We start from the raw sequence: 55,824 nt of genomic DNA on the forward strand, positions 1-55,824 counted from the left end.
GCCACCGGAGGGGCCGCCGGCGGGCGGGGTGCCGCCGGCGGGCGGGGTGCCGTCGCCGTCGGGCGCCCCCGTCGGCATGCCGGACGGCGTCGGGAGCGAGATCCCGGCCGCCGTGAGGCACTCCTGGATCTTCTGGACGTCCGCGCCGCGCCCACCGCCGTCCTGCCCCGGGGCCGCCGCGGCATCCGTCGCGGTCACGGTCCGCGGGCCGCTCGCCGTCGTCGACCCGGCCGCGGCCGTCGTCGTCGCGGTGGAGCCGTCGCCGCACGCGGCGAGGAGGGCGACCGCGGCGATCCCCCTCACGGCCAGGGCGAGCAGCGGCGGGACGCGGAGCGTCCGGGTCGTGCGTCCGGCGGTGCCGGTGGGTCCGGTGGTCACGAGGGCTCTCCTGCTGGGTGTCGACGGGTGCGGGTCACGGAGGCGTTGCGGCACAGGAGGTCACGAGGCCTTGCGGGCGGTCACCGCGGTCGCCGTCACCGCGGTGGAGGACTGCTTCGACCCGACGACGGAGACCGTCATGCCGGCCCTCACACCGCCCAGGCCCGGTGCGGTCACGGTGGCCGTCGCCGGGACGGTGACGGTCACGCGTGCACCCGCGAAGTTCTCGACGACGAGCGTCGTGCCCTCGACGGACGTCACCGTGCCGACGACGACCGGCGCCGCCGCGGTGGCCGTGCCCGCCGTCCCGCCGACGGCGCCCGCCTGGCCCGGGCCGCCCGTCGCCGCGGCGGCACCGCCGCCGGGGAAGACCTCACCGCCGCCGGGGAACCCGGCCGCACCGAGGCCGCCGGGGAACCCGGACGGCAGCCCGCCGGCCGCCGCGGCGCTGCCGTCGGAGCCGCCGAGCTCGCGCTGCACGAGGGCCCCGGCGGTGAACGTGCACGCCGCGACGACCGCGACGGCGAGGACGACGGTGAGCCGGTTCGTCCGGGGTGCCCGGTCGGCGTCGAGGAGGTCGTCGTCGTCCCATGCGGCGTCGCCGCGCGGAGCGTCGTCGACCTGGGCGCCGTCGTCCGGAGCGCCGTCGTCCTGAGCGCCGTCGACCGGGTGCACCGGCTCGTCCCCGGGGGCGTTGGCGTGGAACCAGTCGGGCCCGTCGGTCCGTGTCGTCATGGCGCGTCCGATCACTCGTAACGGAGGGCTTCGATGGGCCGCAGCGCGGCGGCCCGGTTGGCCGGGTACAGGCCGAAGAACAGGCCGGTCCCGACGGCGACGCCGAAGGCGAGCGCGACGGACGACGCCGAGACGACGGGCCGGACGCCGACGATCTCGAAGCGGCTGCCGGCGAGCCCGACGAGGACGCCCATGACGCCGCCGAAGAGGCTGAGCAGCACCGCCTCGAGGAGGAACTGGCCGACGATGTCGCCGCGCCGGGCGCCGATCGCCTTGCGGATGCCGATCTCCCGGGTCCGCTCGGTGACCGTGACGAGCATGATGTTCATGACGCCGATCCCCCCGACGAGCAACGAGATCGCGGCCACCGAGGCGAGCAGCACCGTGAAGGTCTGCGACGTCGACGTCACCGCGGTGAGCAGCGAGGTGGGGTTCTGGATCGAGTAGTCCGCGTCGTCCGACGTCACGTGGTGCCGGCTGTTGAGGACGTCCTCGATCTCGGCCTGCGCGGTCGCGACCGAGTCGGCGTCCTTCGCCTGCACCGAGATCGCCGAGAGCGAGCCGTAGCCGGTGAGGGTGTCCTGCACCGCGGTGAGCGGCGCGATCACCCGGTCGTCCTCGTCCTGCGGCCCGGTGCTGCCCTTGTCGGTGAGGACACCCACGACGGTGAACCCGATCCCGTCGAACTGCACGGTCTTCCCGACGGCGTCGAGGCCGTCGCCGCCGACGAGGTCCTCGGCGACGCTGGAGCCGACGAGCGCCACGCGGCGCCGCCCGGTCCAGTCCTCGGCGGTGAGGGTCTCGCCCTTCTGCACGCTGTCGTCGTTGATCGTCAGGTAGCTCGGGCTCGTCCCGAGGAAGGTGCTCACGGTGTGCGTCGCGCCGTCGTACGTCGCCGTCACCGAGGACGCCGAGACCCGGGGTGCGACGCGCAGCACGTGCGGTGCGAGCGTCGCGTCGGTGAGCGCCTCGGCGTCGTCCAGGGTGAGCTCGGCGGTCCGGGTCCGGGTGCCGCTGCTCACCTCGCCCGGGGCGCCGCCGAACCCGCCGAAGCCGCCGGCCCGGCCGCCGGTGCCGCCCTGGGACGCCTGCACCGTCAACGTGTTGCTGCCGAGGCGGCTCAGCGACTCCTTGACCGCGGCGCTGGACCCGTTGCCGACCGCGACGAGGATGATGACGGCCGCGACCCCGATGAGGATGCCCAGCGTCGTGAGCGCCGTCCGCATCGGGTTGGCGGTGACCCCGCGGACGGCGAAGCGCGCGCTCTCCCGGACGTTCACGCCGCACCTCCCGCGGCGGCCGCGCGGGCACCGCGCGGTGCACGCCGCTCGTCGCTGACGATGTGGCCGTCCCGGAACCGCACGACGCGGTGCGCCCGCTCGGCGACCTCCTCCTCGTGGGTGATGACGAGGATGGTCCGGCCGCCGGCGCTCACGTCGTCGAACAGGTCGAGCACCTCGCGCGTGCTGCGGCTGTCGAGCGCGCCGGTCGGCTCGTCGGCCAGCAGGAGAACGGGTTCGGTGACGAGGGCCCGGGCGATCGCGACCCGCTGCTGCTGCCCGCCGGACAGCTCCGAGGGCAGGTGGTGGCCGCGGTCCGCGAGCCCGACCCTGGCCAGCGCGGCGGCGGCCCGCTCCCGTCGCTGCGCGAGCCGAACCCCGGCGTAGGCCAGGGGCAGCTCGACGTTGCTCTGCGCGCTGGTGCGCGGGACGAGGTTGAACGACTGGAAGACGAAGCCGATCTTCCGGTTGCGGACCATCGCCTGCCGGCCCTCGTCGAGCCGCCGGGTGTCGACGCCGTCGAGCAGGTAGCGGCCCCGGGTCGGCACGTCGAGGCAGCCGACGATGTTCATGAGCGTCGACTTCCCAGACCCGGACGCACCCATGACGGCCACGTACTCGCCGCGGTCGACGACGAGGTCCACGCCGCCGAGGGCATGGACGGCGGTGTCGCCGGCACCGAAGACCTTGGTGACACCGCGCAGGTCCAGGACGGGGCGCGGCACCCGAGCACCGGTCACGGCCGGCCGCCCGGGGCGGGCTGGCCCGCGGTGAGCCCGCTGGTGATCTGCACGCCGCTGTCGCCCTCGATGCCGACCTGCACGGTCACGCTCTTCTCGGCTCCGTCGTCGAGGACGGTCACGGTGCTGCGGTTGCCGATCGTCGTCACCGCGCTCGTCGGCACGATGAGGGCGTCCTCGGCGCTGCCGGTCGTGATGCTGACGCTGACGCTCGCGCCGAGCCTGACGCCGTCCGGCACCTCGTCGAGGGTCACGGTCACCGGGTAGGTGACGACGTTGCTGCTCGTCGTCCCGCTCACGGAGACCGCGGTGACGGTGCCGGCGACCTCGGTGTCGGTCGCCGAGAGCGTGACGGTCGCGGCCTGTCCCTTCTCGACGTCCGCGGCGTCGGCCTCGGCGACGCTCGCGGTGACCCGGAGCACCGTGAGGTCGGCGAGCTCGATGAAGCCGGACGACCCGGTGGACGTCGTGGTGCTGCTGCCGGTCGAGCCCGCGGCCGCGGACGACGTCCCGCCCGACGAGCTGCCCGACGAGCCGCTGCTCGAGCCGACCGTGTCCCCGACGTCCGAGGAGACCGAGAGCACGGTCCCGGCGTGCGGCGCGACGAGCGTCGTGCCGTCGAGCGTCTCCTGCGCCTCGTCGACGGCGGCCTGCGCGTCCGCGACGCTGCTCCTCGCCTTCGCGAGGTCGGCCGCGGTGGGCGAGTCCGCGTTCTCGGCGGCGCTCAGCTTCTGCAGCTCGTAGTCGTCCTGCGCGCTCGCGAGCGCCGACCGCGCCGACGTGATCGCCTCGTCGTCCTTCGCGAGAGTGCTCGTCCGGGTGGCCTTCGCGGCGCTGACCGCGGCCGCGGTGCCGGTGCCCTTCGCGAGCGCGGCCTGCGCGGCGGCGACGAGGGCGTTCTGCGCCTCCAGGTCCGCGGCCCGGGTGGAGCGGGCGGTGGCGAGCGCGCTCGTCGCCTTCGTCACCGCGGACCGCGCGTCCGACACGGCGATCTCGTCGCGCTTGCGCTGGCTCGCGCTCTCCCCGTCGGCCGTGTCCGCGTAGGCCGCCTGCGCGGAGAGCAGCGAGGCCTTGGCGCTCGCGAGACTGCGCTCCGCGGCCGCGGAGTCGATCCGCGCGAGCTTCTGGCCCTTCTTCACCGTCTGCCCGGCCGTCACGTAGACGTCGGTGAGCGTGCCGGACGAGGAGAAGTCGACCGTCGACGACGTGGCGCTCTCCAGGTTGCCGCTGCCGGTCACGGTCGCGGTGAGCGTCCCGGTGCGGACCGTCGACGTGCGGCTCGTCGTCGTGGTCTGCGCCACGGACGAGCCCTGCACGGTGTACCAGGCTCCGCCGCCGGCGGCGAGGAGCGCGGCCGCCAGCCCCGTGTTCAGCCAGAAGGTGGGCGGACGCTTCACCGCGGGGCACTCCCTCTTCGTCACCGCTGCCACCCGGGTCCGGCCCGGCGCTGGCGCGCTCGCGGCACCCTGCGTGCCCCGACGACGCCGAACGTCCCAACGGGTTCTGGGAGGAACCTGGGAACCGGCGCCCGGATCCCTGCAGGCCTGGGCGCGCCGTCCTCACCGGCCACCCGGACGGCGCAGCACCGGGCCGGAGGTCACCGCCTCCGGCGATCGGCTGCGGGAGCGGGACTCCCGGTCAGACCTGCTCGGACCGGCGGTGGAACTCCCACCGGTAGCGCCGGACGGCCCCCGTGCGGGCGATCTCGGCGGCGGCCCGGCGGGCGAGCACGAGCGAGAGCGCGGCGAGCGGCAGCTCGACGAGCAGCGCGGCGGCGACCGCCTCGGCGAGCTGCGGCCCGCCCGGCGAGGTCGTGACGTCGAACCACGCGTCGACGACGAGCAGCGTCGCCGTGGCGCTGGCGATGTTGCCGAGGAAGGGCGAGCGCCGGTACGTCAGCCAGGCCGTGCGGCCCAGCGCGAGGGCGAGCAGCACGTCGAAGCCGACCCACGCCGTCCGGTAGTTCGCACTGACCATCCGGTCCGGCAGGGTCTGCGCGAGGACGACGATCCACGGCACCATAAGCGCCGCCATGGCGAGGTAGACCGGGGCGATCCACCAGCCGGGGCGTCGACCTGCGAGGGCGTCCATCACGTCAATATCGCGCACGCCCCGGCGGTCCGCCCGCCACCTGCGCCGCAGGCTCCCGCGCACCAAGAACGCGATATGTCTTGACGTCTGTCCCACAGTGATTACTCTGATCCGAGTATTCGGTTCCTGATCCGCCGGCTCGACCCCGGGAGGTGCAGTGGCACGACGCAGGGTCTCCAACCCGTTGGCCCTCGCGGTGCTCAGCTGTCTCCACGAGCGCCCGATGCACCCCTACGAGATCTCGACGACGCTGCGCAGCCGGGGCAAGGAGCAGAGCATCCGGCTCAACTACGGCTCGCTCTACTCGGTCGTGGAGTCCCTCCAGCGGCACGGGCTCGTGAGCCCGCTGGAGACGACCCGCGAGGGCCGGCGGCCCGAGCGCACCGTGTACGAGATCACGGACGCCGGCGTGCACGAGCTCGAGGACTGGCTGTCCGAGCTGCTCTCGACCCCGGCCCGTGACCACTCGTCGCTCGAGGCCGGGCTGTCGCTCATGCCGGGGCTGCCCCCCGACGACGTCGCGACGCTCCTCGAGACCCGCTGCGACCGGCTGCGGATCGAGGTGCGGTCGCTGGACGCCACGCTCGACGTCACCACGGAGATGGGCCTGCCGGACCTCTTCGTCGTCGAGGTCGCCTACCGGCGCCACATGCTCACCGCCGAGCTCGGGTTCGTCGCCGACCTCGCCGGCCGGATCCGGGACGGCTCGTTCCCCGGCGTCAAGGCCTGGCGCCGGCTCCACGAGCTGCACGCCGAGGGCGTCCCCCTCGCGGACATCTTCGCCGACCCGGTCGGCCGGCTCGGCCCCGACGCCGCGGCGTTCGACACCGCCGCCACCCAGACCCCCCGGCGGACCTGACCTCCGGGGTGCACCACCAGAACGCGCGAACCCCTGACCGGTGCTCGAACACCGGCCAGGGGCATCACCCGAGCCGGACCGCAGGCGGTCCGATCCGAGGCGCATCCCCAGGATAGGTGCCCGCGGCCGGCTCCCGAACAGGGAGCACAGCCATGTCCCGTGCCCGTCCACCCGCCACCGCCGGCACCACCGCCGGCACGACCGGGCCGGCCGTCTCGGCGGCCGACCTCGTGAAGACCTACCGCACCGGGCGTCGCACCCCCGAGGTGCGTGCGCTCGACGGCCTCACCGTCGACATCCCCGCCGGAGCCGTCTTCGGTCTGCTCGGCCCGAACGGGGCCGGCAAGTCGACGACCGTGCGGATCCTCACCACCCTGTCCCGCCCCGACTCCGGGCGGGCGGTCGTCGCCGGCGTGGACGTCACCCGCCGACCGGACGCCGTCCGTCGCCTCGTGGGTCTGGTGTCCCAGCGCTCGTCCGCCGACCCGCTCGCGACCGGGCGGGAGAACCTCGTGCTCGCCGGCCGGGTCCAGGGCCTGCAACGGGCGGACGCCGTAGCCCGGGCCCGGGACCTGCTCGAGCGCCTCGACCTCACCGACGCCGCGGACCGTCTCGTGCGGACCTGGTCCGGCGGGATGTCCCGCCGGCTCGACGTCGCGATCGGCCTCGTCCACCGGCCGTCGGTGCTGTTCCTCGACGAGCCGACGACGGGTCTCGACCCGGACGCCCGCTCCCGGATGTGGGCGGAGATCGCCCGCCTGTCCGGCCAGGAGGAGGTGACCGTCGTGCTGACGACGCACCATCTGGAGGAGGCTGACCGGCTGGCGCACCGGCTCGCGGTCGTCGACCGCGGGCGTCTCGTCGTCGAGGGCTCGCCCGAGGAGCTCAAGCGCGACCTGCGCGGGGACACCGTGCACCTCGAGCTGGGCTCCCCGGACGACGCACGCCGCGCGCTCGGCCTGCTCGCCGCCGTGCCGGGCCTGCGCGACCTCACCGCGGACGGCGCGCTGCTGCGGGCGCGGGCCGACGACGGCGCCCGGGTCGTGCCGCAGGTGCTCGCGGCGCTCGACACCGGCGGCCTACAGGCCGCTGCGGTGTCGGTGGCCCGGCCCACGCTCGACGACGTCTACCGGCGGCACACCGGCCGCGCCTACGCAGCGGCCGGCACGGAGGTGGCGGCATGACGACGACCGCCGTCCGGCCGATCGACCCGGGCGCCCGGTCCGGTGCGACCCGTTCCCGCGCAACGGGTCTGGGCGAGCTCACCCGGCACTCGGCGTACCTCACCGCACGCAGCGTCCGCGCGCTCCTGCGGCAGCCCGCGTTCGCCGTCCTCACGCTCGTGCAGCCGGCGATCTGGCTGCTGCTGTTCGGGCAGCTCTTCCGGGCGACGGCGCAGCTCCCCGGGTTCGCGGACGGCCGGCAGACCTACCTGGAGTTCCTCGCCCCCGGTGTCGTCGTCATGACGGCGCTGTTCTCGAGCGGCTGGGCGGGCACGGTCTACATCGACGACATGCAGCGCGGTGTCATGGACCGCTTCCTCGCCTCGCCGGTGCGCCGGGGCGCGATGATGGCCGGAACCCTGGTGTACCAAGGCCTCACGACGCTCTTCCAGACCGCGGTGGTGCTCGTCATCGCCGTCGCGTCGGGGGCGAGGTTCGACGGCGGCGCGGCCGGCTGGGCCGTCACGGCACTGGCTGCGTGCCTCGTGAGCGTCGTCGTCGCGTCGTTGTCGAACGCCCTCGCGCTCCTCCTGCGCCAGCAGGAGGCGCTCATCGGTATCAGCCAGTTCGTCGTGCTGCCGCTGCAGTTCCTCTCCTCCGCGCTCATGGACACCCGGCTGGCGCCGTCCTGGGTCGGGGACGTCGCCCGGTACAACCCCGTCGACTGGGCCGTCGTCGCCTCTCGGGAGGCGTTGTCGGCGAGCACCGACTGGGGCCTCGTCTGGCCGCGGCTCGGCCTGCTCGCCGGGCTGGCGCTCGTCATGGCCTGGCTCGCGACGAGGGCGTTCGGGACGTACCAGCGCTCGCTCTGAGCGCGCCTGCTCGTGCTCGCCGCGCCGCTCAGGCGACGGCGAGCACGAGCAGCGCGACGTCGTCCCGGTCGCTCGCGAACTCGACGACCTCCTTGACGACGCGGTCGGCGACCGCGTCGGCGACGAGGGACGCCGCGGCCGCACCCGTGCGGCCGCGCAGCCCGGCGGCCGTGCCGCCGAGCACCTCGGCGAGCCGGACGTCGCCGAACTCCTCGCCGTTGCGACGCGCCTCGGTGACCCCGTCGGTGTACGCGAGGAGGACGTCGCCGGGCGCGAGGTCGACGACCGTCTCGTGGACGCTCACCTCGGGGAGCAGGCCGAGCACGGTCCCCGGCTCACCGACCGCGAAGACCGACCCGTCGGCCCGCCGGACGAACGGTGCCGGGTGACCGCCGAGCGAGATCGTCAGGCGGACGCCGGTCACCTCCCCGGGTGCCGGGGCGGCGGTGATCCGGCCGTAGACGACGGTGCAGAACCGCTCGAGGTCCTCGCCCGGCTCGAGCGCGAGGTTCAGCTGCTCGAGCACCTGGCGCGGGGACCAGCCCTGCGCGCTCAGCGCCCGCACCGTGTAGCGGGCGGTCGAGGTGACGATCGCGGCCTCGACGCCCTTGCCCGACACGTCGCCGAGGACGAACGCCCACTCGCCGCCCGTCGCGGGGTGGACGTCGTAGAAGTCGCCACTGACCTGGCTGCCGACCCCCGACGGCAACGACCGGGCGGCCAGCCGCAGCCCGGGGACGTCCGGCAGCCGGGACGGGCGCAGGCTCGCCTCGAGCGTCTCGGCGAGCCGGGTCTGCTGGTCGAGGAGCTCGCGCAGGTGCCGTTCGGTGCGCACCCGCGCCGAGACGTCGCGCAGGACGGCGAGCCGGCCGGTCTCGGCGCCGTTGCGGTCCAGCAGCGAGGTGAGGACGAGCGAGACGTCGGTCCGGCGGCCGCCGAGGTCCTTGAGGACGACCTCGTCGCGGGTCGTCGTCCCGGGGATGTGCGCGTCGAGCGCGGGCGCGAGCGCCGGGACGAGCTCGTCGAGGCGGCGGCCGACGACGCGCGAGCGCCGGTCCCCGACGAGGACCGCCGTCGCGGGGTTGGTGTCGACGACCCGGCCGTACGCGTCGAGGACGACGACGCCGTCCGTCATCTGCTCGACGACGACCCCGCGCGCGACCGGTACGAGGTCGAGCAGCCGCAGCCGGAAGAATCCCCAGAAGAGGACGACGGCGGTGAGCACGAACGCGAACGGCGTCGGGTCGACGTCCCCGACGATGACCCCGACGTTGAACAGGACGTTGACGAGCATGGGCAGCGCCGTCGCCACGACGATCGCGTACGCCTGGCGTCGGTAGGGCTGCGCGATCCGGACGAGCCGGGTCGACAGCAGGACGACACAGATCGCGACGCCGACCCAGGTGTAGACCGCGTGCGGCCAGAAGAAGTCTCCGGCCTCCGGGATCGGCCGCTCCCCGCGAAGGCTCGCCGCAACGGCGCTGTCCGGGTAGAAGTGGAAAGAGTCGTGCCAGGCGGGGACCGCCAGCAGGGTGAGGACAGCGACCGGCTCGATGCACAGCAGCGCCAGCCGGCCCCGGGTCAGCCGCCGGGCACCGGTGTACTCGTCGACGAACCAGGCGAGCCCGGGCAGCACGGCGACGATGCCGACGAACTTCAGCCCGGACCAGACCTTGTTGATCTCCAGGGTGTCGGTGACGAGCTCCATCGCGTAGCACGTCGTCCAGACGAAGACCGCGAGCGAGAGCGCGACGAGGCCGTGGCCACCCGCCGCGCGGCGGTAGCGCCACACGTACCAGGCGAGCGCCAGGTAGCCGGCGGCGCCGACCCCGAACACCACACCCAGGACGATGGAGAAGGACACTCTGGCGGAAACCCCCCGGGTACACCCGCGTGCGGCGGGATCGCGTGGGACACGACGCTACGCCAGGGACGGACGGCAGGACAGGCCCGAACGTCCATTCCTGTGATTGAACCATGACAGATCGTGCTCGCCCGGGACAGTGCTTCGGGCTGACGATCTCTCTCGGTCAGCTCGCCCGGTCAGCTCTCCGGGTCCGCTCTCCGGGGCAGCTCCCGGTCAGCGATCCGGCGGGTCAGCCCGCGATGATCCGCGCGGCGTCCGCCGGGCGGCCGAAGTGGTAGCCCTGCGCCTGGTCGCAGCCGATCTCCCGCAGCCGCCGCGCCTGCCGCGGCGTCTCGACCCCCTCGGCCGTGACGAGCATCCCGTGCGCGTGCGCGAGGTCGACGATCGCGGTGACGACCGCGTCGGCACGCTGCTCCTCGCCGACCGACTGCACGAACGACCGGTCGATCTTCATGAAGTCGAGCTCGAACCGCTGCAGGTATCCCAGCGCCGAGTAGCCGGTGCCGAAGTCGTCGATCCCGACCGGGATCCCGGAGCCGAGCAGCTGGCGCAGCGCGCCCTCGCCGCCGGGCAGCGCCGCGAGGAAGCTGCGCTCGGTGAGCTCGACCTTGATGTCCGTCGCGGAGATCCGGCGCTGCCGAACGGCGTCGAGCAGGCCGCGGATCGCCCCCGGGTGCTCCATGGACCGCGCGGACACGTTGACCGACAGCCACGGGGCCTCCTGGCCCGCCGGCACCTGCGCCGCCCAGCGCTCGACCTGCTCGATCGCGGTGTCGATGACCCAGCGGTCCAGGTCGACGACGAGGCCGGTCTCCTCGGCGACGTCGATGAAGACGTCGGGCATGAGCAGGCCGTCGCCGCTCTCGTCCCGGATCCGCACGAGAGCCTCGGCGCCGACGACCCGGCCGTTCGCGAAGTCGATGATCGGCTGGTACTGCAGCGTGAGCCGGCCGTGCTCGAGGGCCCCACGCAGGAGCCGCTCGGCGCGCAGCCGGGACTGCGACCGCGCCCGCAGCGCCTCGTCGTAGACGACGAAGCGGTCGCGGCCGGAGTCCTTCGCCCGGTACAGCGCGAGCTCGGCCTCGGCGAGGAGGTCCTGCGGCGAGACGGCACGACCGGACGTCGAGGTGATGCCCAGGCTCACCGGGCAGACGAGGAGCTCGCCGGAGTCGGGCAGCACGTACGGCATCCGCAGGGCGTCGGTGACCGCCTCGGCGAGCCGCCGGACGGCGAGCATGCCCAGGCCCGACGTCGGCAGGACGACGAACTCGTCGCCGCCCATCCGTGCGACGAGGCCGCCGTCCGGGACGACCGCGGAGAGCCGGCGGGCGACCTCGAGGAGGAGCCGGTCGCCGACGTCGTGGCCGAGGGAGTCGTTGACCTGCTTGAAGCGGTCCACGTCGAGCAGCAGGACCGAGACGTCCACGCCGGGCTCGGCGAGCATCTCGGTGACCCGCCGCTCGAACGCCGCGCGGTTCGCCAGCCCGGTCACCGGGTCGGTCGCCACGAGCCGCTCCAGGCGCACCCGGTCGCGGACCTGGCGGGTCACGTCGACCGCGGCGCCGTGCACGAGCGGGGAGCCGGGCGTGCCCTCCGCCCAGGCCTGGACGTGCCGGATGGCACCGTCGGCGCCGATGACGCGGAAGGTCTCGCCGTGGCCGCCGGTGCGCTCGAGCGCACCGAGGTCGACCCGGCGGACCTTGTCGAGGTCCTCGTCGTGGACGAACCCGTGCCAGTGCGCAAGGGTCGGGGAGATCTCGTCCGGCTCGAGCCCGACGAGGCGGAACATCTCCGGGGACCACTCGAGCTCGCCGTCGTGCAGGCTCGCCCCCGGGCGCCAGGACCACAGGCCCGCGCCGGTCAGCTCCCGGACGGCGCGCAGGTGCGCACCGACGTCGGCGAGCCCGTCGGGGCCGGCCGCGGGAGCCGGGGCGGCGCTGCCGGCCGCACCGTCGGTCGTCGTGCCGGGCAGCAGCGGCGTGACGTCGGCGACGGCACCGACCGCGCCGACGAGGCCGTTGCGGTTGCGCTGCAGGTCGCCCCAGAGCTGGACGACGCGGACGTCGCCGTCCCGGCGGCACAGCCGGAACGTGCACGACAGGGTGGTGCTGCCGGGCCGGGCGAGCGCCGACCGGACGGTCTCCTCGACGAGCGCGACGTCGTCCGGGTGCACCAGCGCCCGGAACGCGCCGAGCACCCGGGGCCGACCGGCGGGCATCCCGGTGAGCTCCTCGGCCGGTTCGCTGAGGGTCGCGAGGCCGGTCGCGGCGTCCCACTGCCAGAGCCCGAGCGACGGGAGCGCGGGCAGGGCGCCGTGCTGCTCCGGGTCCGGCGGAGTGCCGCCGTCGGGCGCGCCCGACGGCTCCTCGGGGGCGTCCGAGGCGGCCCGCTGCTCGGGGACGACGTCCCGCCGGACCGTGAGGTCGCCGACGGAGCGCTCGTCGTCGGAGACGTCGACGCTTCCCGACCGGTCGCCCGGGCCGCCGGAGCCGGCGGTGGCGTCGCCGCCACCCGGGCCGGAGCCGGTCCGCGGCACCGCGGCGAGGACGAGTGTCGGCTCGGCGTCGCGCTCGGTGTGGCGTTCGGCGCGGGCGGGCGTCGGGCGCGGGGCCGGACCGGGAGCGGACACGCTGACCTCCACCGGTGCGCCACGGACGGACGCCACCGCCTCGGAACCGGCCTCGGTGACGGCCACGTCGACGACGGCGGGCGGCTCGACGTCGTCGGGGATCTCGACGACGGTGACGCGCCGGAGCACGGCGGTGCTCTCGTCGGGGGTGCGCGGGGTGACCCGCTCGGGCAGGGACGTGAGCAGGACGTCGGCCGCGACCTCGGCGACGAGCGTCACGGTGTTCTCGTCGACGCCGTCGAACCAGTCCGGCCGGTCGGCGGTGAGCGCCACGACCCCGACGGCGGTGCCGCGGACGGCGAGCGGCACGGACAGCATGGAGCGGGCGGGCGGGCAGCAGGTGGCGTCCGGTGCGCCGGCACCGACCGCGGCGGCGTCCCCGACCCGGACCGGGCGACCGGTGCGCAGCGCCTCGCCGCAGATGCTCGTCGCGGTCTCGACCCGCACCCCGAGCGGCAGCCGCCCGTCGCCGGTCGCCGCGCGCCGGACGAGGTCGCCGTCCTCGAGGAGCGCGACCGTCGCCGGGGCGTCGACGAGCTCGGAGACCGCGTGGACGAGCCGGTCGAGCACGACGTCCGTCCGACCGGCGGCGGCGCGGATCCGGTCCTGGGCGGCACCGACGCCGGTGACCCAGGAATGGCCACCGGGCCCCGTGTGCACGCCGGAGCGAGACCGCTGGGGCGACGACACGGGGAGCACCTCCGGGATTCACTGGCCTCTCGACGCCCCCGCGCCGCACCGCGCGTGACGGCCCATCGGAGACCGAGTCACTCAACGCAGTGCGATGACAGCATGCCGTGACGGCGGGCCCCAGGTCGCGCGACACTCGCGAAGTCTGCGAACAGTCCTGTGACGTCCGGCGTGACCTGCGGCACGAGGGCGCGGACGGCGTCCCGCGGCTACGTCGGCATGCCCCCGACCGCACGCGCACGGGGGCGGCCGGCCCTCCCGGACCGACCGCCCCCGCCTCGTGCGCCGACGGCTACAGGTGCGGCTCGTCCCCCGCACGGGTGCGCAGCACCGTGAACCGGCGGCCCGTGATCCGGGCCGGCGTGAGCTTGACGAAGCGTTCCTTGGGCGAGGCGTTCCACGGGAAGAGCGGCAGCTCCTGCGCGCGGTAGAGGTCGTCGAACTTCTCGAGGTTCTCCGCATGGCCCTTGACGACGACGCTCCACGCGCGGCCGTGCTCGGGCTCGTAGCCGTCGACCTCGAAGGCCACCCGGCCCGCCATGACGATCTCGACGAGCTTGGTCCCCTCCGCGGTACGGAAGAGGATCGCGCCGTCGTCCACGGCGAAGTTGAGCGGGAAGATGTCCACGTCGCCGGCGACGGCGACCGCGAGCCGCCCGACCTCCGCGGAGGTCAGGAGCTGCCAGCACTGCTCCGGCGAGAGCACCTCGATCGCCCCGGTCTCGCGGGCGACCTCGTCGACTCCCCCGGTGGACGGGGTCTGTGCCCCGCGGGTCGTCTGTTCCATGAGGGAACCGTGCCACCGACCTCCGTCGGCGGGCGGGGGGCGAAAGTCCCTCGACGCCGTGCCGTGCCTCACGGGGCGGCGACCGCCGGGGCCGCGTCGGCACCGGCGGGGCCGTCGTCCGACGGGGCCGCCCCGCGCAGCCGAAGGCCGAGGACGCTCGCCCCGAGGATCGACAGCCCGGTGACGAGCAGCGCGCCCGCGGCGCCGAGCTCGCCGTCGGTGTAGTCGATGACGGCCTGGGGGACGACGGTCGCGAGCGCGACGACACCGACGACGAGGACGCCGACGTGCCGGGTCCGGACGTAGGCGACCAGACCGGCGACGGCCACCGCGGCGAGCACGAGGTACCCGACCCAGGCCAGGCCCTCGGCGGTCGTGGCGATCTCCCCGCCGACGAACGCGAGCGCACCGCCGACGGTGAGCCCGAGCCCGGCCTCGGCGAGCACCCCGGCCGCGGTGAGGGCGAGCCAGACGACGGCGACGGCGACCACGGCGAGCCCGGCCCACAGCCCCTCCCGCTGCCAGGTGTCGGAGTACGTGCTCGCGGCGATCGGCGCGGCGGACGCCGCCGCGACCGCGGTGGCGACGTGGAGCAGCGGGGTGCGGAGCGCGGCGTACCCGAGCGCCCCGACGGCCGTCGCGGCGCCGAAGTACCAGACGGCCTGCCAGTCGCCCGTGCCGCGCGCCGCCACGGCGACGGCGCCGGCGAGCAGGGCGCCGCCGACGACGACGAGGGCGGCGGCGAGCCGGCGGCGGGGGCCGGTGCCGCGCCGGTGCCGGACGGGCCAGCCACCAGGGGTCAGGGCGAGGACGGCGGCCGCCGCGGCGAGCAGCAGCAGCGCCGGCACGGCGAGCAGCACGATCCGCTCGGACTGCCCGAGCTCCCCCCAGCGGGGGCCGGTGAGGACGATCGCGGCGGCGAGGACGAAGGCCCCGCCGACGTAGCCGCCGATCTCGGCGACGAGCGTCGTCCAGCCGGGGCGGTCCGCGGACCGGGGGCCGGCGTGGCCGACGGGGAGGCCCGGAGTACCGGGTGCCTGCGACGCGAGCTCGCGAGAGACCGCGCGGGCCTGTTCGTCCGTGAGGGTTCCGTCGGCGACGAGCCGACCGAGTGCCTGCTCGAGAGGGGTGCTCATGGCGTCAACGTACGCACGGGCGGGGCCCGGAGCCTGAGTAGCGCGGCTCAGCCGACGGGCCGCGCGTGTCGGCCCGGCACGACGGCCCCGAGCGCCGCGTCGACGTGCCGTTCGACCCCGGGCCACGGGTACGCCGGCTTGGACAGGCGCAGCGAGACGACGCCGTGCAGCGCGGTCCAGACCCCGAGGGCCGCGGCGGCCGGGTCCTCCGGGGCCGGGTCGAGGGCGGCGAGCAGCGCGGCGAGGTCCCCCAGCAGGTCGTTGCCGGCGGTGAGCGCGCGCTCGTCCTCGGCGCTGAGCTGGCGCAGCGCCCGGCCCTCGAACACCACCGTGTAGGGGCCCGGGTTCTCCAGCCCCCAGCGCACGTAGGCCCGGGCGAGCGACCGCAGCCGGTCGGCCGCGGGGCGGGACGTCGTCCGTGCGGCGCTGCGGTGCAGGGCCGCGGCGAGGTCGGCGACGTGCCGGCGCACGAGCTCGACGGCGAGCTCGTCGAGGTCCGCGAAGTGGGCGTACACGCTCGGCGCGGAGACCCCGGCCTCCCGGGCCACGCCGCGCAGGGTGAGCTCGGCGTCCCGGCCGCCCGCGACGAGCAGCCGGCTCGCGGCGTCCAGCAGCTCGCCGCGCAGCCGCGATCCCTGGCCCCGCGGGTTCGCCGTCCGCGCCATGCGCCCTCCGTCGTGCGACATGCTCCGGCCCGGCGCGCCGGTCCGGCCCCGGGTTGACCCGAAGGCTAACACTCGTTAACTTGTCGTATCGCTTTACAGGCGTTAGCCGATGGGCCAGGGTGCCCCGACGGAGGTCTCGAGATGGCGGCGAACGACCCGGTGCTCGTCACCGGCTGCAGCAGCGGGATCGGCCTGGCCACCGCGCAGCGGCTCCTGGCGGCGGGGCACACCGTCTACGCGACGGCACGCAGGCCCGAGTCGCTCGACGGGCTGGCCCGGACCGGCGCCCGGGTGCTCGCGCTGGACGTCACCGACGAGGCGTCGATGCGGACGGCGGTCGAGGCGGTCGAGCACGAGCACGGCGCCGTGGGGGCGCTGGTGAACAACGCCGGGTACGGCGTCTACGGCCCGGTCGAGGAGGTCGACCTGGACGACGTCCGCGCACAGTTCGAGACGAACGTCTTCGGCCTCGGGCGGATGTGCCAGCTCGTCCTGCCCGGCATGCGCCGCGCGGGCCGCGGCCGGATCGTCAACATCTCGTCGATGGGCGGCCGGCTCGTCTTCCCCACGGGCGGCTGGTACCACGCGAGCAAGTACGCGGTGGAGGCCCTGAGCGACGCGCTGCGCGTGGAGGTCAGGCCGTTCGGGGTCGACGTCGTCCTCGTCGAGCCGGGCCTCATCCGCACCGAGTTCGGCACGACGGCCTCGCACGGCCTGGCCGCCGGCGACGAGGGCTCCGCCTACGGCGGCCTGCGCTCCTACGCCGACGAGCTCATGGCGAACGCGTACCGCTCTCGGGCCGCGGCGGAGCCGGGCGTCGTCGCGGACGCCGTCGTCAAGGCGGTGCGGACCCGGCGTCCGCGGACCCGGTACGTCGTCACCGCGGCCGCGAAGCTCCAGGTGCAGACCCGGCGGCTCGCCGGGGACCGGGTGTGGGACATGGCGATGCGCCAGGCGTACCGGCTGCGCTGACTACGCCTCGTCGCCGCACCCGCGGGACCGGCCGGCCGGCCGGGGTCCCGGCCGCCCCGCGCAGCTCTCGCCGTCCCGGGCGTCGATCCGGTCGAGCACGACCCGGCAGGCGGCACCGAGCGCCTCGAGCTGCTCCGGGGTCAGGGCGTCGACGACGAGGTCACGGACCCGCTCGACGTGCCCCGGGGCGGAGGCGACGATCTTCGCGAGGCCGGCGTCGGTGAGCCAGGTCATCGTCGCGCGCCCGTCCTCGGCGCTCGGCCGGCGCAGCACCCAGCCCTTGCGCTCGAGCCGGGAGACGACGTGCGACAGCCGGGAGAGCGAGCCGTTCGACATCGCCGCGAGCTCGCTCATCCGCACCTCGCGGCCGGGCGACTCCGAGAGGTGCGCGAGCACGAAGTACTCGAACTGGGAGAGGTCGGCGTCGCGCTGGAGCTGGCTCTCGAGCGCCGCGGGCAGCCGGATCATGAGCGCCGCGAGGTCGAGCCATGCCTCGAGTTGGTCGGGGCTCAGCCACCGGACGTCGTCCGTCATGGCTTCAGCATACCTGATCACTTGACGCTTCAATATTTCGTCGTTAGCGTCAGTTGAAGCATCAAGTCCACATCCCCCGGCCGCTCCGAGCGGCACCGTCCCCCTGGAGCCTCCCGATGAACATCGCCCTGTGGGCCGTCGCAGGTCTGCTCGCCCTCCTCTTCGCCGGTGCCGGCTTCATGAAGGCCACGACGCCGAAGGCGAAGCTGCAGGAGAACCCGAACATGGCCTGGACCGAGGACTTCTCCCCCGGGCTCATCAAGACGATCGGGGTGCTCGAGATCCTCGGCGCGATCGGCCTGATCCTGCCGTGGGCGCTCGACATCGCCCCGGTCCTCACGCCGCTCGCGGCCACCGGCCTGGCGATCACCATGGTCGGCGCGATCATCACCCACGGGCGCCGCAAGGAGACCCAGGCGATCGGGATGAACGTCGTCCTCCTCGCGCTGTGCGTGTTCGTCGCGGTCGGCCGCTTCTGATCCCGCACCGGTCCGCACGAAGGGCCCGCCACCGATCCCCGGTGGCGGGCCCTTCGTCGTCCGTCAGTTCGTCGTCGTCCGTCAGCGCGTCGTCCGTCAGCCCCAGCCCAGCTCGTGCAACCGGTCGTCGTCGATGCCGAAGTGGTGCGCGATCTCGTGGACCACGGTCACCTGCACCTCCTCGACGACCTCGTCGCGGGAGTCGCACATCTCGAGGGTGGGGTTCCGGAAGATCGTGATCCGGTCCGGCAGCGAGCCCGCCCAGCCGTCGCCGCGCTCGGTGAGCGGCGTGCCCTCGTAGAGCCCGAGGAGCTCGGGGTCGTCCTCGGGCGCGTCGTCCTCGACGAGGATCACGACGTTGTCCATGAGCCGGGAGAGCTCCGGCGGGACGCCGTCCAGCGCGTCGGCGACGGCGTCCTCGAACTCCTCGCGGGACATCTCGACCACGGGGACAGTGTGGCCCGCGCGGCGGCCGCTCAGGCCCCCGCGCCGTCCAGCAGGGCGATCTCCTCGGCCGTCAGGGTGACGTCCACGGCCTTCGCCGAGTCGAGGATCGTCTTCGGCCGGGAGGCGCCGGGGATCGGGACGACGACCTCGGACTTCGCGAGCTCCCAGGCGAGGCAGACCTGCTGCGGGCTGATCCCGCGGCCGTCCGCGATCTCCTGGAACGCCTTGAACGTCGACCCCAGGCCGGCGGCGCGGGAGATGCCGCCGAGCGGGCTCCACGGGAGGAAGGCGATCCCGAGGTCGTCGCACAGCTCGAGCTCGGGCTCGCTGGACCGGAAGGCCGGCGAGAACTGGTTCTGCACGCTGACGAGCCGCCCGCCGAGGATGTCCCGCGCCTGCATGATCTGGTCCGGGCTCGCGTTCGAGATACCCGCCATCCGGATCTTGCCGGCGTCCAGCAGGTCCCGGACGGCCCCCACGGACTCGGCGTAGTCGACCGTCGGGTCCGGCCGGTGGAACTGGTACAGCCCGATCGCCTCGACCCCGAGCCGCTTGAGCGAGGCCTCGCACGCCTCCTTGAGATGGGCCGCCGACCCGTCGAGCGTCCACGACCCGTCCCCGGGCCGCAGGTGACCGCCCTTCGTCGCCACGAGCACGCGCGACGTGTCGCCGGAGTACGTCGACAGCGCCTCCGCGACGAGCGACTCGTTGTGCCCGACCTCGTCCGCGAACTGGTGGTAGGCGTCGGCAGTGTCGATGAGCGTGATTCCCGCGTCGAGGGCCGCGTGGATCGTCGCGAGCGACCGCGCCCGGTCCGGCCGGCCCTCGATCGACATCGGCATCCCGCCGAGCCCGATCGCCGAGGCCTCGACGTCGCCGATCATGCGGGTGCGCACAGTGGTGTCTCCTTCTCGTCGCCCGGACCGCCTGCAGCATCCTCCCCCGGGGCCTCTCGGGCGGCACGTCCGGCCGGCCCCCGGACGGCGTCCCGAGCGGCCCACGGGACCCTCCTGAGCACGACCGGGTATCCATTTTGGAGGTGGGGGCTGGTTACCCCTATGCTTACCGAGTCCTCGACGGGTCCTGGACGTCTGGGGTTACGTCGCGGAAGCGACGCCCTCATCGTCTAGCGGCCTAGGACTCCGCCCTTTCAAGGCGGCAGCACGGGTTCGAATCCCGTTGGGGGCACGGCAAGCAGCAAGGCCTTGGCACCATCAAGGCCCCGTAGCGCAGTTGGTTAGCGCGCCGCCCTGTCACGGCGGAGGTCGCGGGTTCGAGTCCCGTCGGGGTCGCTGTCGAGCGGATCATCCGCTCGTCCGGCCAGGTAGCTCAGTTGGTACGAGCGTCCGACTGAAAATCGGAAGGTCGGCGGTTCGACCCCGCCCCTGGCCACCTCTGCAGAGGAGCGTGATTCGGGCTCTGACCTGCTACTTCATCCCATCACCTCCTTGCTCCACCCCGTCGGGGTCGGTCGGAGTGTCCGCGGAATGTCCGCGCCGGAATCTGTCGACCATCTCGGCGGCCCGTTCCACCTGCTGCGCGGTGGACCTCTTCATGACGTGGGCGTAGACCTGCCGGGTGACCGTCGGGCTGCTGTGGCCGAGGATCATCTGGACGACCTCGATGGGCACGCCGGCCGCCAGGAGCAGCGAGCAGGCGCCGTGCCGGGTGTCGTGCAGCCGGATCTTCGGCAGCCCGCATGCCGCGACGTGCGCCTCGAACGCCAGGGTGACGCTGCTCGGCCGGAGCGGGTCGCCGTCGACGTGGCAGAAGACCAGGTCGTGGTCGCGGTACCTCGCCCCGCAGACCTGCTTGTTCGCTTCGACCACCGCGCGCCGGGCTTCGAGCGCCCGCTGGGCGGCGCCGACGAGGGGCACCCAGCGGGTCCCGGCCCTCGACTTGGGCGCCTTGACCAGGAGGCTGGTGTGCTCGTGCCGGCAGATCCCGCAGATGCGGTCCTCCGGCCGGAGCTCCTTGCTCGCCACCTCGACGATCGACTGCTGGATGGTGATCCCGCGGCCGTCGGTGTCGACGTCCTGCCAGCGCAGCCCGCAGAGCTCTGCCCGGCGCAGGCCGGCGTAGGCGGCCAGTTCGTACAGCGCCGAGAGACGGTCCTCGGCAACGTGCTCGAGGAACTGTGCCGTCTGCTCCGGTTCCCAGATCGAGAGCTTGGAGCGCCGGTCGTGCTCCGGGATCGCATCCATCCGCCCCTCGGCGGGGTTGATGGCGATGAGTCCCCGTCGACGGGCGACGGCGAGCGCAGCACGCAGGGTGCGCCGGTAACCGTCGATGGTGGCCGGCGACCGGTGCGCGATGCGCCGTCCGACATTGCCCGCCCCGGCAGGCCGGAATATCGGGTTGTCCAGGTCCGCGAGCGCCGTCTCGACGTGCTGCCGGGTGAGGCTGCGCAGCTGGACCCGGCCGAGGATCGGCTTCCAGACGTCCCGGACGTGGCCTCGGTAGTTGGCCAACGTCTTCACGGAGCGCTTCGTCGCCAGCTCCTCGAGCCACAGGTCGAGCCAGTCCCCCACGGTCGTCTTCTTCTCGAAGACCTGCTGCCCGTGCTCGAGGGCGTAGCTCACCTTGGTGAGCGCGGCCTCGGCGTCGACGCGGGTCCTGAACCCGCCCTTGGCGACCTGCCGCCGGCGACCGGTCTCGGCACTGGCAGGCCCTTCGACCTTGTACCACCAGGTTCCGTGGTCCTTCCGGCAGATCTTGAGGCGCTTGCCCTGCTCATCGCGGCAAGGGCAGCGCTTGTAGACAGTTCCGCGTGCCATTCGTCTCCTCTGCAGTGCGGTACGCCCGGGATGTGGGCGTGAGAGATCCTGGCGCGACAACGTCGATAGCCGGGACCCGCTGTCGGTCCCCGCACGATGTCGTCGCGCCGTGAGAGGGACCGAAGCGTTCGCCGGCGCTACTGCCCGGACGCCAGCGGCCGCGCGGCGGGAACGGCGGGTGTGGGCGGCGACGTGTCGAGGCCGAGGAGGCTGAGCATCGGCGCTGTCGGGATGCGGATGAGCTTGCCGAGCCGGAAGACCGGCGTCGGCCACTCCCCCAGCCGGATGAGCTCGTAGGCGGCGGTTCGGCTGAGCCCCATCACCTTGGCGGCGGTGCAGACGTCGACGACGGCGGGCAGCGCGTCGAGCTCGGTGCGGTTCATGCGGCTCCCTTCCTGGAGCGGTCCGCCGCTGGCGGCGGCTGGTAGGGCGTAAAGCGTTCGACGAGGAGCGCGGCGAGCAGGTCGCGGCGGTGACGCTGGGCCGGGTCGTCGTCGGTCGGCGCGAACGGGACCGCGGCTGGCTCAGCCATGACCGACCGCCGTGGAGACGAAGGCGCCGGTGACGAGGTGGGCGCGTCCGCGCTCGTGCCAGCCGAAGCGGTGGGCGAGGGCGTCGAGCACGAGGGACCCGTTCCGGTCGTCGAGGCCGCCGGTGAACTCGCGCAGGCAGGGCTCGACGAGGGCGCCGGCGAGGGAGGCTGCGAACCGCAGGATGGCCTTCTCGGAGGTGCTGGCGGGGGCACCGGCAAGGAAGTGCTCGACCCGGTCCCAGTCGATCGACGCGATCGGCATCGTGACTCCCTCCGGGCCCCAGCCGTCGGCGACGGCGTCGACCAGGTCGAGCAGGAAGTCGGTGCGGTGCAGCCAGGTCTGGTGCCGAATGATCAGCTCGACGGCGGCTTCGGCCGGGTAGTAGCCGTGGGCCCAGGCCCGGAGCATCGGGATGAGCTCGTCGGTCGTCAGGATGGTTGGGTCGATGGTCGTCGTCACGGGTGCCTCCATGGCAGCTTCCTGCATCAGATGATGAATTCGCGGGCGGGCCTAGCGGTCGGTCGAGACATGGACGTGGTCGTAGTGGCCCCCGACGGGATCGGTGGGGTCGTAGACGCCGCCGCCGGAGTAGGGGCGCCAGCCCTCCGTGTCGCGGGCGAGGGACCAGATGCGGCCTTGCCAGATGACGTAGCTGACATGCAGCGGGCGGGCATAGGTGCGTAGCCACTGCGCGAGCGCCCAGCCGCGGCGGACGTCGGCGGCGCCGGGGAAGGTCCCGGCGCGGCCGATCGTGTAGTCGCAGGCCTTGCCCTTGGGGTGGTCGCTCGTCGGGTTCCACGCGTGCGCGTCCCAGCAGGACACCGACCCCTGGTGGACGCGTTCGGCGACCTGCTGAAGGAGCCAGGCGGTCGCGCCGGTGACGCAGCCTCCAGTGCCGGTCGGGTCCGGGATCGTGCAGCCCGTAGCGCCGCCCGGGTAGGCGACCGGGGCCGCGCCCGCGCCGGCCGCGCCGCCGGCAAGCCTCGTGACAGGTGAGGCGTACGCCCGGGTCCAGCGGTGGATGGCGGCGAGGTAGTCGGTGATCTGCTTGACGCAGCTCGTGCCGCAGCCGGCCTCGCCGGGGCGGGGGATCCCGGTCGCGGATCCGGTCACGCGTGAGCAGCCGGCGATGTGGCAGACGGCGAGGGCGTCGAGAGTCTCGGTGGGCTTGCCGGTGGCGCGCAGGTGCGCCGTTACGAGGCGCAGGTTGGCGCACATCCAGCCGACGGCGACCCACAGGTGCGTTCTCGGATCCCAGATCGGGTGATCGCTCGGAGGCCCGGCGGACATCGTCCAGGAGCCGCCCGCTCCCCCGGCCTCGACCCAGGTGCCGGGCATCATCTGCAGCAGTCCGGCGGCACCGGCGGGCGAGTACGCGCGAGGGTTCCAGGACGACTCGGCCTGCACCTCGGCAACGACCCAGAGCGCGGGCAGATCCGGGCAGGAGCTAGTGAGGGCCCGCTCGAGGTAGGGCAGCAACTCACGGGCAAGCGGCGGTACGGCAGCAGCGTCGACACCGACGCTGACCCCGGCCGTGGCGAGCGCATCGTCCTGCGCCGTGAACCCGGCCCCAAGGAACAGCACGAGCGCCAGAGGCACCGCGACCGCCGCGAGCACGGCGGCCCTCACGACGCTCCCCCACAGCCGGAGCGCCGGATGTCGTCGCTCCGCGCACCGGCTGCTGGTTGGATGGCTGTCGTCAGCTGACGGCAACGGCTGACGACCGGACGCAGGACGAATGGGCGGGAGGACGACGGCAGAGCGCACGCATCTGCAGTGGCTGACACGAGAACTCACCGCCATTCATCTCAGTTAATGACTTTCGCACAACAGTACGCAGAGATGGCTGGCTGTCAACAGCCTCTGTGGACGACGTGCCGCGACGCCGCAGGTCCCCGCGCCGGTCGCCGCCCACGACCGGCAGGCGGTGACACAGGATCGGACGACGCGGCGCGCGTCTGGACGAGGAGGCGGCAATGGTCAAGGCACCCAAGCCAGACGTGCCCGCGCCGACACCGGCCGCAAAGACCCTGGCGGAGAAGATCGACCATCTCTTCACGGTGGTCCACCCCGCCAAGGGCGAGTACACGCACGAGCAGGTCGCAAAGGCCATCGAGGACGCCGGCGGCCCGACCATCTCGGCCACCTACCTATGGCAGCTCCGCAAGGGCATGCGTGACAACCCGACGAAGAAGCACCTCGAGGCACTCTCCGGGTTCTTCGGCGTCCCACCGGCGTACTTCTTCGACGACGAGGCTGCGGCGGCAGTCGACGCCGAACTGGCTCTACTGACGGCACTGCGCGACCCGAAGGTCCGCGAGCTCGCCATACGAGCCGCCGGCCTCTCACCCGAGACCCTGAGCACCCTCATCGACATGACATCCCGGGCCCGGCAGCTCGAGGGCCTCGCCGACCCCTGACCTCCTGACCGATCGGGACGAACAGCCGCCGGACGACGTCCCGGACACGCAGTTCCGCCGTCCCGCGGCGAACCCGAGGGTTCCTTCCAGGCCCGGGAGGGGCGCAGGCCGCAGAGCCCGCCTCTCCCGGCGCCGCATGCAGTGCTACGCAGTCACAGCCATCCGCGGCTACGTCGTCGAGGACTCGAGGATCGAGGGCGTCCGATCCGTGCGGCACGCCTCGGCCGCGCCGATCAGTCCGGCACGGTCCCAGACCCGCTCGAAGGAGTCTCGGTAAACCGCGGAGAGGTCCCCGTAACCGGCCAGGCGCAGGACCGGCGAGGAGGCCGCGGGAACGCCGTACACGTGCGGGTTCACCAGCATCGCGTCGTCACCGCGGTAGACACTCGCGTACAGCACAGTGTCATGCAGCCGGACCTCGACATTGCTCGCGCCACGGAGCCCTTCGGACAGCACGAGCGAGTTCCGGACCTTTGCTGGCATCGCGCTTCCGATGCGCTCGTCGATCCCCCGCTGCGCGACAGCCTGCGCAGCCGGATCGCCGAGCGCCAGCCGCACGCGCGCACCGCTCTCCGCCCGCTCGCGGATCAGCCGGAGCAGCTCGCGATCGTCGAACAGGAAGAGGGCGCTGTAGGCCAGCACGTCGATCTCACGCGCCGCCGAACCGAACAGCTCGACCCATACCGCGCGAGGCACCGCGCCCCGATTCGGGTAGGTGCACCAAAGCTCAGGCGAGATCGGACAGCCCCCCGCCTCCGCCGGCCAGAGGTCGTACTCGTGCCGCCCCACCAGCCGCGCCAGATCACGTCGATGCGCCGACTGTGGCACCCGTCCGGCGAGCCAACGCTGGACGGTCTTGGGATCGACCCCCAGCCGCTCCGCGACATCACGAGCAGACAACCGCGCATCGACGATCGCCTTGCGCAGCGCGGAGTTCCGCGTCCTCGACTCGTTCATGATGACCTCCCCGTGGTACGACGCTAACACAAGACGTCCCAAGACGTCCCACGCTTGGATGCTCGGCGACTTGAGGGGAGTCGTAGCGTCGGGAGCGTGACGTCACCCGACGAGGCTGCCCGGATCGCTGAGCGACTCCTGGCCAGCGATCTGCCGCGCCGCTGGGAGCATTCCCGCGGCGTCGCCCGCGCGGCCCGCTCGGTGGCCTCGCTCGCGGGACCGGACGCGGAGCTACTCGAGGCTGCAGCCTGGTTGCACGACGTCGGATATGCACCGGCGCTCGCTGCAACCGGGTTCCACCCGACCGACGGCGCGGCCCACCTGCAGACCCTCGGCCTGGACGGCGACCTGGTCTCACTCGTCGCTCACCACACCAACTCGGAGATCGAAGCGGCAGTACGAGGGATCACCGCCCTGCTCGACCCGTTCCCCGCGCACCGGGATCGAGTTCGACGCCTGCTCCCCCTACTGACTTACTGCGACCTGACGACCAGCCCGGATGGCGACACCATCAGCATCGACGTCCGGTTGGCAGACATCTACGACCGGTACGCACCGGCGGACGCGGTGCATCGCGCGATCCGCCGCGGCGAAGGTGCCTTGCGCTCTGTCCACGCAGAGGTGACAGATGCACTGTCACGAAACGGATCTGTCGCACCGGGCACCTGAAGGCCGTCCCGACCGATACCGACATCACACCCGTGGCCTAACTGCTCAAGCCCCGGACCGCTGCACCTCGGTCAGGAGGCCTTGCTCGTCACGGCGCCACAGCACCCCGCCGCTGTCGAGGAACTCGACCTCGACCGGTTCCGGGGAGAAGTACGACCTTGCCCACTCCCGCGGTGCCGGCCGCCGCACCGTCTGCCCTGGCGGCACCAGCCCGATGAACTCAGCCTCGGAATCGTCGCCCGCCCCGGGGGCCTGGTTCGACAGTGACACCTCGTAAATCGGCATCCCGCTGGCGTTGTGCACATGGAACGCGAGCTGCTGCACGCCGTTGCCGTCACGGTGCGGCTCGAGCCATGCGCTGACCATGACGGCCTGCCCGCGTCGCCGCTCGTCGTCCGCATGCTCCTCACGGCGGTGCTCCTTGCGGAGCAGGACCATCCCGACAGCGAATGCGCCGACGGTCCCGACGGAGGAGAACACGTCTGCGGCGGTGCTGATCCAGCTTCCGTCCCCGGCCATGCGCTGAGTCAGCCCAGGTACGGCGACGGACGGCGCTCGAGCAGGTGCTTGACACGCAGCCGCATCGACCGGTCCATCTGCCGCTCGGCCAGCTCGCCAGGAGCTAGCCACAGCACCTCACGCGACTCGCTGCTCGCAGCCAACTCCCCACCGACAACACGAGCCGTGAACAGCACGCTGAACTCCTGCCGAACCTCGTCGTTACTCGTGTAGTGGATGAGGTGCTTCGGATCGGTGTAGATGCCCACAAGCCCGGTGATCTCGCAGTCGATCCCGGTCTCCTCCTTGGTCTCGCGCACCCCGCACTGCGGCAGCGACTCCCCGAAGTCCTGGGCGCCTCCGGGCAACGCCCAGTTGTCGTTGTCAGTGCGGTGGATGACGAGGATTTGTCCCTGGTCGTCGATGACCGCCACGTTCGCGGACGGCACGATGCTGTTCGCCGCAGGGGCTGCCGGGTCGTCGTAGTGGTCGATGCGCCGTGCCACAGGTTCTCCTCGAGACGTCAGTCGAGCGGCTTCGCGTCGGCCCATACCTTCTCGAAGCTGTCGAGGTAGGTCGTCACGAGGTCCCCGCCGGCGATCCGGCGCAGGTGCATGACCGGCGCGAGCGACGCCACCGCCCCGTACACGTGGGTGTTGACCAGCAGCTCGTCGTCCGCCCAGTACATCGAGTTGTAGAGCGGCGTCGAGTGCAGACGGATCTCTACGCCGTCCTGCGCGCGCAGCGGCTTGAACAAAGAGATGACGTTGCGGATCTTGCCGACAAGGGCGTCGTCGATCCCCTCCGCCTGCGACCGCTCGAGCACCTCGGCACTGTCTGGATCGCCGATGAGGATCCGCACCCGGACGCCGGCGGCCGCCTTCTGACGGAACATCGCGAGCATTCCCGGGTCGTCAGCGAGGAAGAACCCGCTGTAGACGAGGATGCCGATGTCCTCCTCGGCCTCGCCGAACAGCCGGCCCCAGATGTCGCGCGGCACGGTCCACCGGTGCGGATAGACGGTGAGGATCTCGCTCTCGGCGGCGTCTGCGAGCTGGGCGTCGGAGAGGGCCTGCGGCCACAGGTAGGTCTCCTCGACCCCGAGCGCCATGGCAACGGCGTAGCGGCTGCGGCGGTACGGGACGCGGCCACCGATCCAGCGCTCGACGGTCTTGGCGTCCACCTCGACCTGCTCGGCAAGCTGCTCGAGGGTCAGCCCGCGCTGCAGGAGTGTGGCTCGCAGCCGCTCGTTCGCCATGGCCCCCGGTCCGCCGTACGTCCCTATTCGTCCCAGGGACGTCCTGGGACGCGATCACGCTAACGGGACGTCTTCGAGGCGTCCAGCCGCGTGGTGATCACGTCCCTGCCGTGCGCGCCATCGTCGTGCCATGACGAACAACGACCCTCCGGTCGAGACGGAGGAGGCAGCCGACCCAGAGCCCTCACCAGACGTCGACCCCGCCGTCGCGGCGCTGCTCGCCGAGGTCTTCCCGCACCTGTCCCCCACCGTCGTCGCCCGGGTCCTCGGGCTGACGATCCGCCCATCCACCAAAAACACAGAAGGGCCGCACCAGTGACCGATCCCCTGGCGCTGATGCTCATCGGCCTCATCGTCGGCGGCGTCTGCATCGCCTACTGGCGGGTCATCGTCGCCGTCCTCGCGCTCCTCGTCCTGGGCGTCTTCGCCGTCGGCCTCATCACCGTCGTCGAGTCCATCCAGCAGCTCACGCAGTGACCGCGCGCCGGCCCGAGCCCGGCGCATCCCACCGCCTTCTGAATGTCCGCGTACGGTGTTACCGTCGCCATGCGCTGAAATGAATGGAGAAGAGCAATGCATCAGCTCACCTGGTTCACCACGGAACTCCTCGGCCTCGCCGCTGCGGCAGTCCCCAACCCCGCACCCGTCGCGCCCCCTGGCCTCAGCGGGCCGGCCGACCTGCTGCTCGGCTGGCTCAAGTGGGTCGGCATGGTCGCCGGCGTCGTCGGGTTCGGCGTCTGCGCGATCATGATGATCCTGGGGCGCCGCAACCGGTCGAACATGGCCGTGGACGGCGCATCCGGCATCCCCTGGGTGCTCGGCGGTCTGTCCCTCCTGAGCCTCGCGTCCGGCCTCGTCGGCGCGGTCCTCTCCTGACCGGCGACCGACGAGCCTCGGGGGGACACGATGACCAACACCTACCGACCCAGCCCGCAGTCGCGCACCACGCGACCGCTCGACAAGCCCGCCTGGCGTCGCCTGCCCGTCGTCCTCGGGACACTCGCGAGCGGTGCCGTCATCCTCGTCGGTGCGACGACGTTCCTCCTGCCGGACGACGCAGCCCGCCCCGAGCGGGACAACGCCGTCGCACGTATCGAGACCATGACCGCCGCGCCCGCGCCGTCCGCCATCACGGACATCACCTGGACCGAGGTCGCCGGCGTCTCGCTCCCGTTCTCCCGCACCCACGGTCCGCGGCTGACCCGTGACAGCGCCGCCGGCGGCTACTCGAGGAGCACGACCGGCGCCGCCCTCGCAGCCGTCCAGGTCGTCGTCCGCACCAGCGCCGCCGCCGGGCCCAGGATCTACGCGCCCGTTCTCGCCACCCAGGTGACCGGCGCCGACTTGCCCTCGATGCGGCTCGCCGTCAACGACGAGTACCAGCGTCTGCGGGCGCAGGCCGGTGTCGCGGACGGCGAACCCGTCCCCACCGGGGGCAGCGCGCAGGTGCTCGGCTACGTCGTCCGGGGCATCGACCTCCGGGACGGGACGGCGACCATCGATGTCGTCCTGACGTCGCCAGAGCTCAGCTCCTCCTCGAGATCCGTCGGCTTCCGAGTCGAGTTGCGCTGGCAGAACGACGACTGGCGGGTCGTCGCCCCCGCCAACGGTGACTGGGGCACCGGCGCCACGGCGTTGGGCGCCGTCCCCGACGGCCTCGTCGAGTACGGCGGCTGACATGGTCTGCCAGCCTCTGGTCCCGGCCACGTGCGTCGTGGACAGCGCGGGGAACGCCATCGGCGGCGCCGTGTCGTCGACGCTCGGCAACACCTTCGCCGACTCGATGCGGGACGGCGCGACCTGGGTGATCAAGACGACGATCGCGTGGTGGATCGAGGTTCCGGCGATCGACCTGGGCCGCACTCCGGTCGACGCGATCCGCGGGTACGTGCTCTGGCTCGCGATCGTCGTGTCGGTGGTCGGGGTGATGTGGCAGGCGATCCTGCTCATGCTGTCCCGCCGTCCCGAGCCACTCCTGAACGTCGGCCGAGGCCTGTTCTACGTCGCGCTGTGGAGCTCGATCGGCGTCGTCGGGCCGGCCGCTGCGCTGCGGGCAGGCGACGCGTTCTCGGTCTGGGTCCTCGACAGCGCTGCCGGCGGCCAGGCGACCGACCGGCTCGTCGCGCTGGCCAGCCTCAGCGCGATCCAGTCCCCCGGCGCGGTGACGATCCTCGGGCTGCTCATGATGCTCGCCGGACTCGTCCAGGCAATCCTCATGCTCTTCCGAGAAGGCGCCGTCGTCATCCTCAGCGGGGTCGTCGTCCTCGCGGCCGCCGGCTCCTTCACCAATGCGACCCGCCCGTGGCTGCCGCGCGTCCTCGGCTGGATGCTCGCGCTCATCACCTACAAGCCGGCCGCAGCGCTCGTCTACGCGGCCGCCCTGGCACTTACTGGCCAGGGCGACGACCCCCGCACCGTCGTCGTCGGCCTGACGATGATGCTGCTCGCGATCATCGCCCTTCCGGTGCTGATGAAGTTCTTCACCTGGACGACGGGCGCCGCGACGTCCGGGGGCGGCGGCGGTCTGGCCGCTCTCGCCGCAGGCTCGGCCGCCGCGATCCACGCCCGCGCGGCCTTCGAGAGCACCCCGAGCAACGGCGGAGCCGCCGCCACCCAGGCGGCCGCCGTCCGTGGCGACCTGGGACCGCCCTCCGGTCCAGCCCCCACCGGCGCGACGTCCGCGTTCCGTGGGACCTCGAACGCCGCACCGCCCGAATCCCCCGCGGGCGGTGCGGCCCCATCCCCCGTTGCGTGGACGTCGACCGCCAGCAGCCCATCTGCTGCGGCGGCGTCCACGGCCGCCGCCTCAGGTACGGCGACGACTGCTGCGGGCTCCACATCAGCCGCGGCCGCCGGCCCGATCGGCGCCGTCTACCTCGCGGGCCAGGCAGCCGCCGGCACCGCGTCCGCCGCGGGCCGGGCCGCCGGCGCCGCCCTCACCGACGACGAAGGATCCCGATGACCACCACCACCGACACCTCACGCCCGGCCGTCCGCACGTACGGCGGCTGGCGCAAGGCCCGCGGCATCGGACTGTTCGGCGTCGGCCCCGCCGGCACCGTCGTCGTCCTGGCCTGCGTTGTCGTCCCTCTGATGCTCGCCTCGCTCGACCTCGCCATGGGTGCGCTGGCTCTCGTGCCTGCTGCGGCCGTGGCCGGGCTGACGATCGCCCGCTTCGACGACCTCACGCTCGCGCAGACCGTCGCACGCCGCCTCCGCTGGGCCTGGGCGGTTCGCCGTGGCTGGACGACGTACCGCGCGCAGACCGTCGTCGAGCGCGCGTCGGCCTGGGACCTGCCCGGCGTCCTCGCCCCGACCCGGCTGCTGTCGGCCGCCGACGATCGCGGCGGCACATTAGGCCTGGTCTGGAACCGCCGCACCGGCCACCTGACTGCGACCCTGCGCTGCGCCGCGACCTCCACCTGGCTCGTGGACAGCCACGATGCCGACGGCTGGGTCGCCAACTGGCACTCCTGGCTGGCATCGCTCGGCTACCTGCCGATGGTCCGCAGCGTGGCCGTCACCGTCGACACCGCACCCGAGCCCGGCACCGCCCTGCAGGACGCCATCCTGCCGCGGATCGCACCCGACGCACCGGACGACGTCCGCCGCCTCATGCACGAGCTCGTCGCCCGCTCCCCCGCTGCCTCGGCCGACGTCGACACCCGCGTCAGCGTGACCTTCGACCCCGCCGCTGCCGCCCCGCGGCTGCGCGACCTCGACGACGCCGTCGACGAGATCTCCCGGCAGCTCACCGGCCTCGAGTCGTCCCTCGCGACGTGCGGCGTCACGGTGCTCGGCCGCGCATCCGCCGACGACATCGCCGGCATCGTCCGGACGGCGTTCGACCCCGCCGCCCGCGGGGACGTCCAGCGAGCCCTCGCCGGCCATAACCCGGACGGCGAGGCGCTCGACTGGGCGGACGCCGGCCCCGTCGCCGCCGACGAGCACTGGGACCACTACCGCCACGACGGCGGCGTCTCCGTGACCTGGGGCTGGCGCGAAGCACCGCGCCAACACGTGACGTCCGGGGTCCTCACCCGGCTGCTGTCCCCCGGCCGGTTCCCCAAGCGCGTCACCCTGGTCTACTGTCCGCTGCCCGCCGTTGAGGCTGCGCGGGTGCTCGAGGCGCAGGTAAACGCGGCCGCGTTCCGCGACGCGTACCGGCGGGCGCAGCGGCGCGACGAATCGGCCCGGGACGTCGCAGACCGGCTGCAGGCACAGCGAGCGGCCGTCGAGGAGGCCCAGGGCGCCGGGCTCGTCGTCCTCGCCCTGTACGTGACGGCAACCGCCCGCCAGGAGAACGACCTGCCCGCGGTCGTCTCCGAGGTCGAGGCCCGCGCCGACCAGAGCAAGATCCAGCTCCGCCGCCTCGTCGGCAGCCAGTCCGCAGCCTTCGCCACGACGCTGCCCTGCGGCGTCCCGGCCCTCTGAGGCAGCGAGATGACCACGACCACCACCCACCCGGGCGGCGTGCCGCTCGTCGCGACCGGCACCAGCACCGCCGTACCGACCCGGTCGTCCGTCGCACCACTGCTCGGCTGGCCAGGCCCGAACAGCGGCCGCGCCGCACAACGAGCCGACGTGGTTGCCTACCAGGCAACCACCGTCCAGGCCTGCGGCCTGTTCCCCTTCACTGCCGGATCGGGCTCGCCGTCCGCCGGCGTCCCGTTCGGCCGCCACATGACCTGGGGCGAGGTCGTCTGCTGCGACCCCTTCGCCTGGATGGACGCCGGCCTCACGACGAACCGCGGCGTCTTCCTCCTCGGCCAGCCCGGTACCGGCAAGTCCAGCGCCGGCAAGCGGATCTGCCGTGGACTCATGGCCTTCGGCGCCGTCCCGCTGTTCCTCGGCGACGCCAAGCCCGACTACACCGCCGTCGTCCGCTCCGCCGGCGGCCAGGTCATCCGCATCGGCCGCGGCCTCGACCGCATCAACCCGCTGGACGCCGGCCCGCTCGGCGCAGCGTTGGCCAGACTCTCCGGCCCGGCAGCCGACCGGCTCCGCCTCGAGGTTCGCGGCCGCCGGCTGACCGCCACTCTCGCGCTCTGCTCCCTCGTCCGCACCGACGCCCCGATGACCAACTCCGAGGAGACCGTCATCGGCGCCGCCGTCGACCTGCTTGCCGACCGTCTCCCCGCCGGCACCGAGCCGACCGTCCCCGACGTCCTCGCTGTCATCCGCGAGGGCCACGGCCGGCTCGTCTCCGCCGCCGAGGTCGACTCCCCCGACGAGTACCGCGCTGAGACTCGCCGCCTGCGCCAGACGCTCCGGATGCTCTGCGAGGGTTCCCTCAAGGGGGTCTTCGACGGCCCCACCACCCAGCCGATCGACCTCACCGCACCGGCCGTCTCCATCGACATCTCCGCCGTCACCTCCGCCGGCGACACCCTGCTCTCCGCCGCGATGCTGTCGACCTGGTCGTACGGCTTCGCCGTCATCGACGCCTCGACCGCCCTCGCCGACGCCGGGCTCGCCCCACCACGCCGGTACGTCGCCGTCCTAGACGAGCTCTGGCGTGCATTGCGCGGCGCCCCCGGCCTCGTCGACCACGCCGACGCCCTGACCCGCGTCTACCGCGGCCGCGACGTCGCGCACATGATGATGACCCACTCCCTCGACGACCTCGCGGCCCTGCCGACCGAGGCCGACCGCGCGAAGGCCCGCGGGTTCATCGACCGTTGCGCCATCACCGTTCTCGCAGGGCTGCCGATGCGCGAGCTCGACGAGGTCTCCCGGATCGTCCCGCTCTCGGACGCCGAGAAGCAGCTCGTCGCCTCGTGGTCCTCCCCCGAGACATGGCAGCCCGGTGCCCGGCATCCGGGGCGCGGGAAGTACCTCCTGAAGACGGGCCAGAGGATAGGAATCCCGGTTGAGCTTGAGTACGTCGCGGACGAGGCCCAGACGTATGAGACAGACCGCCGCACCGTCTGGACGCCGGACGACGCCACGGCCGCCGTCGCGTCGCCGCGCGGCGCGACCGGGCTGGTGGACGGGACAGGGTGGCCCCGATGACCACGGCGATCGGCCCCAGAGCAGGACTCCCCCGCGAGGCGACCACCCCCTTCGCAGTCCTCGCTCTTTGCTGGCTGCCTGTCGGTGTCGTCGCCCTGATCTGGGTCGGAGGGCACACCGCTTCCCTGCTGACCGGCCACGGCTGGTCCGGACCGGACTTCGGCTGGGACTTCGCACGAGTGCTGGTCAGCCCGGGCGGCGTCCATAACGCGTGGCCGCGGACGCCGCCCGTGCTCGTCTGGATCTGCACCGGCCTGCTCGCCGCCACGGTGATCGGCCCGGCCGCCTTCCTCGCCGCCCGATGGGTCCACCATCGTCCAGCCGCGGACGACCCGCTGCCTTCGCTGGCCACCGCCCGGGACGTCCGAGCTTTCACGGCGCCGGAGTCCGAGCAGCGCGCACGCCGCCTGCGGACCTCGCTCGCCGACCGACCCAAGGGGCAACTCGCGGGCCGCGACATCGGCGTCCCTCTCGGCACCCTGCGCCAGCAGCGGGGCGGGCCGGTCGAGCTGCGCGCGTCCTGGGAGGACGTGCTTCTCGCCGTGATGGCGCCCCGCGCCGGCAAGACGACCGCTCTCGCCGTCCCCGCGATCCTCGACGCCCCCGGCGCCGTCGTCGCCACCAGCAACAAGGCCGACCTGTGGACCACGACCTCCACTCTGCGTGCCGAGGAGACCGGTGAGCAGGTCTGGGTCTTCGACCCCCAGCAGATCGTCTACGCCGACCGCACCTGGTGGTGGAACCCGTTGCGCGACGTCACCACCGTCGAAGAGGCCCACCGTCTCGCCGGCCACTTCGTCCAAGAGGTCCGCGGCGACCGCGGCAGCCGGGACTTCTGGTCATCCGCCGCGCACGACCTGCTCACCGGCCTGCTCCTCGCCGCTGCGACGTCCGGCCGAGACCTCACCGAGGTCTACGAGTGGCTAAACGACCCCGTTCTCGTCACGCCCGTCGAGCTGCTCCGCGCCACCGGTCACAAGGCAGCCGCAGCGTCCCTGCTGGGCCGGATGCACGGCGCCCCCGAGACCCGCGACGGTGTCTACGAGACGGCCCGGACGGCGGCACAGTGCCTGCGTGACGACGCCACGATGGCCTGGGTCACCCCACCGGCGCTACGCGGCGAACAAGACCTCGACGAGTTCGACGCCGCCGGCTTCGCCCTCACCCGGCAGACCCTCTACCTGCTTTCCAAGGACGGCGCAGGCGCTGCAGCACCCCTCGTCGCCGCCCTCACCGACCGCATCATGCGGCAAGCCACCCGGGCCGCCGAACGCCGCGGCGGCCGCCTCGACCCACCCCTGCTCGTCGTCCTCGACGAGGCCGCCAACGTCTGCCGGATCGCCGACCTCCCCGAGCTCTACAGCCACTTCGGCTCCCGCGGCATCACACCGCTGACCATCCTGCAGTCCTACAAGCAGGGGGTCCGGGTGTGGGGCGAGCACGGCATGGACGCCCTCTGGTCCGCCGCCACCATCAAGCTCATCGGCGCCGGCATGGACGACGCCCGGCTCGCTGAGGACCTCTCCCGCCTCGTCGGCGACCACGACGTCGCCATCCGCTCCCAGAGCTACGGCGACCGACGAACGAACGAGAGCGTCAGCATCCGGCGGCAGCGGATCCTCGCGGCGGAGGACATCCGGGCCCTTCCCAGTGTGACGGCGCTTCTGCTGGCGACAGGCTGCAGGCCGGCTTTGCTCACGCTTTCGCCGTGGTTCGAAGCGATCAATGCACCAGCAATCTCTGCCATAGCTCAGGACTCCAAGGCGCTGCTCACGCGGCGTTCCGCCGGCGGCGCGGCAGCTACCGAGGATGACAGTTGACGGACGACCGACCGATCCCCATTGACCTGTCGCTTCTCATCCAACGGGTCGACGAGCTGGAAGCGCAGCTCACACGCGCTCTGGCCGACCTGGACGAGTTGGCCGCCGCCGCCGCGCACACCACCGAGTCGCATCTTCCCACCAACGCAGTGGTAGAGCCGGTCTACGGGACTGTCACAGCCTGGGTCGACGGATACTTCCGCCGCATCTTCACCCGCAGTATCGGCGGCGAGATCCGCTGGTGTGGACAGTGGGAGGCCCACCCCGAGGCCGTTACGCGGTTCGAGGCGCTGTGGCGGTCGTGGGAGGCCTTGCGACTCGATCCGAACCTAGGCATCGCAACGTGGCTGACGAGCTACCTGGACCCCCAACTCGCCGCTCTCTTCTCCCGGCTCGGTCCCTTTGCGCAGTGCACTCATGAACGTCACACACCCTGCGGGGACCTCGGTCAGTAGCCGAGAACAGCAGTGACTACATGATCGACGGCTGCAATCGAACCCCGACGGTCTTGCGGTCGGCGGGTTGAGCGACTCCCCACCCGGTCGGCGAGAGTGTTCACGAGCTGCACTCCGCGCCCGTTGTCCGCGTCATGTCGCCGTCCGCGGCAGCGAAGGCATCCGGGACGTCTGTTGCGGGGCAGCGTGCCGCGGTGTCTGCGCGGTGAGGCGTACCAGGCACTGGTCGCCGAGGTCCATGGACGACAGCGTCCACCCGGTGGCTGCGGTCGTCCGGGCCAGGTCCTGCACGGCGGCTCCTGCCCTGGCCGGCGCCGTGACCGTGACCTCGGACGCCGTACCGACGCCGATCCTGGCCACCGTGACGGTGTCCCCTTCAGCGCAGGCCGAGAGCACCGCCCGCAGGACGGCGGCCAGTGGCCCGGGGTCGGGCTCAGTCTGCGGGCCAACGGGCATCCGGACGACGAGCCGGACACCCGCCGCGTGCGCCGCCGCGAGCTGGTCGGCGAGCTGTGCCCCCACGGCGTCGAGGTCGGGGTCGAGCCGCGTCAGCTGCCGCAGGTAGGACTCGGTGATCAGGCAGCGGGTGCGCACGGCCTCGTCGCGAGGGTTGAGCCGGCCGTCGGCGATCGCGTGCAGCAGGTCCGCGGACCCGTGGAGAGCACGGGAGACGTGTCCGCGCCACAGCTGGTGCGCCGTCCGGGAGCCTGCCTCCGCGGCCTTGGCACGGCCTGCTTCGGCCTGTGCGGTGGCGGCCCGCAGCGCCAGCCGCTGCAGGTAGCTGCGGAAGTACGCGATGGCGACGACGACCGGCAAGTCGAGGAAGCCGGACAGGCCGGGGCTCACGCAGCCCACAGGTGTGAAGGTGACCTCGAGCGACATGATCGCGCCGAGGTACACGGCGGTGCCCACGCCTGCTGGCCACCAACTGCGGAACCCAAAGATCAGCAGCACGAGCGGGACGAGCGCAGCTTCCGGGCCCCACCACGCCGTCCCGACCCGCAGGCAGCCAGGTAGCCCGTTGCCCGGGAGTAGGACCAGGACCGGCACAGTGGCGACGAGCCCGCTCGCGCGCAGCCAGGGGACGCCGGCTCCGCGCCGGGACATCGCCGCAGCGGACGCGGTGACCACCGCGAGCAGGGCGAGGGCGGACCATGAGCCAGGGGACAGGCGCCCGCCAGTCTCGACCGTGGACACCAGCGTGAGGCACAGGCACAGCCCGACGAGGCAGGCCGCGACCCGCTGCGCGAACGGACCGCCGACATGGGCGAGCAGCCGTTCGGCGTCCACGGCCGCCTCGGCAGCCACGGACGGGCGGCTCGCCGGGTCGTACCGGAGCAGCACCTGCGTCCCGCGGCCGGCGGCTGACGTCACCAGGGCGACGACATCCACCGCCGCGCAGCGGTCCACGACTGACGTGGCGAGCCCACGACCCGGCATCATCCCCCCGTCGAACCCCGCCCCGTCGTCCCGGACGACGACCTCAACGAGGCGTCCGCCCCGGACGGTCACCTCGGCCCGGGTCACGCCGCTGTGCCGGGCGACGTTCGTCAGCGCTTCGAGCAGGGCGCCGCAGATCGCTTCCGCGACGGTCGGAGGCAGGCCGTCGAGCAGGCCGAGCAGCTCGTCAGCCGAGGTGTCGACGATGACAACATCGGGCAGTGCGGCACCCACCGCCCACCCCCGGCGCCCGCGCAGGGCGTCCTCGACGAGTGCACGACTCACCGCGTGGGGTGCCGGGTCCCCGTCGACAGCCAGATGTCCGGCCTCGTCGGCGGACGCTGCGCAGGCGCGACGCAGCGGTTCCGCGTCGAGGACGTCGCCGCGCAGCCCGACGGCTGACAGTGTGTTGATCACCCCGTCGTGCAGCCGGGCAGTCAGCTCTACGGCCACCCTGCGGTCCTCGCGGGCCTGCTCACGGACGACCCGAGCGGTCTCCGCGCCCGACAGTTGCGCGTCGGCGGACCGGCCAAGCGCATGCAGCGCCCGGGACACCAGGCTGCTCGCGGCAACGTCGGCCGCTGCCACCCCGAACGACGCGACCGCGACGGTCACCGCGGCGCGCGGATCCGTGTACGGCCACAGGCGAGCGGCGAGCAGCCCGGCGAACAGGCCCCCGAAGCCGAGGCCGACGAGCACGGCCGACCGCGTGGGGAGCAGGAACCCGGCCGCGGCGGAGACGATGCCGGGCAGCCAGTAGATGAGCAGCGTGTTGCCGCTCAGGTCGTCGACGCCGTGGTCGGTCGTGATGTTCACGGTGATCGCGAAGACGGCAGCGGCCGCGACCAGCAGCCGGGCGTCAGCCCGGCGGTTGAGCCCGACGAGTGCGCAGGCTGCGAGTCCGAGGGCGCCGGTGGCGGCTGCCCAGGTCGGCCGGCGCAGGACGTCGGAGAGCACGACCGTCGCGCCGAACCCGAGCAGCCAGGCACCGGTGAGGATCGCGGTCATCCGGCGGAGTGCGACCGCCACGGCCTCACTCGGCCAGGAGACACGCGCCAGCGCGGCGGCCGCCGAGGTCGTCATTGTGCTCGGTCCCCCTCTCGTGCGGGCGTCGCGGACGTTGTTGGATGGTCCCGTGAGTCTCCACGATCGTCCGCCCCCGATCGGTGCTCACGGGCTCCGGGTAGGGATCGTCGATGACCACGCCCTGTTCCGGGACGGCCTGATCTTCACCGTTACGCAGCGGGGCGGCCATCGGGTCGTCGTCGCGTGCGACGACCTGATGCAACTCGACGACTGGCTGTCGGCGCACCCGCCGCAGAGGCACCCCCAGGTGCTGCTCCTCGACCTGCTCCTCGGGGGCCGGCTGGTGGACGTAGGCGGCGTTCGGTCGCTGCTGCAGCGCGGGATCCGGGTGCTTGTGGTCTCCGGGACCCGCGACGGCCGCCTGCTCCAGGCGCTGCTCCGCGAGGGCGTGGCGGGCTTCGTCGCCAAGGAAGACTCGTCCCGCGAGCTGCTGGCGGCCCTCGAGGCGGCCGCGACCGGCAACGCCTGGACGTCGCCCGAGCTGGCGGAGATCGTCGCCAGCGACCCGCAGCGCCCAGCGCTCAGCGAGCGTGAGTTGGAAGCGGTCACGCTCTACGCCCAAGGGCTGACGATGGAGTCGGTGGCCCGCCACATGGGCGTCGGCTACGAGACGGCACGGCAGTACGTCGACCGTGCCCGCGGGAAGTGGGCCGCCGTCGGCCGGGACGCCCGGACCAAGACCCAGCTGTACGAAGCGGCGCGCCAGGACGGTCTCCTCGAGCCCTGACCCCCAGACGGGGGTCGTCGACTCTGCCGGACGGTCCCCGCTTCCGGTGACATCGGCGCCGTTGCGGTGGATCGCCGTCCGACCGGTGGCAGAACCTGGTCACGGACCTACCGGCGAACGGGGTGCGCGATGGCCGTCGCCAGGGGATGCGCGGCGGCCACCGTGCCCCGACCCGGACGTCCGAAGGGCCGCAGAGCAGTCGACGGTGCCTCGCGATGTCGAGGGCGACGGAGGAATCATGGGCAGCCACCGCAAGTGAGGGCCCCTTGTCCGGTCGGCTCCTGTCGGGCGGGTAGGGCGGTCACGACCGACCCTGGGCAGGGGTTGTGGACCCCCGCGCAAGTCCGTCGTCGCAGGACTCGAGACCTCGAACTGCCTCGCCGCCTGGCTGCTGCGAGCGGCGGTACTCACAGCCCCGCAGCGGAGGCACCCAAGCGAGCGCGGATCCTCTGGGCCGTTCGGGCGGACACTCGCCACCCTGCTGATTCCAAGGTCCTTGCCAACTCAGGCGCAGACAGAAGCGGGTCTTGCTCCAGCAGCTCGCGAGCCGCTTCGTCTCGCGTCCGTGAGGAACTCGGCTCCGACGATCGGTCGCCGACCGGCATCGTTGCGGTTGCTGCCACTGCGATTGCTGAAGGCCTGGCCTCCTTGAGCCCAGCAACGGGGCTCCTCGGCAGCGTCGATGTCATGGCGATACCGGCGTCCAGTTCGAGGACCGCGTGCCGCCACTGCCGCCAGGTACTGGGGAACGAAAGCACCCAGCGGATGGGGCGAAGGTGCGGTAGCGGCGGCGGCAGCAAGCCTCGCTCCTCGAGGGCCACCCGTCGGGACGAGATGATCACGGTCTCGAAGCAGACGACGAACATGGCCGGTGGGATCGCGTGGAGCAGGCGCGCGGTAGCGCTCGTCGCCGCCGCCGCGTTCGCGATGACGGTGGCCGAGGAGAGCGCCGCGACCAGAAGACGCATGACGGGCGCGGTGCGGCCCTCGCGTGCGGCACGGGCGACCTTGAGGCTCAGGACGACGATGCCCAGGTCGAAGCTGAGCGGGACCGCTGGCGCGAGCCAGACGGGGTAGCCGCCTTCGGTGGCGGCGAGGTCGCGCAGGGTGCGGTAGCTCGTCGCGAAGCCGACGAGGATCAGGATGCCGAGGCCGACCATGATGGCCAGGTCGATGGCCTGGTCGACGAGGTTCTCGGTCCGGCGGGGTGGCAGTGGGGCGCGCACGAGGTGCTCCTTGGTCAGCGGCTGCGGCGACTGTTCGACGTATGGGGCCGGGGCGGTGCGGGAGCCCGCGCAGGGCCGGTACCCGTGCCTCGCCGGGCGGCGTCTCGGGTCATGCCCACGGAGCGCGTTGGAGGCGGGCGTTCGAGGCCGATGAACGGCACGATCTCGCGTTGGACGACGCCGATGCTGAGGTCGAGGCGCTGGGCAATCCGGGCGGCTTGGCGGCCGATGTCGTCCAGGGGCAGGGAGGCGACCAGAGGTGCGAGCTCCCTGGCCATGTGGAGTCGGCCCTCTAGCCAGTCGAGCCGTGGGGCGGCCGCGGCGATCTCGGCGTCGATGACACGGTCGGCCAGGGGTTCGGCACGGTCGAGGAGCGAGGCGGTGAGCTCGGCCGGGCCTTGGTCGTGGAGCACGGACGCGGGGTCGCTGCCGGTGGGCAGCAGGGCCGCGGTGGGCGAGATTCGGCGCGGGCTGAACAGTTCGAGTGCGGATCGGGCCGAGGTGAGGCCGGCGTCGTCGGCGTCCATCGCCACGACGAGACCGCTCGCGCGCAGGTCGACCGTGACCGCGAGGGCGTCGACGTGGGCCGCGGTGAGCGCTGTGCCGCAGGCGGCCAGGCCTGCGCAGCGCCCGTCGGTGCCGCTGCTGACGGCGATCGCGTCGAGAGGCCCTTCGACGATGGTCGGACGGGCGCCACGGGCCAGAGCGGGGCGGGCCTCGGCTAGTCCGTAGAGCAGGTCGGACTTGCGGTAGATCGGCGTCTGAGGGCTGTTGACGTAGCGGGGGACACGTTCGGGGTCGGCGTCCGGGTGGGCGCGGCCGATGAAGCCGACGACGGCGCCGGCCGGGTCTCGCATCGGGAGCATGAGGCGGTCGCGGAACCGGTCGATGAGCCGGCCGTTGCGGTTCACGGCGGCGAGCCCGGAGGCGAGCAGAACGGCGTCGTCCAGTCCGCTCTCGCGCAGCCGATCGGTGAGCGCATGCCAGGTAGCCGGCGCGTACCCGGCGGACCACGGGTCGTCGAGGGCGGCCGACAGCGAGCGGCCGGTTAGGTAGTCGGGGACCCAGGCGGTGGCGAGGTCCTCGCGGTGGAAGGCCTGGGCGAGTCGGTGCACCTCCAAAAGCTCCGCACGCGTGACCTCGTCCGACGACCTGGTCGGCTCCCTGCGGGGCGGAGTGGAACGGACCCCACCCGTCGTGGCCCTACCCCTCGTCCGGGAAGGAGGGCGCTGGTCGCGGGCGTTGATGGCACTCTCACGTCGCTGCGTGTCCTTCGCCCGCGCTCGAAGTGCGGCGGTCGCCGTCTGGGCGGTCGCCGTCCGCTCGGCCAGCTCTTCGAGCTGTTCCGCGCTTTCAGGCTCAGGCTGCGCTGTGGCGGCGAGGATCTTCCGGGCGGCGCCGAGGACGCGCTCCCCCGTCGTCCGGACGACGTCCTCGGCGACCCGTCCGGCAACACCCTCGGCCCAGTGCGCGACGTACGGGAACGTGTAGGCGCCGCTGTCGAGTCCGTGGACGGCACTGACGAGGTAGGCGACGGACTCCGCCTCGACCTCGACGACCCCGCGGCATGGCACCGCGGCCACCGGGTCGCCGTCCGTGCCGGCGTCCGTGTGCAGCAGGACGTGCCCGAGCTCGTGGGCGAGGGTCTTCACGGCCTGGGCGTCGTCGACGTCGTCGCGGACCCGGACGGTGCGGGTCGCCGGGATCGTCACCCCGTTCGCTCCGCCGCATGGTCCGCGTTCGACGGTGTACCCGGCGGCGGTGACCGCACCGGCCAGTTCTTTCCACAACCCGTCGGGAGCCTGTCCGCGGAGCAACTGCGGGGCCGGTTCCTGCGGCACCGGTGCTCCACTCGTCTGGCCCACGTCCCAGACGTAGGCGGCGCGGAACCCGGTCACGCGCCGCGCCGAGGTGGAGGCGTTCTGCCCGGGCGCATCAGCCTCGGACTGATCGGGGCGCGACTCATCGGCACCCGGGTCAACCGCTGCCCTTCGGACGACGGGCGCGAGGATCGCGATGCCCTTCTCGCCCTTGTCGACCTGCCGGCCGAGGGCCTTCCACGCTTCGTAGCCGGCGACGGCGGTGGCCTCGGGGCACTGGGCGAGGATGAGTATGGTGTTGCCGAAGGAGTAGTCGTGGAACCGGGCGGCGGTGGCGAGCCAGCGGGTCCAGTCCTCCCCCGTCCGCAGTGCGGCGACCTGCTCGGCGAGCCGTGTGTGGAGGGCCTCGAGCTTCGCCGTCCGCGCCTCGTCCGCTCGGGCCTTCTCCTCGGGTGTGGTCGGACGGCGGTAGCGGCCGGACATCAGCCGTCCCTCCGCGGGGCCCGCGCGAGAGCGGCGGAGGGCCGCTCGATGGTCGTCTGCTGCGCGGCGACAGTGGCGGCAAGGTCGTCGAGCTGGTCCTGCATCACGGCGAGGACTGCCATGACGTCGACGGCGGGTGTGGGCGAGGTCTGCGGGCGCGGTGCGGTCATCGAGCACTCCTCGGGATGTGGGGGGTGGCGGTGAGCTGTCGGTGCTGCGGGGCTGCGACGAGCGCGAGCCGTTCCTTGGCTGCTCGTGGCGCAGTGGCCATGGCGGTATGGATGTCGACCGGGAAGGCCTGGCCGACGACGACGAGTGGGTCGTTGCCCGCCGGGAGATGGCCGGCTGCGCCGTAGCGGGCGGCGCGGCCGTCGGAGCCGGCGGACGCCGCGAGGCCTGCGGTGGCCTCGTCGACGCCGGCGGTGGCCAGCACGTCGTCCGTGCCGCGCTCGGCCGCGGCCCGGCCTCGTTCGAAGTCCGCGAGTCGGCGTGCGACCGGGGTGCCGATCGGGTCGAGCCCGTACTCGCCTCTCCAGAGGAACGCTGCGACGTCGAGGCAGTCTTCGGGTGGGAAGCCGGCGGCGCGGGTCGCGTCGAAGGCGGCCATCGCCTCCGGGTGCAGCTGCCGCAGTCGCTCTTCGACGCGCTCGGTGGTGAGCCTGGCCAACGGGTCTGAGGCGGCGTAGTCGCCTGCCGCGGACCAGGAGTCGAGCAGCTCGCTCGTCGAGGCCTGCCGTCGCCAGGCGTCGTCGAGTGCTGCGCCGTAGACGATGCGGGCCGACGCGGCCTCGGCCGCCGCGACAGCGCGGCGGGCGGACGCGTCCTGTTCCGCCGCAGCGTGCGCCGCGCTCTGCCGGTGCGCCCGAAGCCGCGCGGCGGCCTCGGCGACACTGACGACCATCGCCGCGAGCTGAGCAGCGCGGGCGGCGGCCTCCCCGCCCGGGTCCGGGTGCTGGTCGGAGTGGCCATTCATCGCCGGGTCCGCCTCGTGACGTAGGTGGCCGCGGCAGGACGCGGCGGGATGCCGGGGCGCAGCGGACGGCCCGCGGTGGTCTGCGGGAGCAACGGCACGTGAGGCGCCGGCGCGAGCGCGTGCCGAGCACCTCGGGCCTGTCGCGGCGCCACCGGCGTGTGCCCAGGCGCCGGCGAGCCGACGAGCCGCTCGTACGCCTCCGCCCGCGAGACGGTCGCGCCCCGCAGCACGGCGGCGTGGACCCCGGCCGCCCGCAGCGCCTGCGTGGCACGTGGGACGTCGTCCCAGGATTTCGCCGGCACCCAGACGAGCCCGCCGGCGTCCGCGATCGGCCGGAGCCAGGCGTGCCCGCGCAGGTGAGCATCGGTCGTCTCGGCGAGTGCGCTGCTCGTGTCTGCGAGTGCCTCGACGAGTCGGCCGGTCAGCGTCGCGTCGGCGAGCAGCCCGCGCAGGATCGGGCGGCCTGCTTGGAGCTCCTGCCGGAGCAGATGGGCCTGGTGCAGCGGGTACGGGTCGCCGCCGTCCAGTGACGCCGCTCGCCACCGCCGACCGGTGGCCTGGGTCAGCAGCCCCAGGTGATGTCGGACGGCGCCCTTCAGGTCGGGGTCGACGGTCACTCCGGTCTGTCGCCAGGACTCCATGACAGCCGCGAAGGTGCGCTGGTGGCCGAGGGTGATGAGCGCGACGCGTTCGGGGCGCAGATGGGTCGCCGAGCGCAGCAGCGAGGCGAGCTGCTGCTGGGCCCGGATGGCGTGCTCCGCGCTGAGCACTGGGACGACCTCACGCCGCGGTGCGGACTGCGGCTCCGGGCCTGTGGCGGCCACGGGCCCGGAGTCGGCGAGGACGGCCACCTCGCGGGCCGCCGTCCGCAGCCCGGAGGTGACGGCCTTGGCGAGCTTCTCGGCCTGTCGTGCCCGTCCGGGCAGCGCGCCGGCGGCTGCCGCGAGCTCGGAGTCGAGTTCGGCGACCACTCCCGCCAAGGCTGCGACGTCCCCGATAGCGGCCCACGCGACGTCCGGGGCTGTTCTGCCGAGGGTGCCGGTCTGCCACAGGTGGTGCGCCTGTAGCGAGTGCCGGGCGACGTCCTTCCACAGCCGGCCCGCGGGGTTGGGCGAGTTGATGGTCAGGACGTCGGACGGCGCGGTGTCCGCCGGGATGGGCTGGTGGGTGCGCAGTGCCCGGTAGAGCGCCTGGACCGGGTGGGCCTCGAGGTCGGCGAGCCGCGGCTCCAGGAGCGTCGGAGCGATCCCGGTGACGTCGCGGCACATCCGGCGAGCGACGTCGATGACCGTGGCCCTGGCGTAGAGGGCGAGGTCGAGCTCGGCGTCGGTCAGGGCCGAGGTGCCGTGCAGTGCCAGACGGGCCAGGCCCTGTGCCGCGGCACCGAGCTCGGCCTGGAAGGTCATACGACCACTCCCCCGCCGCGGCGCAGCACGATCGCTGCGAGCCCGATCCGGGTGAGGTCCCGCACGGACGACACCTCGTCGAGGGCGGTCTCGAGGTGGCCGAGGGCCTGCCGTCGTGCGGCACGGGCGTCGATCGGCGTCTGGAGCGGCACCGGCGGGTAGGGCGGGGTGACGTCGTCCAGGACGGCGAGTGCCTCTGCGACGGTGAAACGGTCGGCGTCGATGCAGTCCGCCGGCAGGTCGCTGTCCAGCGCCGCGGCCAGGACGCGGCGGGCTGCGTCGATCGACGGCGGGACGGACGTCATCGGGATCAGCGGCGTCGGGACGGCGTCCGCGACGGGCCGCGGCCAGGCGGTGGACCCCGGTGCCTCGGGCGGCGGGCAAGTGGCGGCGGCTCGGTAGTGCTGTCCGGTCATGGGGGTTCTCCTCCGTTGTCGGGTCAGGGCTGGACTCTGCGTCGGGGCGGCTGGGGGCGGCCCGGCTGAAGGCCGGGTCTGTGGACAGGGCCGCGGACAGCCGGGCTGTGGACGAGGCCGCTTGGTGTCGCTGTCGTGGCCGGTCCTCGGCCGCGAGCGGCGGCCCGGGCTGCCACAGAGGCGGCGGCGGGGACGGCGGCCAACTGGTCGGCCGCGCCGCGGGCTGCCGCCGACTGGGCCGTGCGCTGCTGGACGGCGCGCAGCTCGGCGACCGCGTCGGCCAGGTCGGCGAGGTTGGCGATCAGGGCAAGGACCTGGGTCGTCTCGTCGCGGGCGGCGCGGCCGGTGAGGGCGACGAGCCGCGCGACGGCGCGCAGCCCGGTCCCAGTCGGCGTCGCGGCAGGGATCCGGCCATGCAGCTCGCGGGCGGCGCGGTCGTACTGGTCAGCCGCTGCGGTCAGCGGGCCGCCAGTGCGGCCCTCGACGACGCGGGCGGTGGCGGCCAGCGCGCGGCCGGCGGCGTACGCGATGTCCGACGCGGCGGCCGGGTCGGTCGCGGACAGCCGTCGCACCTCGTGTGCCGCGCCGGCCGCCGCCGTGGCCGCGTCGCGCCAGACACTGGCACGTTCCTGGCCTGTCAGGCGGACACGTCGTCCGGTGCGCGGTCCGGCCAGACGGCCGGTCGTGTGTCCGAAGGCATGGCCGCCGTCGTGTCCGACTGCCCAGCGGCGCGCCAGCTTCGGCCACGACAGGTCGGCGGCCAGCCGGCCGCCACCGAACCAGACTGACCGTCCGTCGCCGGTCCGGTCGCCGGGCAGGGCGACGGAGTAGCCGGTCACGACGTCCGCGTCGTGGTCGCTAAACCGTGGCCGCACGAGCAGCCCGGCGTCGGCCAGCCGGCTGAGGAACTCGTCGGCCGTCGCGGCGCCGGCGGCCGCCGTCCGGACCTCCCGCTGCAGCGTCACCCGAGCCGGCTCCCGCCGTCCGGACCGGACGGCCTTCTCGGTCTCGGCGCGCGTCGGACGGTGCGGCGCGGTCCGGTCCCGGGGCGCCGTCCGCGTCAGCCCGAGCTGTGCTTCGGCCGCGCGGCACGCCTCGCCGACCCGGTAGAAGTCGTTGCTCGTCCGGGCCGGCGCGCTGTCCTGTCGCGCCAGGGTGACGACCAGGTGGATGTGGTCGTCGGCGTGCCGGACAGCCACCCAGCGACAGCCGCCATCGTCGCCGTCCGGTGCCAGGCCGGTGCGCGCCACGATGTCGCGCGCCACCACGCGCCACTCCTCGTCGGACAGCCGCCGGTCGGACGGCGCCGTCCGGACGGCGCAGTGCCACACCGGCCGGTCCGGTGGCCGGACGGCAGCGGACAGCGGCTGCTCGAGCAGCCGCGACAGTGTCCTGACGTCGAGCCGTCCGTCGGCGTCCGTGGCCGGCTCGAGGCCGGCCGGGTTGTCGTCCCACGACGCGACCAGGTGCGGTTCGACGTGCTCGTTCGCCTTGCCCGGTCCGTACAGGTACCGGAGCAGCCCGCCGACCCTGCGGCCGCGCATAACCTTGCCGATCACCGCAGCCTCCGCGCCAAGCTCGTGGCGGCCTCGTCGAGCTCGGCCACCGCGTTGGCCGCCAGCGCAACAGCGCGGACCAGCGCGTCGGGCGCCTGGCCGGTCGTGTGAAGCGCCCGGACAGCCTGGTTGACGTTGCTGCCGAACCGGCGCACCTGCGCGCGGGCCGCCATCACCTCAGTGAGGGCCTCACGCCAGGGCTCACTGGCCGGCGGCTGAGTGCCACGGGCCGCAGCAAGCGCAGCGTCGGCTGCGAAGCCGGACGGCGTCAGCCCGGCCCGGCGCGCGGCCGCGGCGATGTCAGCGAGCTCCGCCTCGCTGTAGCGCAGCTTCATCTGCCGAGGGCGACCCGGCTGATGGTGCACACGGTCCCGACCGCAGCGGCGACGGGCCGGCAGCGGCTGCGCGGTCATCGCGCTCCCCCACAGGCCGCCGCCGCAGCGGCTGCCTGCCGACCGCGCCCGGTCGGCCGCGTCTGGGGACCAGACGCATATCTTGCTCCCGCAGCCCAGCTTTGCCCCGAGGGCTCGCATCCGATGCGCGAGGTGCGCGCCTTCTGGCGCGCGGGCGAGCCGGGAGGGACGCAGGGGTCCGCGCTCACCCGAGGGCCACGGCGGATGCTGGAGCTGCTCACGGTTCGACGCTATGCAGGTGGTCACCAGAACCGTTGGTAGGCAACGATTCCTGTTGTGGTGTGTTCTCGCCGGGCACACACAAGCCAACCGTGTTCGTCCGCCGGGGCTCCGTCACGTGTCAGGAAGTTCTTGGCCGGACGGTGCGTGTCTGAACACGACAGAGCCGCCGGACCCTAGGTCCGGCGGCTCTGTCGTCAACACTCGGTCAGGTGAGGCGGGCGCGCTCCTCGACCTGGCTGAGGGTGTACCCGTTGCCGGCGAGGAAGGTCAGGTAGCGTGTGGATGTGGCGCGCGGGTTGCGCCAGGCGGTGCGGTCCATGGCCGCCTCGTATCCGGCGAGCACCTGCGCGAGCGCGATCACCGTCGCGCGCGGCTCGGCCGCCTGACCCGCCGCTTCGACCAGGCCGCCATGTCGGCCGTAAGCGGTGGTCGCCGGCAGCGCGAGCAGGTCGGCCGCGAGGTGGTTGGCCTTGGAGTCAGCGACTAGCGCCACGTCCTGGGCGAGAGCGACGGCGACGAACGCCGCAGTGCCCTTCGGAGGGGTCTTCCTCGCGAGGAACCCTCGCAGCCAGTCACGCCGGACAATCTCTGCGCTGTCCCACGCCTTGTTCGACTCGATGACGTCCCGGCGCTCGGCGCGGGCGGCCTCGCGCTGCTCGTCGGTCATCTCGGCAGTCGTCGGCTTGCTGCTGTTGATCGTCCCGTACAGCGGGTGGTGGCCGTTGCCGGTCGGGTCGGTGCAGACGTAGACCGGCGTCCACTCCCAGCGGCCGTCGTCCGAGTCGTCGTCGTCCGAGTCGTCATCGGAGTCGCCATCCGAGTCTCCGTCCACGTCAGCGATCTCGACCTCACTATCCTCCCCGGCCGAGTCGCTCTCCTCACCTAAGTCGCCCTCGACAGCGCTGACCCGGGTTCCGGCGGCGGGCCGGTCGGTGTGGACCCATGTCTCAGTGAGGTACGCGGCGTGGCCGGGGCAGTCGGCGTGGGACTCCACGGTGAGCGCCGGCCTCGTCGCCCGGTCTGTGTCCGGGGTGTCGGGCACATCGGTGAGGTTGCCGAGCCGGGTGGCCTTGGTGCCGTACTCAGGTCGGTCGATGACCTGGACCCCGGCGGTACGGAGTACGTCAGCAGCGGCGTCGCGGGCGCGGCGCTCGCTGCGGGTGTCACGAAGACGCTGCGCGACGTGGTCGAACTGCCCGGTCCTGGCGGCGGCGACGAGAGCCTTGACCGCGTCGGTGTCGTCGGACATCTCCGCGACGACGCTCGCCTGCAGCAGGTCGAGGAAGTCGTACCGCACGGTCGCGGCAGCCGCGAGATCGTCCTTGGCGACGATCAGGGCGGCGTCGACGTCACGACGAGCAAGCCTCGTCCGCTTGGCGATCTGCGCGGGCGTCACCCCGAACGCCGCGAGCTGGGAGACCACCCCGACACGCTCGGCAGTCGTCAGCCCCGCCCGGTGCTCGTTCTCGGCCCACTGCCCCAGCAGCCTGGCGACCTGCCCAGCCGCGTCGTCCTCGCCGGCCTCGTCCCCGGCGACAACGACGGGGATCGTGGGCAAGGAGTTCTGGACGGCAGCCAAAGTTCGCCGGTGCCCGAACCTCACTCGCAACTGCCCCTCGGCGGTCCGGACGGCGACGACCGGCACCAGCACGCCGAGGTCACGGACAGACGCGACGAAGTCGGCGTCGAGGCGGGCTTCGAGCCGGACGTTCACATCGACGAGCAGCGTGGCCGGATCGACCATCTCGACCCGCACGATCGAAACCTCGCTGGCGCCAGACGGGACATCACTATCGATAGCGGCGTCGGCGGGAGCGACCGTATCCGACGCGGCTGCCGCCGATGCACGGCGAGAGGTCCGGGCAGTGGTGCGCTTGGTGACCATGACGAGAACCTGCTTCCCGCCCGGTGGTGAGCCGCCAGCGCCGTGGGCTGGCTGATCTCGCTCCCTCCGGGCAGGGCTGTCAGCGCGTGGGTGCGGCCGGAGTGCAAGGGCTCGCCGAAGGCGACCGAGCGCAGCGAGGCTCGGCCCTTGCGCGGAGCGCCGTGACCAGGCGCAGACTGGCATGGCCGGAGGGAGCGACAACGACAAGCACTGCGCCGGCGCAGCCGGCTCCGCCTGCCGTTGGCTCTGAACCCACCCGTTCGGATGCCCGTGGTTCGACAGCGGCTGAGGTCAGGCCTCCGCGGTGAGGTAGGTGGCTGGGACGAGCGCAACGACCAGCTCGACCTGCGGACCTGGCACGAACGCGACTCTCCCGGCCCAGCCACCAGAGGCGTCGTTCTCGTCGCGGACCCAGGCCAGGAGCAGCGCAGGCCATCGGCCCGGCCAGCGCGGGTCCTCGTCGATCCAGCAGTGCTTGGCGACCGGCTTCGCGGCTGGCTTGGCCCCCCGCGCGATGCGCAACCGGCGCTGCTGCTCCAGGAAGTGGCTTCCACCCAGGTCGCGCCGGCTGCCAGACGTGGGCACGGGCGCCTGACGAGCAGGCGCCGCGGTGGGGTCGCCGGACAGGAACGCCGGCCGACCGGCGTCGATAGCACGGTTCTCAGCCACCGTCCCAGGATGCCATGCTTCGAACATACGTACGAGTATCCGGTGTCGACGGGCGGCCGCTCTTCCACGTTCAGACCCCGGGACGCGACGAGAATCTCGGACATTCCCCACTTCACGGTAGTCACTCGATAACGTCAAGTGACGATCGTCTAGGGGGTAGTCGTGGCCGAAGAGTCCTGGAACGCCGCTCGCCTGATCCCGACGTCCGGGATCAACGGCGCCGAGGAGCAAGAGCGACGCGCCACGTCCGCGCTGCTTGCGGTGCTGTCCGCGGTGAAGGAGTTCGGCCGGGCCATCGTGGCGCCGCTCGGGGCACCGGCCGGCACGGTCGAGACGTACATCGAGGTGCCGTTCACCCTCGGCGACAAGCGCCTCTACCCGGACGGACTGGTCCGTGTCAGCCGGGGTCAGCGGTCCTGGACCGCGCTCGTCGAGGTGAAGACCGGCACCAACACCCTCGCCGCCGAGCAGCTGGAGAACTACCTCGACATCGCCCGCGAGCAGGGCTACGACGCCGTCATCACCATCTCCAACGAGGTCCCCGCCGTCCGCGGGCAACACCCGACGATCGTCGACCGTCGCAAGCTCCGGAAGGTCGCACTGCACCACCTGCCCTGGGTCGAGGTCCTCGCCGAGGCCGTCATGCAGAAGGAGTTCCGCGGCGTCGCCGACCCCGACCAGGCCTGGATCCTCGGCGAGCTGATCCGCTACCTCGAGCACCCCCGCTCCGGCGCCATGTCCTTCGAAGACATGGGCGCCTCCTGGGTCCCCGTCCGAGAAGCCGTCCACGCCGGCACCCTGCGCGCCGGAGACAAGGGCATCCAGGACGTCGCCTCCAAGTTCGACGCGCTCCTGCGCTACGCCGGGCTACGGCTCGGGCAACGCCTCGGCGCCGACGTCCAGCCGGCTCTGACCCGCAAGGAGCTCGCTGACCCTGCTCTGCGCAGCCAGGCCCTGGTCCAGACCCTGTCCGCCCACGGCACCCTCGCCGGCGGGATCCGGATCCCCGGAGCCACGGCGACCATCACCATCACCGCCGACCTGCGCGCCAACCAGATCCACTGCTCCTGCGAGCTCGACGCCCCCAAGCAAGGCCGCCCCAAGACCCGCGTGACCTGGCTGCTGCGCCAGCTCGAGAAGGCCACCGACACCCTGCGCGTCGAAGCGTTCACCATGCACTCCCGCGGCCCCGGCACCGCCGAGCTCCTACGCACCGTCCGCGACAACCCAGACCTGCTCATCACCGACCCCACCCGCGAACTACGCGCGTTCCGGCTCACCCAGATCACCCCGCTCGGCGCCAAACGCGGCACCGGACGCGGCGCCTTCATCGACTCCGTCATCGACGGCGTCGACACCTTCTACGAGGAGGTCGTCCAGCACCTGCGCTCCTGGACCGCGCCCCCACCACGGCTGCGCGACGACCCCGAGACCGACGACGCAGGCGTGCGCACTGCCCTGATCTCGGCCGGCCTCTCGTCCCAGGACGACCCCGAACCCGCCGGGCACGAGGCGCCGGCCGTCGCGCCGTCGCGGGAGGCATCCGCCGAGCCCGCGAGCCGGGCTGCGCACGACGACGACATCGAACTCACGGGTTCCGAAGAACCCACAGGGTCCGACGCGTGGAGTGACGTCGAGCGCACTGAGTCCGAGGACCCCGGCGGCGCCCACGAACCTGCGGCCGCCCTCGCGCCTGCCGCCCGCGAACCGGTGCCTGCAGGCATCGACCGTGCAACAGCATCGAGCCATCCCATGCCCAGGCGAACGGCGTCCGACGCGGCGGCCTGGTCGTCTTACGCGCCGGCGCCGGCGGTGGTCCGTCCACTGCCCAGTGCCTTCACCTGACTGCCCCCGTTCGGATGTGTTGCGCCGGCGAGGCATTGGCGTGCAGCGTGACGCGGCTGAGCGCCGCGTGTGGCTGACCGTCTTGGCGCCCCTCCCGGGCGGGATATTCGTCTGTGGGTACGAGGGACGCAGGACCCAACAAGAGCAGCGATGCCGGCACCGCCAAACTCTTGAGCAAATGGAGCCAGGTGACCGAAAAGCAACAAGCGACTGCGCCGGTGGGTAACACTGTGGCGATGCTCGACGAGTCTGCGACTTCTCCGATATCGCTTGAGCTTGCTCGGGCGACCGACGCCGAGGGTATCCAGGCGGCAATTGAACTCGGCAACACATGCAAGTTGACGATCGGCCAGCTGCCCTTTGCCGTGTACCGCGAGTGCGCAGCTGGCGGGACGCTGCTCCTCGCTCGAAAATCCGAGTCCTTGATCGGCTACGCCCTCTATCAGTTGGCCAAGGGTCGTGTTCGCTTGGTTCACCTGTGCGTCGCTCCGTCCGCACGGGGCAAGGGCGTCGCACGCTTGATGGTCGAGGAGATCAGCAGCCGCCATGCGGAACTCCTTGGGATCTCCGCCAGATGCCGCCGCGATTACGACATCGGCGCGGTATGGATCGGCTTGGGCTTCACGGCCCGAGGCGAACGACCCGGGCGAGGTCGTGACGCCAGTCCAATCGTCGATTGGTGGAGGGACCACAATCATCCGAACCTGTTTACTGCGCCGGACTCGGTACTGGTTCGTGCAGCGATAGACCTCAACGTCCTGCGGGACCTCGTTGACCCCAGCAGGCCCGGCTCGCTGGAATCACGGGCACTCCTCGGCGACGAGTACGTGGGGCGATTGGAACTCGTCCGTACCGCGGGCCTGGACGCCGAACTGGACGCCACTCAAGGAGCCCTGCGGCGAGCATGCCTTGAGGCCGCGACGACACTCACGCACGTGCCAACACAGAGCGATCGGACGTTGACAATCCGCGACGACCTGCTTGCGGCGGCGCGGAGGCGGACGCTTGGGTACCCGGAGTCGCCCCAGGACCGGCACGACCTGCGACACGTCGTGGAGGCGGCGGCCGCCAGCCTGAATGTATTGATCACTCGGGACCAAGACCTGCGCCGGACGCTTGGCGAGGCTGCAAGCCTGCACGGGCTGCAGATCTTGTCACCGGTCGAAGCTATGGTCCGCCTTGACGAACTAGCCAACGCAGAGGCATACAGGCCGGTAGACCTCCAGGGCACCAGTTGGGAGGTGCGCCGCCTCAGGGTAGAAGACCGGGCCCGGCTCGACGCACTCATGAACACCAACGAGGGCGAACGCCGACAGGAGTGGAGGGGGTTGGTGAACTCACTTGTGCTGGAGTCCGTGGAGCACGTCGGAATCTTCGGTTCCGACGGTGGCGTTGCGGCAGCGTATGCGGTCGAGGTGGACGATCGACAGCTTTTCGTTCGCTTCCTGCGGGTCGCCTCTCGCCCGGAAGGCGAGACGCTCGCGCGTCAGTTGCTCTTTCAGCTTCGTCAGCGCGCACATGGCGCAGGTGCGCGTGTGATCATGATCGCCGATCCTCACCTTCCGCGCATGGTCAGAATTGCCGCGCTGAATGACGGCTTCGTCGAGTCGGCGGGACACCTGTGCGCTCTGACACTTCCCGTCGTCGACAGCGCCGACGTCGTCGAGCGAGAGGCAATCGAGGCGGCTCGCACCGCGGGCATCCCCGAGCCTCCTCTCCTCCGCCCCGGCCTGACCGCGACCGCAGCTGCCGAGCTCGAGCGAGTGTGGTGGCCCGTCAAGATCATCGACGCTGAGCTTCCCTGCTACCTTGTGCCCATCCAGCAGCGGTTCTCGAGTGACCTCCTTGGGGTGCCGAGAGGCCTGCTACCCCGGAATGATGATCTCGGCCTGCAGCGCGAGCACGTCTATTACCGCCGAACGGGTGGCACTCCCATCCGGCATCCTGCGCGGATCCTCTGGTACATGAGCCAGGGCACCAACCACGCCCCAGAGCCGTCAGCCGTGATCGGCTGCTCCCAACTGGACGTCGCCACGGACGGCCAAGCCGAGGATCTTCACAGTCGCTACCGTCACCTCGGCGTATGGACGCTCAGCCAGGTCAAGGACGCCGAGCACAATGGCGCCGTGCAGGCGCTTCGCTTCTCTAATACCAAGATCTTCTCGTCGGGCCTGACGCACCACACACTGGCGACGGCGTTCGCGAGGCATGGCCGAACCTGGCAGCCCCCGCCGGGCCCGCTTCGGCTGGAACCGCGACTCTTCGCGGACCTATACAACCTTGGAGAGTCGGGGTGAGTTCCGTGCGAACACTGCTGTTGTCTCTCCGTCCACGATTCGCGTCGTCGATCTTGGACGGGACGAAGTCCGTGGAGGTACGCCGGCGGACGGTCAACGCATCTCCGGGAACGACAGTGATCCTCTATGCAAGTTCACCAGTTAGGGCCGTTGTCGGCACAGCTCGCCTGGCCGACGTCCAAGTACTGCCTCCGCGAGAGGCTTGGCGCCGGCACTCCCGTCGGATGGGCATCACGCACATTGAACTGCGGGACTATCTGGATGGAGTTGACCTCGCCCATCTGCTATTGCTCGAGCGAGTCAACAGACTGGATCGTCCGCTGTACTTGGGCGACCTCCAAGATCAGGCACCGTTTCGTCCACCCCAGAGTTTCCGGTACATCCACGCAAGCGATCCCACACCGCTCCTGGAACTCGTGGCTGCACAGCGGTAGGACTGCCACTCGAACTGTGGGTCGACGGTTCAGTTCGGTCCGCCGCCGGCTGACGGCGGCCGCTCGCTGGCCCGGTCCTGGGTCCGCACGGCGGGGCCTGCCGCCCGGTTTGGAGCCGCTGCACCGGGTGTTGGCGGACGGCCGGGTCCATGGGTGGGTCGACATCCCTGAGGCCCTAACCCGGGCGGGGCTGCCTGCGGTGATGGACCTGGACTGGCTGCACCTGCTCACCGGGTGGTTCACCCGGCCGGGCTGGCAGCCGGCCGCGGACGGCGGCCCGGCCCGGCTGGTCGGGCCTCCTGTGCGGTCCGAGCCGGGCCGCACTGAACCCTGGATCTCCCGGAGGACCCCGCCGTCCTCGTTGCGGTCTAGCCAGAGCTCACCGCACACCGGCCGTTGGTGGTCAGCGAACGTGCCCCCCCTGCGAGCCGCACGTACTGCCCGGTGAAACGCACGGGGCCGGCGTTGTCGGAGTCCCGTGCCACGCTGGAGCACATGAACCATGAGGACCGGGCTCAAGCGGTTGCGCGCATCGATGAGCCGAGGGTTCCTCCCCTGCCGCGCCGACCGCCGGTGATCTCGCTGAGACAGCGCCCTGGTTTGTCGACCACGCCCGGCCAGGAGCAGCTGGTGGCGGTGCTTGACACGAACGCCCTGGCGAACGCCGCGTGCTTCGAGGCGAGCTCGGGCCACGAGTCGCTCGTGACGCGGCTGGTGCAGACGGGGCGCGTGCCGTGTTTCATCGCAGACCACGTGCCCGCCGAGATCGCTGAGCACCTCCCCCGGATCGCTCGCACGCAGGGCACTGACCCCGTAGCTGCCTTTGAGGTGTGGGAGCACAAGATCTCCCCGCTCCTACGCGTGGTCGAGCTGCCGATCGGGGAGTATCTGCGACCCGAGATCGCCACCATCCGCGATCCTCGGCGAGGTGACCTGGACGACTGGCCGACCCTCGCCCTGGCCGCGTTCCTAGCGCCTGCGCAGGTGGTCGCACGCGACGCCGTGTTTCACCGGCTCGGCTACGCGAACGATGACGAGGACTGGACCGTGACAGCGGGCGTGCTGCGCCGGGCGGCCCAGCTGGAGGGTGAGCAGATCGAGCGGGTCTTCATGAGCATCATGACCGGCCGCATCTTGTGGGCCGGCGGTGCGGGTCTCGTGCGGCTTGGCCAGCGGTTGCCCTGGGCTCTCCCGTTCGTT

54 protein-coding genes, 3 tRNA genes and 1 pseudogene (1 of these 58 only partly in view) are annotated in these 55,824 nt (G+C 72.6%); 24 read left to right on the plus strand and 34 right to left on the minus strand.

The window, feature by feature from the left end; genetic code table 11:
- The 6 genes and pseudogenes from ECOMGDLI_RS24265 to ECOMGDLI_RS24290 form a co-directional block, all read right to left on the minus strand.
- Positions 1–378 (minus strand): annotated as a pseudogene (locus ECOMGDLI_RS24265) (hypothetical protein); the annotation flags it as partial.
- A gap of 60 nt (positions 379–438) precedes the next feature.
- On the minus strand, positions 439–1,113 hold the full coding sequence (locus tag ECOMGDLI_RS24270; protein ID WP_088319434.1) for a hypothetical protein: 675 nt from the start codon (positions 1,111–1,113) through the stop codon (positions 439–441).
- Between the two features lie 11 nt (positions 1,114–1,124).
- Entirely contained in the window at positions 1,125–2,393 is a 1,269-nt protein-coding gene (locus ECOMGDLI_RS24275; RefSeq protein ID WP_233153615.1) for an ABC transporter permease, read from the minus strand.
- On the minus strand, positions 2,390–3,118 hold the full coding sequence (locus ECOMGDLI_RS24280) for an ABC transporter ATP-binding protein (protein ID WP_088319435.1): 729 nt from the start codon (positions 3,116–3,118) through the stop codon (positions 2,390–2,392). The genes ECOMGDLI_RS24275 and ECOMGDLI_RS24280 overlap by 4 nt, the downstream gene beginning before the upstream one ends.
- Before the next feature lie 11 nt (positions 3,119–3,129).
- A complete protein-coding gene (locus tag ECOMGDLI_RS24285; RefSeq protein ID WP_158221132.1) occupies positions 3,130–4,530 on the minus strand; it encodes an efflux RND transporter periplasmic adaptor subunit in 1,401 nt (466 codons plus the stop codon).
- A gap of 241 nt (positions 4,531–4,771) precedes the next feature.
- Positions 4,772–5,224 (minus strand): hypothetical protein, encoded by a 453-nt coding sequence (locus ECOMGDLI_RS24290; RefSeq protein ID WP_088319437.1) that lies wholly within the window; start codon positions 5,222–5,224, stop codon positions 4,772–4,774.
- A gap of 157 nt (positions 5,225–5,381) precedes the next feature.
- Here ECOMGDLI_RS24290 and ECOMGDLI_RS24295 point away from each other — a divergent pair, with 157 nt between their 5' ends.
- The 3 genes from ECOMGDLI_RS24295 (at position 5,382) to ECOMGDLI_RS24305 (ending at position 8,118) form a co-directional block, all read left to right on the plus strand.
- On the plus strand, positions 5,382–6,083 hold the full coding sequence (locus ECOMGDLI_RS24295; RefSeq protein ID WP_088319438.1) for a PadR family transcriptional regulator: 702 nt from the start codon (positions 5,382–5,384) through the stop codon (positions 6,081–6,083).
- Positions 6,084–6,235: 152 nt separating this feature from the next.
- On the plus strand, positions 6,236–7,267 hold the full coding sequence (locus ECOMGDLI_RS24300; protein WP_088319439.1) for an ATP-binding cassette domain-containing protein: 1,032 nt from the start codon (positions 6,236–6,238) through the stop codon (positions 7,265–7,267).
- Positions 7,264–8,118: an ABC transporter permease gene (locus ECOMGDLI_RS24305; RefSeq protein ID WP_088319440.1), complete on the plus strand. Its 855-nt coding sequence runs from the start codon at positions 7,264–7,266 to the stop codon at positions 8,116–8,118. The genes ECOMGDLI_RS24300 and ECOMGDLI_RS24305 overlap by 4 nt, the downstream gene beginning before the upstream one ends.
- Before the next feature lie 28 nt (positions 8,119–8,146).
- On the opposite strand, the gene ECOMGDLI_RS24310 is transcribed toward ECOMGDLI_RS24305, so the two are convergent.
- From ECOMGDLI_RS24310 to ECOMGDLI_RS24330, 5 genes are all read right to left on the minus strand, one after another.
- Positions 8,147–9,982, minus strand: a complete 1,836-nt coding sequence (locus tag ECOMGDLI_RS24310) for a histidine kinase N-terminal 7TM domain-containing protein (RefSeq protein WP_143447895.1) — start codon at positions 9,980–9,982, stop codon at positions 8,147–8,149.
- A gap of 232 nt (positions 9,983–10,214) precedes the next feature.
- Entirely contained in the window at positions 10,215–13,304 is a 3,090-nt protein-coding gene (locus tag ECOMGDLI_RS24315; protein WP_143447896.1) for an EAL domain-containing protein, read from the minus strand.
- Positions 13,305–13,596: 292 nt separating this feature from the next.
- On the minus strand, positions 13,597–14,091 hold the full coding sequence (locus tag ECOMGDLI_RS24320) for a pyridoxamine 5'-phosphate oxidase family protein (protein WP_088319443.1): 495 nt from the start codon (positions 14,089–14,091) through the stop codon (positions 13,597–13,599).
- A 68-nt stretch (positions 14,092–14,159) separates the two neighbouring features.
- Complete coding sequence (locus tag ECOMGDLI_RS24325) at positions 14,160–15,227, minus strand: DUF2157 domain-containing protein (protein WP_088319444.1); 1,068 nt, start codon at positions 15,225–15,227, stop codon at positions 14,160–14,162.
- A 47-nt stretch (positions 15,228–15,274) separates the two neighbouring features.
- On the minus strand, positions 15,275–15,892 hold the full coding sequence (locus ECOMGDLI_RS24330; RefSeq protein WP_158221133.1) for a TetR/AcrR family transcriptional regulator: 618 nt from the start codon (positions 15,890–15,892) through the stop codon (positions 15,275–15,277).
- A gap of 141 nt (positions 15,893–16,033) precedes the next feature.
- Between ECOMGDLI_RS24330 and ECOMGDLI_RS24335 the strand changes: the two genes are divergently transcribed.
- On the plus strand, positions 16,034–16,864 hold the full coding sequence (locus tag ECOMGDLI_RS24335; protein WP_088319446.1) for an oxidoreductase: 831 nt from the start codon (positions 16,034–16,036) through the stop codon (positions 16,862–16,864).
- Here the strand turns inward: ECOMGDLI_RS24335 and ECOMGDLI_RS24340 are convergent, their stop codons facing one another.
- Positions 16,865–17,398: a MarR family winged helix-turn-helix transcriptional regulator gene (locus ECOMGDLI_RS24340; RefSeq protein ID WP_088319447.1), complete on the minus strand. Its 534-nt coding sequence runs from the start codon at positions 17,396–17,398 to the stop codon at positions 16,865–16,867. It abuts the gene before it with no gap.
- Between the two features lie 116 nt (positions 17,399–17,514).
- Between ECOMGDLI_RS24340 and ECOMGDLI_RS24345 the strand changes: the two genes are divergently transcribed.
- Positions 17,515–17,877 carry a DoxX family protein gene (locus ECOMGDLI_RS24345; protein WP_088319448.1) on the plus strand — a complete coding sequence of 121 codons (363 nt, stop codon included), beginning with the start codon at positions 17,515–17,517 and terminating at the stop codon, positions 17,875–17,877.
- 96 nt (positions 17,878–17,973) lie between these two features.
- Here the strand turns inward: ECOMGDLI_RS24345 and ECOMGDLI_RS24350 are convergent, their stop codons facing one another.
- A complete protein-coding gene (locus ECOMGDLI_RS24350; protein ID WP_088319484.1) occupies positions 17,974–18,315 on the minus strand; it encodes a metallopeptidase family protein in 342 nt (113 codons plus the stop codon).
- 38 nt (positions 18,316–18,353) lie between these two features.
- Positions 18,354–19,220, minus strand: coding sequence for an aldo/keto reductase (locus tag ECOMGDLI_RS24355; RefSeq protein ID WP_088319449.1), 867 nt, complete (start codon positions 19,218–19,220; stop codon positions 18,354–18,356).
- Positions 19,221–19,439: 219 nt separating this feature from the next.
- Between ECOMGDLI_RS24355 and ECOMGDLI_RS24360 the strand changes: the two genes are divergently transcribed.
- From ECOMGDLI_RS24360 to ECOMGDLI_RS24370, 3 genes are all read left to right on the plus strand, one after another.
- Positions 19,440–19,512, plus strand: a tRNA-Glu gene (locus ECOMGDLI_RS24360).
- A 30-nt stretch (positions 19,513–19,542) separates the two neighbouring features.
- Positions 19,543–19,616 (plus strand) — tRNA-Asp (locus ECOMGDLI_RS24365).
- Positions 19,617–19,642: 26 nt separating this feature from the next.
- Positions 19,643–19,716: transfer RNA gene (locus ECOMGDLI_RS24370), tRNA-Phe, on the plus strand.
- A gap of 35 nt (positions 19,717–19,751) precedes the next feature.
- Here ECOMGDLI_RS24370 and ECOMGDLI_RS24375 read toward each other — a convergent pair.
- From ECOMGDLI_RS24375 to ECOMGDLI_RS24390, 5 genes are all read right to left on the minus strand, one after another.
- Entirely contained in the window at positions 19,752–21,101 is a 1,350-nt protein-coding gene (locus ECOMGDLI_RS24375; RefSeq protein WP_088319450.1) for a tyrosine-type recombinase/integrase, read from the minus strand.
- 137 nt (positions 21,102–21,238) lie between these two features.
- Positions 21,239–21,484, minus strand: a complete 246-nt coding sequence (locus ECOMGDLI_RS24380; protein WP_088319451.1) for a DNA-binding protein — start codon at positions 21,482–21,484, stop codon at positions 21,239–21,241.
- Positions 21,481–21,633 (minus strand): hypothetical protein, encoded by a 153-nt coding sequence (locus tag ECOMGDLI_RS34845; RefSeq protein WP_158221134.1) that lies wholly within the window; start codon positions 21,631–21,633, stop codon positions 21,481–21,483. Before ECOMGDLI_RS34845 ends, ECOMGDLI_RS24380 begins: the two co-directional genes overlap by 4 nt.
- Complete coding sequence (locus tag ECOMGDLI_RS24385) at positions 21,626–22,093, minus strand: hypothetical protein (protein ID WP_143447897.1); 468 nt, start codon at positions 22,091–22,093, stop codon at positions 21,626–21,628. The genes ECOMGDLI_RS34845 and ECOMGDLI_RS24385 overlap by 8 nt, the downstream gene beginning before the upstream one ends.
- A 51-nt stretch (positions 22,094–22,144) precedes the next feature.
- The gene (locus tag ECOMGDLI_RS24390; RefSeq protein WP_158221135.1) at positions 22,145–23,263 is read right to left on the minus strand and encodes a lytic transglycosylase domain-containing protein; all 1,119 of its coding nucleotides are present in this window, start codon (positions 23,261–23,263) and stop codon (positions 22,145–22,147) included.
- Positions 23,264–23,610: 347 nt separating this feature from the next.
- Between ECOMGDLI_RS24390 and ECOMGDLI_RS24395 the strand changes: the two genes are divergently transcribed.
- Positions 23,611–24,054, plus strand: a complete 444-nt coding sequence (locus ECOMGDLI_RS24395; RefSeq protein WP_088319454.1) for a helix-turn-helix domain-containing protein — start codon at positions 23,611–23,613, stop codon at positions 24,052–24,054.
- A gap of 168 nt (positions 24,055–24,222) precedes the next feature.
- On the opposite strand, the gene ECOMGDLI_RS24400 is transcribed toward ECOMGDLI_RS24395, so the two are convergent.
- On the minus strand, positions 24,223–25,011 hold the full coding sequence (locus ECOMGDLI_RS24400; RefSeq protein ID WP_198955150.1) for an XRE family transcriptional regulator: 789 nt from the start codon (positions 25,009–25,011) through the stop codon (positions 24,223–24,225).
- 96 nt (positions 25,012–25,107) lie between these two features.
- Between ECOMGDLI_RS24400 and ECOMGDLI_RS24405 the strand changes: the two genes are divergently transcribed.
- Positions 25,108–25,680, plus strand: a complete 573-nt coding sequence (locus ECOMGDLI_RS24405; protein WP_088319455.1) for an HD domain-containing protein — start codon at positions 25,108–25,110, stop codon at positions 25,678–25,680.
- 45 nt (positions 25,681–25,725) lie between these two features.
- On the opposite strand, the gene ECOMGDLI_RS24410 is transcribed toward ECOMGDLI_RS24405, so the two are convergent.
- The 3 genes from ECOMGDLI_RS24410 to ECOMGDLI_RS24420 are packed head-to-tail and all read right to left on the minus strand — an operon-like array spanning position 25,726 to position 27,436.
- On the minus strand, positions 25,726–26,199 hold the full coding sequence (locus tag ECOMGDLI_RS24410) for a hypothetical protein (protein ID WP_088319456.1): 474 nt from the start codon (positions 26,197–26,199) through the stop codon (positions 25,726–25,728).
- 8 nt (positions 26,200–26,207) lie between these two features.
- Positions 26,208–26,684, minus strand: coding sequence for an NUDIX domain-containing protein (locus ECOMGDLI_RS24415; protein WP_088319457.1), 477 nt, complete (start codon positions 26,682–26,684; stop codon positions 26,208–26,210).
- Between the two features lie 17 nt (positions 26,685–26,701).
- Complete coding sequence (locus ECOMGDLI_RS24420; RefSeq protein ID WP_088319458.1) at positions 26,702–27,436, minus strand: helix-turn-helix domain-containing protein; 735 nt, start codon at positions 27,434–27,436, stop codon at positions 26,702–26,704.
- 130 nt (positions 27,437–27,566) lie between these two features.
- Here ECOMGDLI_RS24420 and ECOMGDLI_RS24425 point away from each other — a divergent pair, with 130 nt between their 5' ends.
- From ECOMGDLI_RS24425 to ECOMGDLI_RS24460, 9 genes are all read left to right on the plus strand, one after another.
- Positions 27,567–27,755 carry a hypothetical protein gene (locus ECOMGDLI_RS24425; RefSeq protein ID WP_088319459.1) on the plus strand — a complete coding sequence of 63 codons (189 nt, stop codon included), beginning with the start codon at positions 27,567–27,569 and terminating at the stop codon, positions 27,753–27,755.
- Entirely contained in the window at positions 27,752–27,913 is a 162-nt protein-coding gene (locus tag ECOMGDLI_RS34850; protein WP_158221136.1) for a hypothetical protein, read from the plus strand. The genes ECOMGDLI_RS24425 and ECOMGDLI_RS34850 overlap by 4 nt, the downstream gene beginning before the upstream one ends.
- Before the next feature lie 96 nt (positions 27,914–28,009).
- The gene (locus ECOMGDLI_RS24430; protein ID WP_088319460.1) at positions 28,010–28,312 is read left to right on the plus strand and encodes a hypothetical protein; all 303 of its coding nucleotides are present in this window, start codon (positions 28,010–28,012) and stop codon (positions 28,310–28,312) included.
- Between the two features lie 30 nt (positions 28,313–28,342).
- A complete protein-coding gene (locus ECOMGDLI_RS24435) occupies positions 28,343–29,113 on the plus strand; it encodes a hypothetical protein (protein WP_088319461.1) in 771 nt (256 codons plus the stop codon).
- Position 29,114: 1 nt separating this feature from the next.
- On the plus strand, positions 29,115–30,398 hold the full coding sequence (locus tag ECOMGDLI_RS24440) for a hypothetical protein (RefSeq protein WP_088319462.1): 1,284 nt from the start codon (positions 29,115–29,117) through the stop codon (positions 30,396–30,398).
- A complete protein-coding gene (locus tag ECOMGDLI_RS24445) occupies positions 30,395–31,870 on the plus strand; it encodes an SCO6880 family protein (RefSeq protein ID WP_088319463.1) in 1,476 nt (491 codons plus the stop codon). The genes ECOMGDLI_RS24440 and ECOMGDLI_RS24445 overlap by 4 nt, the downstream gene beginning before the upstream one ends.
- Positions 31,871–31,879: 9 nt before the next feature.
- Positions 31,880–33,451 (plus strand): hypothetical protein, encoded by a 1,572-nt coding sequence (locus ECOMGDLI_RS24450; RefSeq protein WP_088319464.1) that lies wholly within the window; start codon positions 31,880–31,882, stop codon positions 33,449–33,451.
- Complete coding sequence (locus tag ECOMGDLI_RS24455; RefSeq protein ID WP_088319485.1) at positions 33,448–35,271, plus strand: type IV secretory system conjugative DNA transfer family protein; 1,824 nt, start codon at positions 33,448–33,450, stop codon at positions 35,269–35,271. Before ECOMGDLI_RS24450 ends, ECOMGDLI_RS24455 begins: the two co-directional genes overlap by 4 nt.
- Entirely contained in the window at positions 35,268–35,726 is a 459-nt protein-coding gene (locus tag ECOMGDLI_RS24460; RefSeq protein ID WP_088319465.1) for a DUF4913 domain-containing protein, read from the plus strand. The genes ECOMGDLI_RS24455 and ECOMGDLI_RS24460 overlap by 4 nt, the downstream gene beginning before the upstream one ends.
- A 132-nt stretch (positions 35,727–35,858) precedes the next feature.
- Here ECOMGDLI_RS24460 and ECOMGDLI_RS24465 read toward each other — a convergent pair whose 3' ends face one another.
- Positions 35,859–38,195 (minus strand): sensor histidine kinase, encoded by a 2,337-nt coding sequence (locus tag ECOMGDLI_RS24465; RefSeq protein ID WP_158221137.1) that lies wholly within the window; start codon positions 38,193–38,195, stop codon positions 35,859–35,861.
- A gap of 253 nt (positions 38,196–38,448) precedes the next feature.
- Between ECOMGDLI_RS24465 and ECOMGDLI_RS34855 the strand changes: the two genes are divergently transcribed.
- The gene (locus tag ECOMGDLI_RS34855) at positions 38,449–38,979 is read left to right on the plus strand and encodes a DNA-binding response regulator (RefSeq protein WP_158221138.1); all 531 of its coding nucleotides are present in this window, start codon (positions 38,449–38,451) and stop codon (positions 38,977–38,979) included.
- 407 nt (positions 38,980–39,386) lie between these two features.
- On the opposite strand, the gene ECOMGDLI_RS24475 is transcribed toward ECOMGDLI_RS34855, so the two are convergent.
- The 10 genes from ECOMGDLI_RS24475 to ECOMGDLI_RS24515 all read right to left on the minus strand — a co-directional run bounded on the left by ECOMGDLI_RS24475 (position 39,387) and on the right by ECOMGDLI_RS24515 (position 50,048).
- Positions 39,387–40,205, minus strand: coding sequence for a DUF2637 domain-containing protein (locus tag ECOMGDLI_RS24475; protein ID WP_088319468.1), 819 nt, complete (start codon positions 40,203–40,205; stop codon positions 39,387–39,389).
- Between the two features lie 14 nt (positions 40,206–40,219).
- Positions 40,220–42,508 (minus strand): toprim domain-containing protein, encoded by a 2,289-nt coding sequence (locus ECOMGDLI_RS24480; protein WP_088319469.1) that lies wholly within the window; start codon positions 42,506–42,508, stop codon positions 40,220–40,222.
- Entirely contained in the window at positions 42,508–42,678 is a 171-nt protein-coding gene (locus tag ECOMGDLI_RS34860; protein ID WP_158221139.1) for a hypothetical protein, read from the minus strand. Before ECOMGDLI_RS34860 ends, ECOMGDLI_RS24480 begins: the two co-directional genes overlap by 1 nt.
- The gene (locus ECOMGDLI_RS24485; RefSeq protein WP_088319470.1) at positions 42,675–43,481 is read right to left on the minus strand and encodes a hypothetical protein; all 807 of its coding nucleotides are present in this window, start codon (positions 43,479–43,481) and stop codon (positions 42,675–42,677) included. The genes ECOMGDLI_RS34860 and ECOMGDLI_RS24485 overlap by 4 nt, the downstream gene beginning before the upstream one ends.
- Positions 43,478–44,887, minus strand: coding sequence for a hypothetical protein (locus ECOMGDLI_RS24490; protein ID WP_088319471.1), 1,410 nt, complete (start codon positions 44,885–44,887; stop codon positions 43,478–43,480). The genes ECOMGDLI_RS24485 and ECOMGDLI_RS24490 overlap by 4 nt, the downstream gene beginning before the upstream one ends.
- Positions 44,884–45,303, minus strand: a complete 420-nt coding sequence (locus ECOMGDLI_RS24495; RefSeq protein ID WP_088319472.1) for a hypothetical protein — start codon at positions 45,301–45,303, stop codon at positions 44,884–44,886. The genes ECOMGDLI_RS24490 and ECOMGDLI_RS24495 overlap by 4 nt, the downstream gene beginning before the upstream one ends.
- Before the next feature lie 23 nt (positions 45,304–45,326).
- Entirely contained in the window at positions 45,327–46,862 is a 1,536-nt protein-coding gene (locus ECOMGDLI_RS24500) for a relaxase (protein WP_143447898.1), read from the minus strand.
- The gene (gene mobC, locus ECOMGDLI_RS34865; RefSeq protein ID WP_088319474.1) at positions 46,859–47,194 is read right to left on the minus strand and encodes a plasmid mobilization relaxosome protein MobC; all 336 of its coding nucleotides are present in this window, start codon (positions 47,192–47,194) and stop codon (positions 46,859–46,861) included. The genes ECOMGDLI_RS24500 and mobC overlap by 4 nt, the downstream gene beginning before the upstream one ends.
- A 505-nt stretch (positions 47,195–47,699) precedes the next feature.
- Positions 47,700–49,379: a ParB N-terminal domain-containing protein gene (locus ECOMGDLI_RS24510; RefSeq protein ID WP_233153616.1), complete on the minus strand. Its 1,680-nt coding sequence runs from the start codon at positions 49,377–49,379 to the stop codon at positions 47,700–47,702.
- Between the two features lie 291 nt (positions 49,380–49,670).
- Positions 49,671–50,048 (minus strand): hypothetical protein, encoded by a 378-nt coding sequence (locus ECOMGDLI_RS24515; RefSeq protein WP_143447900.1) that lies wholly within the window; start codon positions 50,046–50,048, stop codon positions 49,671–49,673.
- A 162-nt stretch (positions 50,049–50,210) separates the two neighbouring features.
- Between ECOMGDLI_RS24515 and ECOMGDLI_RS24520 the strand changes: the two genes are divergently transcribed.
- The 4 genes from ECOMGDLI_RS24520 to ECOMGDLI_RS24535 form a co-directional block, all read left to right on the plus strand.
- The gene (locus tag ECOMGDLI_RS24520; protein WP_198955152.1) at positions 50,211–51,893 is read left to right on the plus strand and encodes a hypothetical protein; all 1,683 of its coding nucleotides are present in this window, start codon (positions 50,211–50,213) and stop codon (positions 51,891–51,893) included.
- A gap of 188 nt (positions 51,894–52,081) precedes the next feature.
- Positions 52,082–54,190 carry a GNAT family N-acetyltransferase gene (locus tag ECOMGDLI_RS24525; RefSeq protein WP_158221140.1) on the plus strand — a complete coding sequence of 703 codons (2,109 nt, stop codon included), beginning with the start codon at positions 52,082–52,084 and terminating at the stop codon, positions 54,188–54,190.
- A gap of 71 nt (positions 54,191–54,261) precedes the next feature.
- Positions 54,262–54,624, plus strand: a complete 363-nt coding sequence (locus ECOMGDLI_RS36980; protein ID WP_369812787.1) for a hypothetical protein — start codon at positions 54,262–54,264, stop codon at positions 54,622–54,624.
- 495 nt (positions 54,625–55,119) lie between these two features.
- Positions 55,120–55,824, plus strand: partial view of a PIN domain-containing protein gene (locus ECOMGDLI_RS24535; RefSeq protein WP_143447902.1) — the 5' portion only. Its footprint extends 393 nt past the window's final position; 705 of the gene's 1,098 nt are visible here — the first part of the coding sequence; it begins with the start codon at positions 55,120–55,122; its stop codon lies beyond the right edge, outside the window.

The organism is Kineosporia sp. R_H_3 (assembly GCF_002198675.1).
GTDB lineage: Bacteria > Actinomycetota > Actinomycetes > Actinomycetales > Kineosporiaceae > R-H-3.

Coding starts and splice junctions, on each gene's coding strand:
- ECOMGDLI_RS24350 (WP_088319484.1), bottom strand. CDS start 18,315: ATGTCCCGCGAGGAGTTCGAGGACGCCGTCGCCGACGCGCTGGACGGC.
- ECOMGDLI_RS24335 (WP_088319446.1), top strand. CDS start 16,034: ATGGCGGCGAACGACCCGGTGCTCGTCACCGGCTGCAGCAGCGGGATC.
- ECOMGDLI_RS24290 (WP_088319437.1), bottom strand. CDS start 5,224: ATGGACGCCCTCGCAGGTCGACGCCCCGGCTGGTGGATCGCCCCGGTC.
- ECOMGDLI_RS34860 (WP_158221139.1), bottom strand. CDS start 42,678: ATGACCGCACCGCGCCCGCAGACCTCGCCCACACCCGCCGTCGACGTC.
- ECOMGDLI_RS24380 (WP_088319451.1), bottom strand. CDS start 21,484: ATGAACCGCACCGAGCTCGACGCGCTGCCCGCCGTCGTCGACGTCTGC.
- ECOMGDLI_RS24270 (WP_088319434.1), bottom strand. CDS start 1,113: ATGACGACACGGACCGACGGGCCCGACTGGTTCCACGCCAACGCCCCC.
- ECOMGDLI_RS24400 (WP_198955150.1), bottom strand. CDS start 25,011: ATGAACGAGTCGAGGACGCGGAACTCCGCGCTGCGCAAGGCGATCGTC.
- ECOMGDLI_RS34845 (WP_158221134.1), bottom strand. CDS start 21,633: ATGGCTGAGCCAGCCGCGGTCCCGTTCGCGCCGACCGACGACGACCCG.
- ECOMGDLI_RS24480 (WP_088319469.1), bottom strand. CDS start 42,508: ATGTCCGGCCGCTACCGCCGTCCGACCACACCCGAGGAGAAGGCCCGA.
- ECOMGDLI_RS24435 (WP_088319461.1), top strand. CDS start 28,343: ATGACCAACACCTACCGACCCAGCCCGCAGTCGCGCACCACGCGACCG.
- ECOMGDLI_RS24420 (WP_088319458.1), bottom strand. CDS start 27,436: ATGGCGAACGAGCGGCTGCGAGCCACACTCCTGCAGCGCGGGCTGACC.
- ECOMGDLI_RS24410 (WP_088319456.1), bottom strand. CDS start 26,199: ATGGCCGGGGACGGAAGCTGGATCAGCACCGCCGCAGACGTGTTCTCC.
- ECOMGDLI_RS24440 (WP_088319462.1), top strand. CDS start 29,115: ATGGTCTGCCAGCCTCTGGTCCCGGCCACGTGCGTCGTGGACAGCGCG.
- ECOMGDLI_RS24445 (WP_088319463.1), top strand. CDS start 30,395: ATGACCACCACCACCGACACCTCACGCCCGGCCGTCCGCACGTACGGC.
- mobC (WP_088319474.1), bottom strand. CDS start 47,194: ATGAAGCTGCGCTACAGCGAGGCGGAGCTCGCTGACATCGCCGCGGCC.
- ECOMGDLI_RS24455 (WP_088319485.1), top strand. CDS start 33,448: ATGACCACGGCGATCGGCCCCAGAGCAGGACTCCCCCGCGAGGCGACC.
- ECOMGDLI_RS24495 (WP_088319472.1), bottom strand. CDS start 45,303: ATGACCGGACAGCACTACCGAGCCGCCGCCACTTGCCCGCCGCCCGAG.
- ECOMGDLI_RS24340 (WP_088319447.1), bottom strand. CDS start 17,398: ATGACGGACGACGTCCGGTGGCTGAGCCCCGACCAACTCGAGGCATGG.
- ECOMGDLI_RS24325 (WP_088319444.1), bottom strand. CDS start 15,227: ATGAGCACCCCTCTCGAGCAGGCACTCGGTCGGCTCGTCGCCGACGGA.
- ECOMGDLI_RS24450 (WP_088319464.1), top strand. CDS start 31,880: ATGACCACGACCACCACCCACCCGGGCGGCGTGCCGCTCGTCGCGACC.
- ECOMGDLI_RS24330 (WP_158221133.1), bottom strand. CDS start 15,892: ATGGCGCGGACGGCGAACCCGCGGGGCCAGGGATCGCGGCTGCGCGGC.
- ECOMGDLI_RS24485 (WP_088319470.1), bottom strand. CDS start 43,481: ATGAATGGCCACTCCGACCAGCACCCGGACCCGGGCGGGGAGGCCGCC.
- ECOMGDLI_RS24430 (WP_088319460.1), top strand. CDS start 28,010: ATGCATCAGCTCACCTGGTTCACCACGGAACTCCTCGGCCTCGCCGCT.
- ECOMGDLI_RS24300 (WP_088319439.1), top strand. CDS start 6,236: ATGTCCCGTGCCCGTCCACCCGCCACCGCCGGCACCACCGCCGGCACG.
- ECOMGDLI_RS24345 (WP_088319448.1), top strand. CDS start 17,515: ATGAACATCGCCCTGTGGGCCGTCGCAGGTCTGCTCGCCCTCCTCTTC.
- ECOMGDLI_RS24425 (WP_088319459.1), top strand. CDS start 27,567: ATGACGAACAACGACCCTCCGGTCGAGACGGAGGAGGCAGCCGACCCA.
- ECOMGDLI_RS24305 (WP_088319440.1), top strand. CDS start 7,264: ATGACGACGACCGCCGTCCGGCCGATCGACCCGGGCGCCCGGTCCGGT.
- ECOMGDLI_RS24510 (WP_233153616.1), bottom strand. CDS start 49,379: ATGGTCACCAAGCGCACCACTGCCCGGACCTCTCGCCGTGCATCGGCG.
- ECOMGDLI_RS24375 (WP_088319450.1), bottom strand. CDS start 21,101: ATGGCACGCGGAACTGTCTACAAGCGCTGCCCTTGCCGCGATGAGCAG.
- ECOMGDLI_RS34855 (WP_158221138.1), top strand. CDS start 38,449: ATGCAACTCGACGACTGGCTGTCGGCGCACCCGCCGCAGAGGCACCCC.
- ECOMGDLI_RS24490 (WP_088319471.1), bottom strand. CDS start 44,887: ATGACCTTCCAGGCCGAGCTCGGTGCCGCGGCACAGGGCCTGGCCCGT.
- ECOMGDLI_RS24395 (WP_088319454.1), top strand. CDS start 23,611: ATGGTCAAGGCACCCAAGCCAGACGTGCCCGCGCCGACACCGGCCGCA.
- ECOMGDLI_RS24320 (WP_088319443.1), bottom strand. CDS start 14,091: ATGGAACAGACGACCCGCGGGGCACAGACCCCGTCCACCGGGGGAGTC.